Here is a 56,908-nt window from a genome sequence, read left to right as displayed (position 1 = left end):
GTCATCAAGGCCTCCGGCAAGGATTCCCGCGGCGGCGGCACCGCCGCGGCGACCGTGACGGTGACCCTCAGCTCCGTCGACGGCGGCACCCACGGCGCGGTGGCCAGCGACATCGCGATCACGGGCCGCCCGGCGCAATTCGGGCGCGGCCTGATCTCGGAGGTGGGCGGCAAACTGCTGGACACCTTCGCCGGCAACCTGGCCGACTCGCTGGGCACTTCCGGTGCTGCGGCCGCCGGCTCTTCCGCGGCTGCCGGCTCGGGCTCGGGTTCGGTCACGACCGCTCCGGCCGCTGCCCCGGCCGCCGAGGCCGCCGCGACGAGCGACCTCGCCGAACAATCCGCCGCCGACACCGCCGAGGCCACGTCGCCGAAACCCCAGCTCCGCAGCGTCCCTTCCGGCAGCTCGACCGGCGAAACCGAGGCCATCGACCTCCTGGACTACGCAGGCAAGTCCGTGGCCAAACGCCTCATCCCGGTCGCCGCGGGCGCCGCTGTGCTGTTCGTGGTCTTCATGATCGTCCGGGCCCTGCGCCGCCGCTGACCCACGAGCGCCGGCGGGTCGCCACTCGCGCCCCGCCGGCGGGCGACGTGTGTTGCTCTGCTCAGTGATTCGACAGCCGGGACGCCGACGCCTCTTGATCACCGGCAATCCGTTGGTTCGGCGGGTAGCGCTCGAGCTGGTGGGGCACGCGTGTTCTCGGCGGGCAGTGCTCGACCTGTCGGCCAAGTGTGTGCTCAGGCATGGCTGGCGTGCCGTTTCGGCCATCCGTTTGCGCCGACCGGAGTGCACCAAGAAGAACGGGACACCCAGGCATAGCCCACATGCCCCCGCTGGCGTCGCTTCATCCGTGGCTGAGTCGAACCCGCCGCCCTTGACGAACGCCTGCCCTAGCTGACGAGTCGTTCGATCTCGTCGACCCGTTGCCCGAGCCGGGCTGAGTTCATCCGGTCAGAGGCTTCGCGTGCCCGCTGGATCACTTCCCGCGCCTCGTCCAACTGGCCTTCCTTCGCATAAGACTCGGCCAGCCACGTCTGGTACAGCGCGATCTCGCGGGCGTGGTCGGTGTCGTAACCCTCGATCGCGTGCCGCAAAAGCGGGGCCGCCTTTGCAGGCTGGCCCATCTCGATCCAGCACCGGCCGGCCATGACGTCGATCTCGTCCCTGCTCATCCAGTAGACCCATTCGGGCTCGGGAATCCCGTCGGAGCGCTCCTCAAAGGCGTCATCGACCAAGTCGAGCACGCGCCGGGCACTCTCGACGTCTCGTGACCGCGCAGTGGCCCACGCGACTCGCTCGAGGAGGAGCGTGCGCGCAACGGGTGTTGCTCCAGCCGCGCCCTTGACTGCTGTCTTGGCCAGCAGCGCGCCGTCCGACGGATCTCCCACGTTCGCGATCTGGTACGAGAGCGACGACAGCAGCTGCCCGGCGAGCACATCGTCACCTGCGTCGTGCGCGGCGGAGACGCCATCCAGGTACACGTGCTGCGCGGCCTCATAGTGCCCAGCGTCGCTCTCCACCCAACCCACGAGCTGCGACAGCTCGCCAACGGCGATGAGGAGCCGCCTCCCCATCTCCTCGGAGTAGGTCGCGCAGTGCGCGACGTTCCTCAGCTCGGACAACTCACGATGAACAACGGGCGCGAGGTCTCCGCCGCCGACTGTGTCATCCAGATGGCGAAGAACGATCACGCGCTGCTCGATCTCGGCGACCAGGCTCTCGCCGATTCTGCGGCCAGCCGTGCTGTGTGCCGCCATCGGAGTGTCGGCCACCAGCCACTCGTGAGCGACGCGAAGCGGATCCAGTCGGCGTCCGTAGAGGGTGTCGACCGGGACGTTGAGCGCGCGGGCATACGCCAGCACGTGTTCGCGCTTGACATGACGCTTGCCGGTCTCCAAATGCCCCAGCTGTGCCTTGCTCCAGTGCGTCTTTTTCGCGAGCGCGGACAGGCTGACAGCGGCGTCCTCGCGTGCGGCTTTGAGGCGCCCGCCCAGGTCGCTCATGTGCCTCACCACTCTGTAGACGCCTGTAGACAGCGATTCCATTCCTCTGACGCGCTGTGAGCACCACGCTACCCGAGAGGGTTGTTCCGGGCGGCGGCAAAACGGGTGCACATTCCCCCGCCGGGGCGGCCCCTTCAACGACACGGGGGCGACAGCGATGAACGTGGACTTCGGACTACTAGGCGTGCTGCTCGCGATCGCGGTAGTGACCTTGTTCGGTACCGCGTTCGTGATCGGCGTCGCAGTGCGGGCCGTAGCGGAGTGGCGACGTGGGCGAACTCGGTGGGAGCAGGGGGAGAACTCCGCCCCCGTCATGATCGAGAGTGCGAGCTTCCCGCACTCCCTCCATCAGCTCGTCGACCGGGCCTCTCGCGCTCTTGGCTGCGCGATTTCGGAGAATTCCAAAAAGAGGAGATGGCAATGACAATAGCCGTTGAAAATATCACTGGTCAGGGTCTTGTTTCCAAAAAAACTATTCGGTCGACTTTCCAATCGGATAGCCAAAGAGAACGTGGTGTCACACGAGTACGCGGCGCGCATCATGGATCAGGCCCTGGCGTTCCTTGGCGCATGTGCTCGAACCTCTGCGTCGCTGGCCCCGAGCGACACTGTCGACGTCGGCTGGCACACGTTCATTTTGTACACACACGAGTACGCCGAGTTCTGCGACCGCATCGCGGGGAGCTTCATCCACCACGTCCCCAATGACGACGAAGATGCCGACGGAAGCGGTATTCCTCTTCGCGAGATGATGGATCGCACGACGTCCGCCATCCGGTCGGCCGGGTTCGCCGTCGATCGTGACCTGTGGTTCAATTCATCGGGGAAATGCGCGAAGTGCTCGCAGTGCAAGAACGGCTGCACCGACGATCCGCCGCCCGCAGCTACGTCGAACTAGCCTGAAGGAATAGTAATGGCCGGTCAGGATTGGCAGGAAATTCCCGACGCCGTTCGTCGCGCGGTCGAGAAGGAGACAGGCTCGGTCTCTTCGGCCGTGTCGCCGTCGGACGGGCGGAACTCCGATCTTCTGGCGACTCTCCAGGCGGAACGTGGAAGGTTCTTCGTCAAGGGTGTCGTGGCCGGCACGCGGAGGGCGCGGATGCAACAGGTCGAGGCGGCAGTGAACCCTGTCCTTCCCCGCACTGTTGCACCGCGTCTTCTATGGGAGGTCGAGGCTGACGGGTGGTCCGTCCTGGGGTTCGAGCACGTTAACGGCCGGCACGCAGAACTCCGGCCGGGATCACGCGATCTTCCGCTGGTCGTCGAATCCGTAGCCACGATGGTTTCGTCGCTGGCGCGATGTCGGCTCGACCTTCAGACAGCTTCCGAGCAGTGGGAATGGATGAGCCCCTGGCGCCGCCTGTCCAAGTCGACGCCGGACGAGCTTGACCCGTGGGACCAAAAGCACATCGAGCAGCTCATCGAGTGTGAGCGCCACGCGATCCAATCTGTGCGCGGGGACAGCCTCGTACACGGCGACCTTCACCCCCTCAACATCCTCGTGTCAGAACGAGCCAGGGTCGTCGACTGGGCGTGGTCGACCATCGGCGCCGCATGGCTCGATGCCGCAGCATTGGTCTTGAGGCTCGTCGCGGCGGGCCACACCCCGGCGCAAGCCGAGGAGTGGGCGAACCAGATCTCCGCGTACCGGGACGCGCCAGACCGCGCGGTCACCGCCTTCGCCGTGTTGATCATGGGGGCTTGGGTGTACAAGGGCGCATTCCCGCAGCTCAACGAGGCCGCAAGGCAGTACGTCCAGTACCGCTTGGGCGGGTGAAAAAGTCCAGCAACGACCCACCCCGTCAAACTCGGCGAGAGAGGCGCGGAGGGCTCAGTTGTCCAAAACTCCGGCTGTCTGTGGCCAATGTGGAAAGCGCAGTCGCGAGCCTCGCCACGCAGCGGGATCCAGCCCGACGCAGCCCGGCCAAACGGCCGGCCTCAGTCAGACCTTGCCCACCCGCTCTACTCCCGCCATGTCCGCAGGGCAGAGGACGTCCGAGAATTCCCCCGGTCCGGCGACGGCGGAGGGTTGACCGGCTACTCTGGGCCACCTCGTCGGCCGAAGGGGCGTCACGATGCTGGGAGCGGGTCCCCGGGGCGTCCGGGGTGCGCTGGCGGCGTGGCGGGAGTGGGGCGGCCTGCCGTCGCGGTGGGCGATGTGGGTGGTGGCGCGGCGGAGGTGGATCGCGTACGCCGTGGTTTGTGAGCTCGCCGCGGTGACGGCCGTGGTGGTCGGGTTCGCGACCGACTTCGGGGGCACAGTCCAGCTCGGGTGGTTCGCGACGCTGGTCGTGCTGGGCGTCGCGCAGGCTGAGATGTCGCGCAGGATCGAGCGGCTGCGGCGGTGGATGAGCGGCCAGACGCACATCAACGTCACCTCCGTCTGGTACCTCGCGGGAGCCTTCCTGTTGCCGCCCGCGTGGGTGGCGTTGCTGGCGCTCGTCCTCTACCTGCACCTGTGGCTGAGGGTCTGGCGCAGCGTGCGCACGCGGCCCGCGCACCGGTTCCTCGCCAGCACGGCGTGGGCGATGCTCAGCTGCTTCGCGGCGTCCTCCGTGCTCACCATCGACCACCTCAACGACGCGACCCTCAACACGTGGCACGGCATGCTCGCCCTCGTCGCGGCGGCGGCCGTGTTCGAGGTGGTCAACATGGCGCTGGTCGCCGCCGGGATCTACCTCTACACGGGCAGCCGCCAGGCCACGGACCTCGTCGGCACGTGGGAGGACAACGCGTTCGAGATCGCCACGCTGTGCCTCGGCGGCCTCGCCGCGCTCGCCCTCGTGGCGCAGCCCGTGCTCGTCGTCTTCGTGGTGGCGCCGCTGCTTCTGCTACACCGCTACCTGCTGCTCAAGCAGCAACTGCAGGTCGCCGCCGTCACGGACGAGAAGACCGGACTGCTCAACACCGCCGGGTGGCACGACCTGGCCACGCGCGAGTTCACCCGGGCCCGAAGGCGAGGCCCGGGCAGTGAGTTCGCCGTCCTGATGATCGACCTCGACCACTTCAAGCGCATCAACGACACCTACGGCCACCTCGCCGGCGATGAGGTCCTCGCCGCCGTCGCCGTGGCGATCGAGGACGCCGTGCGCCAGAGCGACACTGTCGGGCGCTTCGGGGGCGAGGAGTTCGTGGTGCTGCTGCCGGCCACCGGCGGCACGCCCGTGCTCGCCATCGCCGAGCGCGTGCGCGTCGCGGTGGGGGAGCTGAGTGTGGTGGTCGGCGGGACCGTGCAGGTCAGCGGCCTGTCGGTGTCCGTCGGCGTCGCCGGGTACCCCGACGCGGGTGACACGCTCGACCAGGTGCTGCGCTCGGCCGACGCCGCCCTTTACCGAGCCAAGGACGCGGGGCGCAACCGCGTCGCCTTGTGAGTCACCGCTCGAAATACGCGCTATGCCGAGTTGTTGAACGTTGTATGAGTGCGGATCACGAGACCGACGTCGTGGTGATCGGGGCGGGGCAGGCGGGGCTGTCGGCGGCGTACCACCTGCGCCGCGCGGGCCTCGCCAACGAGAGCGGCTTCGTGGTCCTCGACCATGGCAAACGGCCCGGCGGCGCGTGGCAGTACCGCTGGCCTTCACTGGTCGTCGGCAAGGTCCACGGCATCCACGACCTGCCCGGCATGGCCTTCGGCACGCCCGACACGACCAAGCCCGCCAGCGAGGTCGTGTCCGAGTACTTCGGCCGCTTCGAGAAGACCTTCGACCTACCGGTGCACCGCCCGGTCGACGTCACGGCCGTGCGCAAAACCGGCGACCGCCTGCTGGTCGAGACCCCCGCCGAGACGTGGGCCGCGCGCGCCGTGGTGAGCGCGACGGGCACGTGGGACCGCCCGTTCTGGCCGCACTACCCGGGGCAGGAGACGTTCGCCGGCCGCCAGCTGCACACCGCCGACTACACCGGCGCCGAGGAGTTTCGCGGCCGCCGCGTGGTCGTGGTCGGCGGCGGTACTTCGGCTGTGCAGCTGCTGATGGAGATCGGGCCCGTCGCGAGGTCGACGACCTGGGTCACCCGCCGTCCGCCGATTTGGCACGACCAGGACTTCAGCGAAGACTGGGGCCGCCAGGCCGTCGCGAAGGTGGAGCGGCGAGTGCGGGAAGGGCTGCCGCCGCAGAGCGTCGTGAGCGTCACCGACCTCGCCGTGACGCCCGAGGTGCGGGCCGCGGAGGCCGCCGGGTACCTCGATCGCAAGCCAATGTTCGACCACCTCGTGCCCGAAGGCGTCGTCTGGGCCGATGGCACCTTCGAACCCGCGGACCTGATCCTCTGGGCCACCGGCTTCCGCGCCTCGATCGACCACCTCGCGCCCCTGCACCTGCGCGCGCCCGGCGGCGGCATCCGCCTGGACGGCACGCGCGTGGTCGCCGAACCGCGCCTGCACCTCGTGGGCTACGGGCCCTCGGCCAGCACCGTCGGCGCCAACCGCGCCGGGCGCGCCGCCGTGCAGGAGATCCGCCGGTACCTCGGCCTCTGAGCTCGACAACTCCATACGGCGTAAAGTTTCGTCGGCTCCAATCGCTTACAACGTAAAGAGATGGGGGCCGGCATGGTCACGCTGCCCGGCGGAACCACGATCGATGTCGAGGTGCACGGCGACGGACCTGCGTTGCTGTTGCCTGTGAACCCGCGTCCGTTGGAAGGTGAGCGGGCCGAGTCCGTACGCCGGTGGGGCGGCGACCCCGCGCTGGGCCGCTCGCTCATCGACGGTCTCGCGGGCTTCCGCGTGATCGCCTTCGACTACGAGGGCCACACCCTCGCGCATCCGCGCCCGGAAACCCTTACACCGGAGGAAATCTCGGCCGACCTGCTGGCGATCGCGTCGGCCGTGAACGCCGAAAGCTTCGCCTGCTACGGCTACTCCTGGCTCGCCCTCGCCGGACTTCAGCTCGCCCTGCGCACCGACCGCCTCACCGCCCTGGTGATGGGCGGCTACCCGCCCCTCGACGGCCCGTACGACGCGATGCTCGCCGTCACCCGGGCGACGCACGCGATGCCCCGCACCGAAGGCGGCGACGCGACACCGGGCGATTGGGACTCCGTCGACTTCACGATGTCCACGGCGCAGACCCGCCAGTTCGTCACGCTTTACGAGGCACTGCAAGGCTTCGACGACCACGCCGTCCACCTGACGTGTCCCCGCCTGTGCTTCGCGGGCACCGAAGACCGCATCGCCTACGGCGAACGCTGGGGTGGCGTCACGGTCGACATCGCGGGTCCCCTCGTCGCGAACCGCGCTGCCCTCGAAGAGGACGGGTGGACGGTCGAGCTCCTCGAAGGTCTCGACCACATGAGCGCCATGCAGGCCAAGGTCGTGCTCCCGATCCTGCGTCCCTGGCTCGACGAGCACGTGGCGTAGATCAAAAAAATAGACAGCCAAGGCTGATCAGTATAGGCTGTCTATTGTGAACGAACAGAGCTCTCCCGACGTCGTGGCCCAGCGGCTGCGGATCCTCGTCGGCCGGTTGCGGCGGCGGATGCAGGACGCGTCGTCCGTGCGTGGACTGAGTGCGCCGCAGGCGTCGGCGCTGGCGCGGCTGGCGATTTCCGAACCGTCGTCGGCCAGCCAGTTGGCGGGTGCGGAGCGGGTCCGGCCGCAGTCGATGGCCAAGACGGTCGCGGCGCTGCACGAGCAGGGCCTGATCCGGCGCGAGGCCGACGCCGACGACGCGCGACGCCAGCTGCTCTTCCTGACCGACGAGGGGCGAGCCGTCGCCCAAGGTGCCCGCGCCAGCCGGGAAGAGTGGCTGGCCAACGCGTTCGAGCAGCGCTTCACCGAGGCCGAGCGCCAGGTCCTGGACCAGGCACTGACCTTGCTGGAGCGCGTGGTCGAAGAATGAGCGCGCCCGTGAAGCCGCGCGAGCGGTTCGGCGCGAGCGACGGGTTCAACCGCAAGCTCATCGCGCCGCTCGTCTCCGGCGCGATCCTGAACCCGATCAACTCCACGATCGTCTCGGTCGCGCTGGTGCCGATCGGCGTCGCGTTCGGCGCGCCACCCTCGCAGACGGCGTGGCTGATCTCCGCGCTTTACCTCGCGACGGCGGTCGGCCAGCCCGTGGTCGGGCGCCTGATCGACATCTACGGTCCGCGCCGGCTGTTCCTCCCCGCGGCGGCGCTGGTCGGGGTCGCGGGCGTGATCGGCGCGCTGGCCCCGAACCTGGCGGTGCTGATCGTCGCCCGCGTGATCCTCGGCTTCGGCACCTGCGCCGGTTACCCCGCGGCGATGCGGCTGATCCGCGACGAGGGCCGCCGCACGGGCAAGGACAGCCCCGCCGGCGTGCTCACCATCCTGGCGATCGCGACGCAGACCATCGCCGTGATCGGCCCGCCGCTGGGCGGGCTGCTGATCGGCCTAGGCGGCTGGCGCACCACGCTGGCGGTCAACATCCCCATCGCGGTAGTGGCGTTCGTGCTCGGTTGGCTGCGCTTCCCGCACGACGAACGCGCCCCGGGCAAGCTGAACCTCGACTTTCCCGGCATGGCCTTGTTCGCGACGACGCTGGTCGCGCTGCTGCTGTTCCTGATGAACCCGCACGCCAGCTCGTGGTACCTGCTCGTGATCACCGTGCTCGCCGCGGCGGCCTTCACAGTGCACGAGTTGCGCCACCCCCGCCCCTTCATCGACCTGCGAGTGCTCGGCGGCAACGTCCCGCTGCTGCTCACGTACGGCCGCGCCCTGCTCGCGTACGTCGTGTCCTACAGCTTCATCTACGGCTTCACCCAGTGGCTCGAGGACGGCCGTGGCCTGTCGGCGAGCACCGCGGGCCTGGTCACGCTGCCGATGTTCGCCGCCGGCATCGTCGTCTCGGCGATCACCGGACGCCGGCAAGGCTTGCGCGGCAAGCTGTTCGTCGCCGCGGTCGCGCAGCTCGTCGCGTGTGTGCTGCTGCTCACCATGGTGCCGGCCAGTCCGTTGTGGACGATCGTCGGGATCGTGCTGATCTTCGGTATCCCGCAGGGGCTCAACAGCCTCGCGCTCCAGAACGCGGTGTACCGGCAGGCGAACCCCGACGACGTGGGCGCGTCCGCGGGCCTGCTGCGCACCTTCGGCTATCTCGGCGCCATCGTCTCCTCCGCAGCCCAAGGCGGCTTCTACGGCCAACGAGCCGACACCGGCGGCCTCCATCACCTGGCGTGGTTCCTCGTGATCGCGAGCGTCGTCTTCCTACTCGTCAACGTCCTGGACCGGACGTCGGCGCGATCCACCCTCTCCGAAAGGCACCCGGAAATGACCGAACAGCTCGACCCGGCCCGCACCGCCCTGCTCGTCATGGACTACCAGGCCGGCATCGTGAGCCGCGTCGCCGACGACCAGGCGCTGGTCGATCGCGTCGGCACCGCGATCTCCGACGTCCGCGCCCACGGCGGGCACGTCGGCTGGGTCCGCGTCGGCTTCGACGACGCCGAGTTCGACGCCATCCCGTCCACCAGCGTGTTCGCGCGCATGGTGGCGCCCGAAAGCCGCGCGGTGATGCACGCCGACGCCCCGGCCACCCAGATCGACGAGCGGCTCAGCCCGCAGCCGCAGGACGTCTCGGTGCGCAAGGTCCGCGTCGGCGCGTTCACCACCACCGACCTCGACACCCAGCTGCGCGAGCGCGACGTCGACACCCTCGTGCTGGCCGGCATCAGCACCAGCGGCGTGGTGCTCAGTACCGTGCGCGAGGCGATGGACCGCGACTACCGGATCCTCGTGCTCGACGACGCCAGCGCCGACCCGGAGCCCGGCACCCACGAGTTCCTCACCGGCCGGATCTTCCCGAAGTTCGCCACCGTGCTCGACGTCGATGCGCTGGCGAAGCTCTGGGCCTAGCGGCTCAGGTAGCGGACCTGCCCGGGCTTCGCGGCGTCGAAGTCCGGGCGGCCCGCGAGGTGCTCGGGCACCCCGACCTCCCACCACGCGCCGGCTTCCGTCCACGCCGCGGGCAGCGTGCGCACCACGACCACCGCGGGCCGGCTCTCGGCGACGGCGGCCACGCGCGCCTTGGCGTACGCGTCCCGGAGGTCATCGACGGACGTGGCCTTGAAAGCGAGGCAGCCCAGCGATTCCGCGTGGCGCGCGAAGTCCACGCGCGGCGGCTCGGTGTGGGAGGTGCGGCAGTCGGCGTAGAAGTTGTTGAACGGCTTGCCGCCCTGGCCCTGTTGCAGGCGCGCGATCACGGCGTACCCGTCGTTGTCGCAGACCACGGCGACGAGCGGGTGGCCCGCGAAGGCGGCGGAGAACAGGTCGGAGTTGAGCATCAGGTACGAGCCGTCGCCCAGCAGGGTCGTCACGAGGCCGCTGTCGTGGGCCATCGCGGCGCCCCACGCGCCGGAGAGCTCGTAACCCATGCACGAGAAGCCGTACTCCACGTCCATGCTCACCTCGCCGGACCCGCGCCAGCCGCCGATCAGCTCACCGGGCAGCCCGCCTGAGGCGGTCATCACGTAGTCGCGCGGCTCGGACAGGTCGTTGACCACGCCGACGACCTGCGCGTAGCTGGGGATCTCCGAGGCAGCGGAACGCAAGGAGCCGATGTGCGCGTCCCACTTGACGCGTTCCTCGGCGGCCTGGGCAGTCCACTGTGGATCGACGCGCCAGCTTTCCAGCTGTGCGGCCAGATCGTCGAGCCCGGCGTAGGCGTCGCCCACGACGGCCAGCGCGCCGTGCTTCACCGCGTCGAACGCGGCCGCGTTGAGCGTGACCAGCCGCATGTCCGGCGAGAACACGGTCCACGACGCGGTGGTGAAGTCCTGCAGCCGGGTGCCGACGGCGAACACCACGTCGGCGGTCGCGGCCACGGCGTTCGCCGAAGACGACCCGGTGACGCCCAGCGGCCCCGCGTACAGCGGATGCGCGTGCGGCACCAGCGTCCGCCCCGCCGTGGTCTCCGTGACGGGAATCCCGTGGCGCTCGGCGAAGTCCAGCGCACGGCGGCCCGCACCCGAGTAGCGCACGCCGCCACCCAGCACCAGCAGCGGGCGCCGGGCCGCGCGCAGCACGCCGGCCGCCTCGGTGGCCGCGCGCCGGTCCGGGCGCGGGCGCGGCAGCCGGTGCGTCACGGGCTCGAACAGCGATGGCGGGAAGTCGAACGTCTCGGCCTGCACGTCCTGCGGCAGCGCCAGCGTCACCGGCCCGCAGTCGGCCGGGTCGGTGAGCACGCGCGCGACCTGCGGCAACGTCGCGAGGAGCTGCTCCGGACGCGTAATCCGGTCGAAGTAGCGGCTCACGGCGCGGAAGGCGTCGTTCACCGTCGCCGTGCCGTCGTGGAAGGGCTCGATCTGCTGCAGCACCGGGTCGGGCGCGCGGCTGACGAACGTGTCGCCTGGCAGCAGCAGCACCGGCAGCCGGTTGGCGTGCGCGACCCCCGCGGCCGTCACCATGTTGAGCGCGCCCGGCCCGATCGACGACGTCACCACGCCGACCTGCCGCCGTTGCGTCGCCTTCGCGTAGCCGATCGCCGCGAGCGCCATGCCCTGCTCGGTGTGCCCGCGCCAGACGGGGATCTCGTCACGGTGCTCTTCGAGCGCGGTGCCGAGGCCGAGGACGTTGCCGTGTCCGAAGATCGCGAAGACGCCTGGAAACAGCGGCACCTCGCGCCCGTCGAGCGTCTCGGACCGCTGTGCGAGCAGCCAGCGCACCAACGCCTGCGCCGTCGTCAGCTTCATCGCCGGATTCGCCCTTCGTAATCGGTGACGGGACACCGAGGGTCCTGCTGCTGCGTGGCCCAGGTGTCGCGGACCCAGCCGTGCGCGGGGTCGTCGCAGAACGCCATCGAACGCTCCTCGGCGGGCCCGGCCAGCACGTTCAGGTAGTACATCGGGTAACCCGGTGCGGCGACGCACGGGCCGTGGTAGCCGCGCGGGATGAGGAAGACGTCTCCGTCGCGCACCGCCACGTCTTCGTCGAGCGAACCGTCGGCCGTGTAGGTGCGGTGCAGGCCGAAGCCCTCACGGGACGGCGTGATCCCGTCGCGCCCGGCGATGCGGAAGTAGTAGATCTCCTCGTTCACGACCTCGCACTCGCTGGCCTCGTCGTGCTTGTGCGGCGGGTAGGAGGACCAGTTGCCGTCCGGGGTGATCAGCTCGCACGCGTTGAGCTTGTCCGCGTGGTCCCAGACGCCGGGCACACCGAAGTTGGTGACCTGCCTGCTCGCCTGGCTCGACCCGCGCACCTCCACGGGCACGTCCTCGGCCGGGCCGTACATCGGGTCCAGCCGGCGCTCGCAGCGGGCCATCGGCAGCGCGACCTCGGCGCCGGTGGGTGAGGTCAGCTCGACCTCGGCGTCGCGCGGCACGTAGACGAAGTCCGTGACGCGCGAGAACACCGAATCGCGGCCTTCGAGCTCGAACTCCTCGTCGTCCACGCGCACAGTGAGCGAGCCGGACAGCGGCAGCACGAACGCCTCGAACTCGCCCGTCTCGATCATCCGGGGCAGCCGGCGGCCGACCTTGAGGACCCGCAGGCCGGTGTGCGACCAGCCGGCTCCTTCGGGCGTCAGCAGAATCGGGTCGGAGTCGTCGGCCAGTGTCCCGTGTGGACGGTGCAATGCGCTCACTTCGCGGCCTCCAGGATGTTCGCGGCAGCTGCCACGGCGGACCCGACGTCGCCGTCGGGCGGGTAGAGCAGGGTACGGCCCACGACGAGCCCGCGCACCACGTCGTGCCGCAGCGTGCGGCCCCACGACGCCAAGTCGGCGACGGGGTCGCCGGACGGCACCCCGCCCAGGATCACCACCGGCAGCGTCGTGGCGCCGAGCACGGCGGTGTCGTCGGTCGACGGCAGCTTGAGCCAGGTGTGCGCCGACGTCACGCCGATGCCCGAGGCCACCGTGACGGCCCGGGCCAGCGCCGCGGCGTCCTTCTGCAGCACCAGCTGACCTTCGGCACGGGCGTAGGGCAGGGGCTCGACCATGGCTACGAGGCCGTAGGAAGCGAGCTCTGTGACGGCGTCGGCGCAGGCTTGCAGGGTCGGGACCGTGCCGGGGTCGTCGTCGACGAGCCGCAGTAGCATCTTGCCTCCGTCGAGCCGGGAGTCGACGAGCGACGCGGCGTGGTAGCCGGTGAAGCGGTCGTCGATCTCCCAGTCGGCGCCGGCCAGGCCACCGCGGTTCATCGAGCCGATCACGACCTTGTCGTGCAGCGCGTCGAGCAGCAGCAGCTCCTCGACGACGTCGGGGGTGGCGAGCAGCCCGTCGACGGCCGGGTTGGCCAGCGCCACCAGCAGCCGTTCGAGCAGCGACCGGCGGTCGGCCATGGCGAGTGGGTCGCCGCCCACGCCCAGCGCGCCGCGGGCCGGGTGGTCGGCGGCGACGAGGAACAAGGTTCCCTTGTCCGACAACAGGTTCTCGCGCCGCCGCCGCGACGCGTACGCCCGCCGCACCGCGCCCGGGTCGGTGGCCCGCACGCGCAGCAGCTCGCTCCAGCGTTCGTCGGTCAGCAACGGCGTCACAGCAGCTCCTCGATTTCGGTGGCCGTCGGCATCGCGTCGGCGCACGCGAGCCGCGACGCGACCAGCGCGCCGGCCGCGTTCGCGTACTCCGCGAGGCGCACCGGCTCCCAGCCCGACAGCAGCCCGTGCACGAGGGCACCGCCGAAGCCGTCGCCCGCGCCGAGGCCGCACACCACCTCGACGCGCTGCGGCTTCACCGTCGCCCGGCCTTCGGGGGTCGCGACGAGCACGCCTTCCGCGCCCTTCTTGATCACCGCGAGCCGCACGCCACGGGCGAGCATCTGGTCCGCGGCCTCCTCCGGGTCCGCCGTGCCCACGGCCACCTCGACTTCCGCGCGGTTGCCGACGGCCACCGTCACGTGGTCGAGCATCCAGCCGATCTCCTTGCGCGCGGTCTCGACGTCCGGCCAGAACATCGGCCGGTAGTCGAGGTCGACCACGGTGTGCTGCCGCCGGCCGCGCGCCTCGAGGATCTTGCGCTGCGTCGTGCGCGCCGGCTCCGTGGAGACGCCCGTGCCCGTGACCCACAGCAGCGGGACCTCGCGGACGACGTCCCACGGCACGTCGGCGTCGGCCAACGTGAGATCGGGCGCGATGGGGGAGCGGTAGAACAGCAGCGGTGGGTCGGCCGGCGGGTTCAGCTCGCAGAACACCACCGGCGTCTGCAGCTCCGGCGAGGTGCCGACGTGGTCCGGTGCGACGCCGAAGCGCGTGAGCGCCTTGCGCACGTAGTCGCCGAACCCGTCGGGCCCCACCTTCGTGAGCACGGCGGTGCGGCGGCCGAGCCGCGCGGCGGCGACCGCGACGTTGGTCGCGGTGCCGCCGAGCGACTTGGCGAACGTGGTGACCTCGGCCAGCGGCACGCCGCTCTGCTCGGGGTAGAGGTCCACCCCGACCCGGCCGACGGTCAGCGCCTCGAGGTTCACGTCTCCACCGCGCGCAGCTCGTGTTCCAGGGCCTCCAGTTCGGCACCGCCCGCCATCTGCCGCGTGAGCTCCGAGATGCCGATCTCGGACTTCTCGTACGAGCCGAGTGCGGCACCCCGCTTGAGCAGCAGGAACCGGTCGGCCACCGGGTAGGCGTGGTGCGGGTTGTGCGTGATCAGCACAACGCCGAGGCCGCGGTCGCGCGCCTGCGCCACGTACTTGAGCACCACGCCGGCCTGCTTCACACCGAGGGCCGCGGTGGGCTCGTCGAGGATCAGCACCTTCGCGCCGAAGTGCACGGCCCGCGCGATGGCCACGCACTGGCGTTCGCCACCGGACAGCGTGCCCACGGGCTGCTCGACGTCTCGCAGGTCGATGCCCATGTCGGCCAGCGCCTGTTTGGTGGTCTCGCGGCCCTTCTTCCGGTTGAGCATCCGGAACGGCCCGACCCCGACCGTCGGCTCGGAGCCGAGGAAGAAGTTGCGCCAGACACTCATCAGCGGCACCACGGCGAGGTCCTGGTACACCGTGGCGATGCCGAGATCGAGCGCCTCGCGCGGCGAGGTGAACTGCACGGGCTCGCCCTCGACCAGGAACTCGCCGCGGTCGTGCTGGTGCACGCCCGCGAGGATCTTGATGAGCGTGGACTTGCCGGCGCCGTTGTCGCCGAGCACGCAGGTGACCTCGCCCGCGTTGACCACTGTGGACACATCACGCAGCGCCACGACGCTGCCGTACATCTTGCCGACGTCCTTGACTTCGATCAGGGGAGCGTTCATCGCCGGACCCTTTCCGCGCGTCGCCGGAAGGCGTTGTTGACCAGGACCGCGGCCAGCAGCATGATCCCGAGGAACAGCATGAACCAGTCGCTGTCCCACCCGGCGAACACGATGCCCTGGCGCGCCATGCCGAAGATCAGGGCGCCGATCGCCGCGCCCACGGCCGAGCCGTACCCGCCGGTGAGCAGGCAGCCGCCGATCACCGCGGCGATGATGTACTGGAACTCCAGCCCGATGCCCTGGTTGGCCTGCACGCTGGCGAACCGCAGGATGTTGATCGAGCCGACGAGCCACGCCGCGAGCGCCGTACCCATGAACAGCAGGATCTTCGTGCGCACCACCGGTACGCCGACCGCGCGCGAGCTGGCCGCCGAGCCGCCGACGGCGAAGATCCAGTTGCCGAACCGCGTGCGCGACAGCAGCCACGCGGCCACCGCCGTCACCCCGATCCACCACACGATGGAGATCTGGAACGGCGTGCCCCCGATGTCCACCGTGGAGGCGAACACGAACCCGGCCGAGGCGTAGCCGTCGGTCGAGCGCATGCCCGAGACCTGCACGGTGCCGGTGACCAGCCGCGTCACGCCGAGGTTGAGGCCCTGCAGCGCCAGGAACGTGCCGAGGGTGACGATGAAGCTCGGCAGGCCCGTTTTCATCACGAGCCAGCCGTTGAACGCACCGACGAGCAGCGCGAACACCAGCGACACGAGCAGTGCGAGCCAGACGTTCCAGCCCGCCTGCGTCGCGAGGATGGCCGTGACCAGTGAAGTCGACGCCGTCATCACGCCGGCCGACAGGTCGAACTCGCCGCCGATCATCAGCAGGGAGACGGCCACGGCCATGATGCCGAGCGTCGCCGCGTCGTCGAGCCAGGTGGCCGCACCGCTGGCGCTGAAGAACTTCTCGGTGACCAGGCTGAAGAACAGGAACACAACAGCGGCACCGAGCAGAGCGCCGATCTCCGGCCGGACCACCAGCCGGTCCATGAGCGTCGGTTTCACGAGGCGTTCGTCGAGCGTGGTGGTGGTCATCGGGTGCCCCTTTGCACGTACTGGCCGACCTTGTCCACAGTGGATTTGTCGACCAGGTCGGGGCCGGTGAGCACCGGCTTGCCGCCGCCGACGATGTTCGCGTTGTCGCGGTAGAGCTTGAGGAACATGACCGGCAGGTAGCCCTGCTCGTACTGCTGCTGGTCGACGGCGAAGAGCACGTCGCCCGACTTGATGGCGGCCACCACGTCGGAGTTCAGGTCGAACGTGCCGACCTGCGCCTTCGAGCCCACCGACTTGATCGCGCTCACGGCCCGGGCGGCGACCTGCGAGTTCAGGGTCAGCACGGCGTCGATCGACGGGTCGGTCTGCACGGCGCCGCGGATGCGCGACTCGGCGTCGGTGGGGTTGGAGATGTCCACCTGCAGCGTCTGCACGTCGCCGCCGAAGCCGGCCTTGGCGCCGTCACACCGTTGCGCCTGGCCGATGTTGCCGGCTTCGTGGATCACGCAGAGCAGCTTCTTCTTGCCGAGGTCCTTGAACTTCTTGCCGGCTTCCTGGCCCGCGATGGACTCGTTCTGGCCCACGTGGGTGAGCGCGCCGTAAGCCGCGCTCTTGTCCTCACCGGAGTTGATGGTGATGACCGGGATGCCGGCCCGCACCGCCGCCTCGATCGAGGGCTGCAGGGCTTCGGGGTTGGCCATCGAGACGACCAGGCCCCCGATCTGCTGGGCGACGGCGTTGTCGATCAGCTTGGCCTGCGCTCCCGGGTCACCATCGGAGGCGTACTCGACCTGCACCCCCAGATCCTTGCCCGCCTGCTCGGCGCCGTTCTTGACCACGTTCCAGAACGCGTCGCCCGCGGTGCCGTGGGTGATCACGGCGACCTTGAGCGGCCCGGACTCGACCGGGGCCGCGGCGGGGGCTGTGGCCTTCGGCTCGGCCGCGGGCCCGGTGCACGCCGACAGCAGCATGCCGGTGGCCAGCAGCCCCGCCACGACCCGGGCGGCCCTTGAGCGCGGTTTCGGCACCGTGCACCTCAAAACCCCGCGCCTCAAGCGATGGGACATCGTCGTCTCTCCTCGCTGCGTGTTCCTCGTTGTCTTCTCAGCCGGCCAGGCGGCCGACGATCGCCCCGAGGCAGGCCAGGCTCGTCGCCACGTCCCGCTTCGGCAGGTCCACGGGGCTGCGCTCGTCGAGCGCCGTGTCCTGCTCCAGCACGTACCAGCCGTCGTAGCCCGCTTCGTGCACGAAGCGAACCATGGCTTCGATGTCCACGTCACCCTCACCCAGCGGGACGTACAGACCATTGCCCACGGCCTCGGTGTAGCCGAGCGTGCCGGCGCGCACGGCTTCGGCCAGCTCACCGCGCACGTCCTTGAGGTGCAGGTGCCCGATCCGGTCCGGGTACTTCCGTGCCAGCTCGACGGGATCGGTGCCGCCGATCAGCAGATGACCGGTGTCGAGGCACAGCGCCACGTCGGAGTCGGCGAGGAACCGCTCGACCTCGGCGCGGGTCTCGGCGTGGGTGCCGACGTGGGGGTGCAGCACGGTCTTGAGGCCATGGCCGGCCGCGACGTCGCGGATCCGGCCGGCGGTGGTGATCAGGGTGGCCCACTCGGCGTCGGTGAGGGCGGGCCGTTCGTCGTAGCCGTCGAGCCCGGTCGCGGCTGCGAGCACGAGCACCTCGGCCCCGCACGCGGCGAAGAGCGCGGCGGAGTCCTCGGCTTTGGCCAGCGCGGCTTCGGGGTTTTTGTGCAGCACGACGGCGAGGAAGCCGCCGATGAGGTTGAGGCCGTGGCCGCCGAGGAGCTTCTTCAGCTCGGCCGGCTCGCGCGGCAGGTATCCGGGCGGGCCCAGCTCGGTCGCGGTGATGCCGAGCTCCGCCATCTCCCCGAGCACGGTCGGCGCGTCGAGGACCCGGCCCCAGCCCGGCACTTCGCACACCCCCCAGGAGATCGGTGCGGCGGCGATGCGGATGGTGGCGGTCATGGGAACCCTCTCCGTGCGGTGACCCTTGGCGTTGGCCCGTTCGGTGCGCGTTGGAGCGCTCTATTGATTAGAGCGCTCCAAGCTTGTAGCGTCGGCCACACCCGAGTCAAGGGCCCGTTTCCGGCCGGTTCCGGCGGAGAGGCAAGCGAATCGTGAAGCCCACCATGGAGGACGTCGCCGCGCGGGCGGGCGTTTCCCGCGCGCTCGTGTCCCTCGTGATGCGCGGTGCGCCCAATGTTTCGGCGCTGCGCCGCGAAGCTGTGCTGAAGGCGGCTGATGAGCTGGGCTATTCGCCGCACGTGATGGCGCGCTCGCTCGCCAGCCGCACGTCGACCGTGCTCGGCGTGATGGTGAACGACCTGCGCAACGCGTTTTTCGCCGACGTGGTCGAGGGTCTCGACGCGGCGGCGCAGGCGGCCGGGTTCGACCTCATCCTCAACACCGGTGGGCGCGTGCCTTCGCGGGAGAGTGCCGCGTTGCGCAGCCTGTTGTCCTTTCGGCCGGCGGGGTTGATCCTGCTGTCGCCGGTGGTGCCCGCGTCGGAGATTGACGCCGCGGCCCGCCAATGTCCCGTGGTGCTCGTGTCGCGGACTTCGCGCGCGGCCGGGGTAGACACGGTGAACGACGACGGTGAGGCGGGCTCGGCGCTGGCCGTCGAGCACCTCGTGGGCCTGGGTCATCGCCGGATCGCGCACCTCGACGGCGGGGGAGCGGCCGGTGCCGCCGCGCGTCGGCGGGGGTTCCGGCGGGCGATGACGGCGCACGGGCTCGAACCGATCGTGGTGCGCAGCGAGCACACCGATACGGCGGGAGAGAAGGCCGTGCTGGAACTGCTGAGCACGTACGACGGGGCCGACCTGCCCACCGGGTTGGTGGCGGGCAACGACTTCAACGCCGTCGGCGCGATCTCCGCGTTGGAGGACAACGGGTTTCGCGTGCCTGGTGACGTGTCCGTGGTCGGCTACGACAACACGTCGCTGGCTTCGCTGCGGCACGTCTCACTGACCACTGTGGACCAGCCGCGTACCGAGATGGGCCGGCTGGCCTTCGAAGCCTTGCTGGAGCGCGTGCGCGGCGAGCGCACGACGCCGGTGCGGCACCTGTTGCACCCCTCCCTGGTGGTCCGCTCGACCACCGGGCGGCGTTGAGCTTTTCGCCGCACGACGTTTCCCCGCACGACAACGAGGAGGACAACCACGATGAGGTTGGGACTTGCGGGCACCGGCCGGATCGGCACCGCCCACGCCGAAACTCTGAAGAGCTTCGCCGAGGTCTCCTCGGTGGTCGTCGCCGACGTCGACCCGGCCCGTGCGCGCTCGGCGGCCGCGAAGCTGGGCGTCGAGGTCGCCGACGGGATCGACGCGTTGTTCGCGGCCGGCCTCGACGCCCTCGTCGTCACCGCGGCCACCGACGCGCACCCGGAACTCATCGTCAAGGCCGTCGACGCCGGCCTGCCCGTGTTCTGCGAGAAGCCGGTGGCCGCGGACATCGCGGGCACGCTCGCGGTGATCGACCGCATCGCCGGCTCCGACGTGCCGGTGCAGATCGGCTTCCAGCGCCGATTCGACGCCGGTTACCGGGCCGCGCGCGCCGCCGTCGCGAGCGGCGAGCTCGGCTGGCTGCACACGATCCGCGCCACCACACTCGACCCGGAACCCCCGCCCGCGGAGTACGTCCCCCACTCCGGCGGCCTCTTCCGCGACTGCGGTGTGCATGACTTCGACGTCGTCCGCTGGGTCACCGGCCGCGAGGTCACCGAGGTCTACGCCCTGGGCGCCAACCGCGGCGAGAAGTTCTTCGCCGCCGCGGGCGACGTCGACACCGCGGCCGCAACCTTGACGCTGGACGACGGCACCCTCGCCACAGTTTCGCTCACCCGCTACAACGGCGCGGGTTACGACGTGCGCTTCGAGGCCCTCGGCTCCCTCGGCAACGCCATCGTGGGCCTCGACGACCGCGCCCCGCTGCACTCCGCCGAGCCCGGCTTCGCCCCGCTGCCCGGCCCCGCGTACCCGGGCTTCATGGAACGGTTCCGCCCCGCGTACGCGGCCGAGCTGAAGACGTTCCTCTCCGTTGCCGCCCGCCGTCTCCCCAGCCCGGCGACGGCGGCGGATGCGTTGGAGGCGTTCTACGTCGCCGAGGCGTGTGAGCTTTCCCGCCACGAGCGCCGACCGGTGTCCGTGGCCGACGTCCGTCGCTAGGCTGCGCCGGCGAGGGTTTTCGGCGACACGACAGGAGCGGCCTTCAATGGACTACGTCCGGTTGGGATCGAGTGGCCTGCAGGTCTCGCGGGTGATCCTCGGGTGCATGAGTTACGGCGACCCGGGCCGGGGAGGCCACGAGTGGTCGCTGGGGCTCGACGACGCGCGGCCGTTCTTCCGGGAGGCGGTGGAGGCCGGGATCACCACGTTCGACACCGCCAACACCTACTCCGACGGCTCGAGCGAGGAGATCACCGGCAAGCTGCTGGGGGAGGTCACCCGGCGCGAAGAGGTCGTGATCGCCACCAAGGTCTACAACCGCATGGGCCCGGGCCCCAACGGCGCCGGCCTGTCGCGCGGCGCCATCATGACGCAGATCGACGCCAGCCTGCGCCGCCTCGGCACCGATTACGTGGACCTGTACCAGATCCACCGCTACGACGTGAACACCCCGATCGAGGAGACGATGGAGGTGCTGCACGACCTCGTGCGCGCCGGCAAGGTGCGGTACCTCGGCGCGTCGTCGATGTGGGCGTGGCAGTTCGCGCAGGCGCAGTACGTCGCCGACCTCGGGGGCTGGACGCGGTTCGTGTCCATGCAGGACCAGTACAACCTCATCCAGCGCGAGGAGGAGCGGGAGATGCACCCCTTCTGCCTCGACCAGGGCGTCGGCGTGCTGCCGTGGAGCCCGCTCGCGCGCGGCAAACTCACGCGCGACTGGGACGAGTCGACGAATCGCAGCGAAAGCGACCGGTTCGGCCAGAAGCTCTACTCGCAGGCCGAGGACGCCGACCGCCTGGTGTCGGGGGCGGTGGCGGAGATCGCCGCGGAGCGCGGGGTGTCGCGGGCGCAGGTCGCGCTGGCGTGGACGCTGCACAAGCCCGCCGTGACGGCCCCGATCTTCGGCGCCACCAGGCCGGGCCACGTCGCGGACGCGGTCGCCGCCGTGGACCTCGAGCTGAGTGACAAGGACCTGGAGCGGCTCGAGGAGAACTACGCGCCGCACCTGCCCGCCGGCTTCTGACCTCGTCTCCTGAAACGGCCCCCTGAAACCGGCGCGGTGGGACGGCACCCTTGCCGTGTCGTATGTTCGAACCATGCCTGGTCGTGACGAGAACGAGGCCGGCCTCGCCGGTGGCGCGGGCGGCCATACACCGCTGCTCGTGCTCGGGAAGATCACCGAGATCCTCAACGCGTTCACCCTGCGGGAGCCGTCGCTGACGTTGCGGGACATCCAGCAGGCCACCGGGATCCCGTCCTCGACGGTCCAGCGGCTGGTGACGAACCTCGTCGCCCACGGGTTCCTCGACCGGGTCGACGACCGGTTCCGGATCGGCGTGAAGATGGCGTACTGGGCGGCCGCCGCCGCGCGGGAGGTCGACGTGCTCGCGGTGGTCAACCCGGTGCTGAAGGACCTGCGTGACGTCACCGGCGAGACCGCGTGTTTCTTCCGGGTGGAGGGAGAGCACCGGGTGTGCATCGCCGTCGCCGAGACACGCCACGGGCTGCGCCGGGAGATGTCGGTCGGCCGGATCGCGCCCGTCTCGGTCGGTGCGTCGGGGCGCGTCCTGCTGGCGTGGAACCCGGACCTGACCGAGCAGGTGCTGGGCCACGAGCTGCCTCAGCTGACCGCCGGCACGGTCACCGACCGCGAAGAGCTGCGCAAGCTCATCAAGCAGACCGCTGCCGACCGGTACGCGATCACGGTGGGGGAGCGGGTCGACAGCGCGTCGGGCGTCGCGGCGCCCGTGTTCGACTCTGCCGCCGACCTGGTCGGCGCGGTCGTCGTGCAGGGCCCGACGCTACGGATGCCGTACGAGAAGTGCGTCGAGTGGGTCGACCTCGTCGTCGAGCACGCCGAGCGCATCACCCGTGCCCTCGGCGGCCGGATGCCGGACTGACGCCGGTCAGAGCGCCCACGGGAAGGCCATGGCACTGGTGCGCGCGCCCTGGCCGGCCCGCGACCGGTTCGGTTCGCCCAGCTCGTCGAGCAGGTCCCCGGCGAGGCGCACGAGGCAAGCGAACACGCACGGCGTGAGCCACTCGGGGCGCAGCGCGAACAACAGGTCCTCGGTCGCGGCGTTGCCACTGGCGCCCGGCGCGAACGGGCAGCCGCCGAGGCCGCCGAGCGCGCCGTCGACCTCGGCGGCGCCGGCGGCCAGCGCCGCGAGCGAGTTCGCGACGCCGAGCCCCCAGGTGTCGTGGCCGTGGTACACGACGCGTCGGCCCCGCCGTGCGACTTCGCCGACCAGGCTCGTGACCTGCGCGGGCACGGCTTGCCCCAGCGTGTCGCACACGACGACGTCCACGGCGCCGGCTGCACGCGGATCGTCGGCGATCGCGAGCACCCGCTCCGGGTGCACCTCGCCGCGGAACGGGCACGTGAACGACGTGGCGATGCACAGCTGCACCCGCCCGCCGCCCGCGTTCGCCACCGCCGCCGGCATGGCCGCCAGACTGTCCTCGGTGGACCGGCCGAGGTTGGCCCGGTTGTGCGCGTCCGAAGCGGAAAGGCAGTACTGGAAGTTGACCGCGCCGGCGGCCGCTGCCTTCTCGACGTGCCGTGGCGTGGCGACCCACACCCAGCAGCGCGCGAGCTCCGCCGGAGTCAGCGCGGCCAGCACCTCAGGGGTGTCGGCCAGCGACGGCACGAGGTCGGGGCGGGCCATCGAGCCCACCTCGACGGCGGGTACACCCAGCGCGAGCAGTTCGCGCACGAGGGCGATCTTGTGTTCGGTCGGGAGCGGCTTGCCCGTCAGCTGCAACCCGTCCCGCAGCGTCACGTCCCGGAGCGTCATGCCCGTCCTCCCCCGATGGCTTCGATCTCGTCGTCGCCCCGGCCGAGCACGTCGCGCAGCACCTCACGGGTGTGCGCGCCGAGATCCGGGCCCACCGAGCGCACGGGCAGCGACCGTGCGCCCAGCACCGGCACGATCCCGGGGAACCCGACGTCGGCCGGTTCGTCACCGCCGACGTCGACCGGCAACGTCTGGATCATCGCGCGGGCGCGGTACTGCTCGTCGGCGCAGATGTCGGCGGCGGTGTAGATGGGACCCGCCGGGACCGCGGCCTCGTCGAGCGCCGTGAGCACCTCCTCGCGGGTGCGTTCGGCGGTCCACTCCGAGATGGCGCGGTCGAGCTCGTCTCGCCGCGCCCACCGGCCGGCGTTGGTCGCGAGCCCCGGGTCGTCGGCGAGGTCGGGCCGGCCGATGGCCCGCATGTAGCGGCCGAAGATCGAGTCGCCGTTGCCGGCGATCACCACGCTCGTGCCGTCGGCGCACCGGTAGGCGTTGCTGGGCGCGATGCCCTCCATCCGGCCACCGACCCGCTGCCGTTCCACGCCGTGGGCGATGTGGTCGGGCACGAGCGACTCCATCATGGAGAACACCGCTTCGTGCAGGGCGACATCGACCACCCGGTCCCGTAGCGGGCCGCGCTTCCCGTTGCCCCGCACCGAGATCTCGCGCAACGCGACCAGCACACCGAACGCCGCGTACAGCCCGGCGATCGAGTCGCCGATCGACACCCCGACCCGCGACGGCGGCCGGTCTGCCTCTCCGACGAGCTCCCGCAACCCGCCGAAGGCCTCGGCCACCGCGGCGAATCCCGGTCGCTGCGCGAGGGGCCCGGTCTGCCCGAACGCGGAGATGCGCGCGAGCACGACGTCGGGGTTCGCCTCCTCGAGCCGGTCGGGGCCCAGGCCCCACGCTTCGAGCGTGCCCGGCCGGAAGTTCTCGATCACCACGTCGCAGTGCCCGACGAGGTCGAGCACTGCGGCGCGACCGTCCGGGGTCTTGAGGTCGAGCACCACGGACTTCTTGTTGCGGTTGATCGTGCGGAACAGCATCGAGGTGTCGCCCGCGTGCAGCCGCCAGTTGCGCAGCTCGTCGCCGCGGCCGGGTCGCTCGACCTTGATCACCTCGGCGCCGAAGTCCGCGAGCAGCCGTCCGGCAGTCGGCCCGGCGATGTAGTTGCCGAGTTCGAGCACTCGCACGCCCGAAAGCGGCAGCTGGGTCATCGGATCCTCTCTCGTTTCGGTCACAGCACCAGGCTCAGGGCGAGGATCGGGCCCAACGCGGTGACCGACGCGATCGAGACCCCCACCGAGCAGGTCTTCAGCGTGCCCCGCGTCGTCTGGCCCATCAGTGCTTGCAGCAGCCAGAATGTGTTGCTGGTCAGGTGCACGAGGAAGAGCGAGCCGGCGCCCGCGGCGAGTGCGATGAGTACCGGGTTGAGCCCGAGCGCCGGCGCCACCGGGGCGAGCAGGCCCGCGGCGGTGATCGCGGAGATCGTCACCGAGCCGACCGCGATGTGCAGCACCGCGGCGATCGCCCAGACCACGAGCAGCGGCGCCCACGCGCCGGCCGAGAGGTACTTGCCGAGGATGTCACCGAGGCCGACGGCCTTGATGACGGCCGCGAGCGAGCCACCGACACCGCTCAGCAGCAGGATCTGCCCGCTCTGGCGCAGTCCGGCCGCGAGCGCCTTCTCCACCCGGGGCTGGCCGGCGTACCAGCGGCCGACGAGGCACGTCCCGACGAGCCCGATCAGCAGGGCCACCATCGGCGTGGACAGCAGCGCGACGACCGGGTTCGACCAGTGCGCCATCTCGGCGATGGCTCCGGTGGCGACCAGCAGCAACGCGACGACGAGCGGGGCCAGGAGCACGAACAGCCGGGGCTCGGCCCGCTGCCGCGACTCGACGAGGGTGGCTGTGGCGCCGCCACCCGCGACAGGCTCGGCGGCCGTCGGTGCCCGGTCGTCGTCATCGGCGAGTTCGGTCTTCGGGGGTTCCGGCGCGGCGACGTCCTGCTCGTCCATGGCCGGCTTCCACCAGCCGCGCGTGAGCAGGAAGGTGGACACGAAGATCGCGACGACGACCGTCGGGATGACCACGATCAGCCCGTACAGCAAGTAGGCGCCCAGGGGCACGTGCAGCAGCCCGGCGAGCGCGAGCGCGCCGACGCCCGGAACGGTGAAGATGATGCCGCATTCCAGCCCGATCGCCAGCGCGGTGGCCATCCGCGCGGTGCCGAACTTGCCCAGCCGGGGCGCGATGCCCTTGGCCAGCGGCGCGGCGATCACCAGCAGCACGTCCAGGTAGATCGACTGCAGGAAAGTGGAGATCGTCAGCGCCAGCGCGTATGGGATCCGTTTCGGCCCGACCGCGTGCATCAGACGGTCCACGAGCCGCTCGATCGCTCTGAGATCGCGCAGGATCGCGCCCATGAGCACGCCGAAGGCGATGAGCAGGCCGATCTCGGCCATGATGTCGCCGAAGCCCGCGCTGATGGCGTCGACGGTCTTCCCGACGCCCAGCCCGGTGGCGAGCCCCAGGTAGCAGCAGCCGATCACCAGCGCGATCAGCGGGTTCAGCTTGAACCTGACGATCAGCACGGCGATCGCGATGATCGCGACCGCCGTGTTGATCAAGATTGCCGTGTCCGACATAAGAGTTTTGTCCGTCCGCTCGTGCGACGTTGCACACTGTCCGCCCGGCTCCCCGGGTAAGTTGGCCCGAATTATGGGCACATGTTCACGATGTGGGTCAAGGCGATGAGGGCAAAACGTCGTTATGGCCCCCACAGGGGATAAATCTTCCTAAACCGGACGCAGCTGAGGTTCGGTGCGTGGGGTGCCTGCGAGCGAGCGCGGTCAGGGACGGAGCAGCTTGCGGGCCGAGCGGGCCACCAGGTCGGCAGCCTTCGGCGGCGGCGTCCGGCCGCCGGTGAGGTAGCGGTGGACCACGGCACGCGGAACCTCGACGAGCGCCAGCACCACGTCTTCCGCGGTGCAGCCGGTGGAGGACGGCAGCGTCGCCGTGGCGTGTTTGATGGCGGCTTTCAGTTCGTTCTCGGCCCGCGTGAGGTCGGCGGTTGCGGACGGGGACCAGTCGGCCGGGGAGAACGCCTGCTTCCCCGCGTCCAGCACGTGCGCGCCGGCCGGGTGGCGGCGGCACCAGTGGACGACGCTGGCGGCGGCGGCGATGGCGTCGTCCACTGACGGGGTCGGGCCCAGCAGGGTTATGAAGTCGTCCTGGAAGTCGCGCAGTGTCGTGATCCACAGGGCGGCCAGGAGTTCCGGGCGGTCGGCGAAGCGGTGGTAGATCGAGCCGTTCGGGGCGCCCGCGGCTTTCGCCGTGGCGGCCATCGTCACGGCGCGCGCGCCGCCCCCGGCGAACAGTGTGGTGGCCGCGTCGAGGAACTGCGCGGTCGTGTAAACCGGAGGCCTGCCCATGTTGTGGAGACTATGCTCTAATACGTTATGGAGGAAAGTCTCTAGAACGGAGCTGTCCCATGGCTGTGCTCAACGTTCACGCTCGCGAGTTCCCCGTGCCCGCCGCCGAGGCGGGTGCCCTGCTCGACACGCTCGGCGCGCCCGGCGATCGGCTGTGGCCGGGCGAGCTGTGGCCGCCGATGCGGTTCGCCGGCCCGGTCGCGCCCGGTGTCCCGGGTGGCCACGGGCCGGTGCACTACGTCGTCGAAAGATTCCATGAAGGACGGTCATTGAGTTGCCGATTCACGGCTCCGCAAGGGATCGACGGGTTCCACGAGTTCCTCGTGCGGGACACTTCGGACGGTTGTGAGTTTCGGCACGTGCTCGCGGCGCACCTGCACGGTGCCGCGCGGATCACCTGGCCGCTGTTCTGGCGGCCGCTGCACGACGCGCTGATCGAGGACTGTCTCGACCAGGCGGAACGGGTGCTGACCGGCGGTGTCGTGACGCCGGCGCAGTGGTCGCCGTACGTCCGGTTGCTCCGCGAAGCCGGGAAGACGTTGGTAAGCCGTATTACCAGGTCGCGCGACCAAGATCCTCGTGCCAAGCTCCGTGCGTGACCGGAGCTTCCGATTCCGAGATCGTGCTGACCCCCCTCGACGAGCCGGCCTTGCACCGGCTGCTCGAGGCCGCGGTCGCCGACGCCGACCCCCTCGAGGTGATGCCTCCGGTGGAGGGCCCGCCGGGCTGGACGCCCGAGCGACGCGAGGCGTTCCTGGCGTTCCACCGGCGGCGCTGCCTCGACCCGGACACCGCGATCGAAACCACGTGGCTCGTGGAGGTCGACGGCCGTGCGGCCGGGGCGGCGCGGCTGCGGCCGGTGCACGGGCCGTCGGCCGTCGCGGTGGAGGCCGGTGTGTGGCTGGGCCGCTCGGTGCGCGGGCGGGGCATCGGCAAGCGCGTGACGGAAGTGCTGCTCGAAGCCGCGCGCGACGGTGGCGCGGCGAGGTTCATCGCCTCGACCACCGTGGACAACACCGCCGCCCGCCGCCTGCTCACCGGCACAGGCGCGGACCTCGACGTGCACGGCGCCGACGTGGACGCCAGCCTCGAACTCTGACCCGCCGACCCGAGAAGACGAGCCGTGGCCGCCTCCCGGACGCGGGGGAGGCGGACCACGACAGCACGACCAAAACCAGCTCAGTCCAGCTGCAGCTCAGGCGAGTACATGTCGAACCAGTGGTAGAGGTCCAGCGCGCGGTCCAGGCCGGTGCGCTGCGAAGACTCCATCGTGGCCGGGTCCACTTCGGACACCTTCGTGAGCCACTCGCGGTTCACCAACTGGAACACCGGGTTGTCCCGCTCCGTCAGCACTTCCTTCACCTGTTGCTGCAGCGCGGCCGCGTAGCCCGGGTCCTGAGTGGACGGATAAGGGCTCTTCACCCGGTCCCGCACGGAGTCCGGCAGCACGTGTTTGGTCGCGTGCCGCAGCAGGCTCTTCTCGCGGCCGTCGAACGTCTTCAGCGACCACGGGGTGTTGTACACGTACTCCACGAGCCGGTGGTCGCAGAACGGGACGCGCACTTCCAGGCCCACCGCCATCGACGCGCGGTCCTTGCGGTCGAGCAGCATCCGCACGAACCGGCTGAGGTGGAGGTTGCAGATCGTGCGCATCCGGGCCTCGCGCTCCGACTCGCCGTCGAGGTGCTCCACCTGCGCGACGGCGGTGCGGTACTGGTCCGCCACGTAGTCCTCGAGGTTCAGTGTCGCGGCGACGTCGGGCCTGAGCAGCGCTTCCCGCCGGCTCATCAGGCCGTTGCGGAAGGCCAGCCACGGGAAAGTGTCGGCGTTCACGGTGGCTTCGTCGTGGAACCAGCGGTAACCGCCGAACACCTCGTCGGCCGACTCGCCCGAGAGTGCCACCGTGGACTCGCCGCGGATCGCTTTGAACAGCAGGTACAGCGACGTGTCCATGTCACCGAGGCCGGCGGGGATGTCGCGGGCGGTGAGCACGGCGCGGCGCACGGCCGGGTCGGACAGCTCGGCCGGGTTGAGCACCACGTCCTGGTGCGCCGAGCCGACGAGCTTCGCGACGTCGCGGATGAACGGCGAGTCGGCGGTGTCGCGCATCTCGTCCGGCTTGAAGTTCTCCTCCTGGCCGAAGAAGTCGACCGAGAACGTGCGCAACTGCTCACCCTGCTCGGCCAGCCGCGCGGCGGCGAGACCCGTCACGGCGCTGGAGTCGAGGCCGCCCGAGAGCAGCACGCAGCGCGGCACGTCGGCCACCAGTTGGCGGTTCACGATGTCGGTCATCAGCTCGCGCACGCGCGCGACAGTGGTTTCCTGGTCGTCCGTGTGCTGCTTCGCGTCGAGCTTCCAGTACGTGCGCGTGCGGATGCCGTCCTTCGACACCGTGACGATCGTGCCCGGCTCGACCTCGCTCATGCCCTTCCACAGCGACCAGCCCGGCCGCTTGGTGAACCCCAGCAGCTCGCGCAGCCCGTCGGTGTCCACGGCCTTGCGCGCCAGCGGGTTGGCCAGGATCGCCTTGGGTTCCGAGCCGAACAGCACTCCGTCGCGCGTCGGGTAGTAGTAGAACGGCTTGATCCCCATGCGGTCGCGGATCATCACGAGCTTCTGGTCGCGCTCGTCCCAGATCGCGAACGCGTACATGCCGTTCAGGTGGTCGACGACCGCGTCGCCCCACTGCAGGTACCCGTGAAGCACCACCTCGGTGTCGCTGTCGGTCTCCCACGTGTGCCCGAGCTTCGTGAGTTCTTCACGAAGTTCGGTGAAGTTGTAGGCCTCGCCGCTGTAGACCATGGAGATCTCGCCGTTGGGCGTGCGCAGGCTCATGGGCTGCCGGCCGCCCGGCAGGTCGATGATCGCGAGCCTGCGGTGCCCGAGCGCCACGTTGCGGCGCACCCACGTGCCGCGGTCGTCCGGGCCGCGGCACGCCATCGTCTCTGTCATCGCGTCGACGATCTCCTGCCGTTGTAACAGGTCAGAGTCGTAGGAAACCCAGCCGGCGATTCCGCACATCCGCGTGCCTCCGTGATTTTGCTTAGGTAATACAACTATTCGAAACACTGGTGTAACACAGCCGGGCGGGCCATGTCTGCCCGAATTGCACGCTCCGTCGTAGATCCACTACAGATTGTGGCGTGAGTCACTCACCAACTACTTGGCGTCACCGGTCAAGATCAACCGAACGCCAGGGGTACCAGGCGAACGGCGGTGGCGGGGGTCACCCGGCGTCAAGAACGCGTAAATGGCCCAGGAGGCCGCGTCAAGGAGGCGTCAGACCGTCTCCATCACGCAGCGCTACGACCGCACAGTTGCGACGTCCAACGGTCACCCGCCCCGGGTGACCTGTCTTGAGAGGTGCCTTGTGGCCGACTTGTTGTACGTCTTGCTGACGATCGGCGTGTTCGTGGTTCTGGCCCTGACCCTGCGCGGGATGGAGAAGCTGTGAGCGGCGCGGGCACCGTGGCCAACATCGTCGGCGGACTGCTGGCGCTGGGCCTGATCATCTACCTGTTCATCGCACTGGTGAGGCCGGAGAAGTTCTGATGAGTGATGTCGGTGCCGGCCTCGTCCAGGTCGGTCTACTGCTGCTCGCCCTCGCGGTGGTCTACAAACCGCTCGGCGATTACATGGCCAGGGTCTTCTCGAGCGAGAAGCACTGGAAGATCGAAAAAGGAATCTACAAGGTCGTCCGGGTCAATCCGGACGCCGAGCAGCACTGGAAGACCTACGCGTCGGGGGTTCTCGGCTTCTCCTTCGCGTCGGTGATCGTGCTGTACCTCCTGCAGCGCTTGCAGGAGGTGCTGCCGTGGAACTTCGGGCGCGGCGCGGTTTCGCCGTCCGTCGCGTTCAACACGGCCGCGAGCTTCGTGGCCAACACCAACTGGCAGTCCTACGTCCCCGAGACGACGATGGGCCACTTCGTGCAGATGGCCGGTCTCACCGTGCAGAACTTCCTGTCGGCGGGTGTGGGTCTGGCCGTCGCGATCGCGGTGACCCGCGGGTTCATCCGTTCGAAGACCGACCGCCTCGGCAACTTCTGGGTGGACCTCGTGCGCGGCTCGATCCGCGTGCTGTTGCCGATCGCCTTCGTCTTCGCCATCGTGCTCGTCGCGCTCGGCGTGATCCAGAGCCTGCACTCGGGTGTCGCGGTCACCAACCCCGACGGCAGCCAGAGCACCATCGCGCTGGCACCGGCCGCGAGCCAGGAGACGATCAAGGAGCTCGGCACCAACGGTGGCGGCATCCTCAACGCGAACTCCGCGCACCCGTTCGAGAACCCGAACGCGTGGACCAACCTGATCGAGCTGTTCCTGATCCTCGTGATCCCGGTCAGCCTCACCCGCACGTTCGGCAAGCTGGTCGGCAACAAGAAGCAGGGCTACGTCCTGCTCTCGGTCATGGGTGCGATCTGGGGCGCGATGCTGGTCCTGATCTGGACCTCGGAGTCCTTCACCAACAGCCCCGCCGCGCTCGCCGCGGGAGCCAATATGGAGGGCAAGGAACAGCGCTTCGGGCTGAGTCTCACGTCGATCTTCGCCGATACGACCACCGGCACGTCGACCGGAGCGATCAACGGCGCGCACGACAGTCTTTCCGGCCTCGGCGGTGGCGGCGCGCTGCTGAACATGCTGTTCGGCGAGATCTCGCCGGGCGGCGTCGGCACGGGCCTCTACGGCATCCTCGTGATGGCCGTGATCGCGATGTTCCTCGCGGGTCTGATGGTCGGGCGCACGCCGGAGTACCTCGGCAAGAAGCTCGGCAAGCGCGAAGTCACGGCCGCCGCGATCTCGATGCTCGCCATGCCGACCCTCGTGCTCGTCGGCGCCGGGATCTCGCTGGCCCTGCCCTCCACGCAGAGCGCGCTCGGCAACCCCGGCGCGCACGGCCTGTCGGAGATCCTCTACGGCTACGCCTCGACTGCCAACAACAACGGCAGCGCGTTCGGCGGCCTGACCGCGACGAGCGACTGGTTCCAGTCCTCGTTCGGCGTCGCCATGCTGCTCGGCCGGTTCATCCCGATCATCGCCGTGCTCTGCCTGGCCGGTTCGCTGGCCCGGCAGAAGAAGGTTCCCGAAACCGCCGGCACCCTGCCCACCACCGGACCGCTGTTCGCCACGATGCTCACCGGAACCATCGTCCTCGTCGCGGCCCTCACTTTCGTCCCGGCGCTCGCGCTCGGGCCCGTTGCGGAGGCGTTGGCATGACAGTCACCGAAACCCCTCGAAGTCCCCTGGAAGACCAGCAGCACCACGCGGAGAACGCGGGCCGCGTCGGAGCGGGTGCGTTCAACGCGCGCCAGCTCTGGATTTCCCTGCCCGAGGGGCTGCGCAAGCTCAACCCCAAGCACCAGCTGAAGAACCCCGTGATGTTCGTGGTGTGGGCGGGTTCGGCCCTCACCACGGTGTTCGCGATCGTCGACCCGAGCATGTTCGCGATCCTGGTCGCGATCTGGCTCTGGCTCACGGTGCTGTTCGCGAACCTGGCCGAGGCCGTCGCCGAAGGGCGCGGCAAGGCGCAGGCCGAGTCGCTGCGCAGGTCCAAGAAGGAAACGGTGGCGCGCCGGCTCACCGAGGACGGGTCCGAAGAGGCCGTGCCCGGTGTCGACCTGCGCATCGGCGACCTGGTGGTCGTCGAGGCCGGCCAGATCATCCCCGGCGACGGCGACGTCGTCGAGGGCATCGCGACCGTCGACGAGTCGGCCATCACGGGCGAGTCGGCCCCGGTCATCCGCGAGTCGGGCGGCGACCGCTCGGCCGTGACCGGTGGCACCACGGTGCTGTCGGACCGGATCGTCGTGAAGATCACGACCAAGCCCGGTGAGTCCTTCGTGGACCGGATGATCGCCTTGGTGGAAGGCGCTTCCCGCCAGAAGACCCCCAACGAGATCGCGCTCACGATCCTGCTGTCCACGCTGACGATCATCTTCCTGCTCGCCGTGGTGGCGCTGCAGCCGATGGCCGGGTACTCGGGCAAGCAGCAGACGGTGATCGTGCTGACCGCCCTGCTGGTCTGCCTGATCCCGACCACGATCGGCGCGCTGCTCAGCGCCATCGGCATCGCGGGCATGGACCGGCTGGTGCAGCGCAACGTGCTCGCCACGTCCGGCCGCGCGGTGGAAGCCGCGGGTGACGTCTCCACGCTGCTGCTCGACAAGACGGGCACGATCACCTTCGGCAACCGCAAGGCCACCGAACTGATCCCCGTCAGCGGGTCCACAATGGACGACCTGGCCCGCGCGGCCCGGCTGTCCAGCCTCGCCGACGGCACGCCCGAGGGCCGCAGCATCATCGAGCTGATCGCGGCGAACCACGGCCTGCCCGAAAAGGCCGGTGACAACGAGAAGCTCGCCGAGTTCGTGCCCTTCACGGCGCAGACGCGGATGAGCGGTGTCGACCTCGGCGACCGCGAGGTCCGCAAGGGTGCCACCTCGGCCGTGCGCCAGTGGGTGCGCGAGCGCGGCGGCGCGATGCCGGACGAGACCGAGCGGATCGTCGACGAGATCAGCCAGCAGGGCGGCACGCCGCTGGTGGTGGCGGAGTCGGCCGGCGGACGCGCGTTCGTGCGCGGCGTGATCCGGCTCTCCGACGTGGTCAAGCCGGGCATGAAGGAGCGGTTCACCGAACTGCGGGCCATGGGCATCAAGACGGTGATGATCACGGGCGACAACCCGCTCACCGCCAAGGCCATCGCCGAGGACGCAGGCGTCGACGACTACCTCGCCGAGGCCAAGCCCGAGGACAAGATGGCGCTCATCAAGAAGGAGCAGGAAGGTGGGCGGCTCGTCGCGATGACGGGTGACGGCACGAACGACGCTCCCGCGCTGGCGCAGTCGGACGTCGGCGTCGCGATGAACACGGGCACGTCGGCCGCGAAGGAGGCCGGCAACATGGTCGACCTCGACTCGAACCCGACCAAGCTCATCGAGATCGTGGAGATCGGCAAGCAGCTGCTCATCACGCGCGGCGCGCTCACCACCTTCAGCGTGGCCAACGACCTCGCGAAGTACTTCGCCATCCTGCCCGCGATGTTCACGTCCATCTTCGCCCAGCTGGGCGCGCTGAACATCATGCACCTGGCGACCCCGCAGTCGGCCATCCTCTCGGCCGTCATCTTCAACGCGCTGATCATCGTGATCCTGATCCCGCTCGCCCTGCGCGGCGTGCGCTACAAGCCCTCATCGGCTTCCGCGCTGCTGCGCCGGAACCTGCTCATCTACGGCCTCGGCGGCATCGTGAGCCCGTTCCTCGGGATCTGGATCATCGACCTGATCGTGCGCCACATCCCTGGAATCGGGTGAATCTGATGAACACCTTCATCAAGCAGTCCTGGGCGGGCCTGCGGGTCCTCATCGCGCTGACGATCATCCTCGGCATCATCTATCCGCTCGCCGTGTGGACGATCTCCCGCATCCCCGGCCTGCAATCCAACGCCGAGGGCTCCGTGGTCACGCAGAACGACCAGGCCGTCGGGTCGTCGCTGATCGGCATCGACCCGGTCGCGGCCGACCCGGCGCACGACCCGTGGTTCCACAACCGGCCCTCGGCGCTGTCGAAGGACGCGCTGGGTCCGGCCGACCCGTCGAGCTCGGGCGCGTCGAACAAGGGCCCGTTCAACGAGGACCTCGTGAAGACCATCACCGAGCGCAAGGACGCCATCGCGAAGCGGGAGAACGTCGCCCCGGCCCAGGTGCCGGCCGACGCCGTGACCGCTTCCGGCTCGGGCCTCGATCCGTCGATCAGCGTCGCCTACGCGGACCTGCAGATCCCGCGCGTCGCGAAGAACACGGGGCTGAGCGAGGACAAGGTGCGCGAGCTGGTGGCGGCCAACACGACGGGCGCCGGGATAGGCGTCCCCGGGGTGAACGTGCTGCTGCTCAACTTGGCCGTGCATTCCGCTGTTACAGGGGCACAGGGAGCACACTGACAGCGTGAGCACACCGAGTACGACCCCGAAGCCGCGCCGAGGAGAACTGCGGATCTACCTCGGCGCGGCTCCGGGCGTGGGCAAGACTTTCGCGATGCTGGGCGAGGCCCGCCGCCGGCTGGAGCGCGGGACCGACGTGGTGGTGGGCCTCGTGGAGACCCACGGCCGCCAGAAGACCGCCAACCTGCTCGACGGCCTCGAGATCGTGCCCCGGCGCACGGTCAGCCACCGCGGGCACGAGTTCGCCGAGATGGACATCGAGGCGATCCTGAAGCGCGCGCCCGAGGTCGTCGTCATCGACGAGCTCGCGCACACGAATGTGCCCGGCGCGCGCCACGACAAGCGCTGGCAGGACGTGGAGGAGCTGCTCGAGTCGGGGATCGACGTGCTGTCCACGGTCAACGTGCAGCACCTGCAGAGCCTCAACGACGTCGTCGAGCGCATCACAGGCGTCACGCAGCAGGAGACCGTGCCCGACGAGGTCGTGCGCAAGGCCGAGCAGCTGGAGCTCGTGGACATCACGCCGGAGGCGCTGCGGCGCCGGCTCGCGCACGGCAACGTCTACCCGGCCGAGCGCATCGACGCGGCGCTGGGCAACTACTTTCGCCCCGGCAACCTCACCGCGTTGCGCGAGCTGGCACTGCTGTGGGTCGCCGACCAGGTCGACGTCGCCCTGCAGCGCTACCGCGCCGAGCAGAAGATCACCGACACGTGGGAGGCGCGTGAACGGGTCGTCGTGTCCATCACCGGCGGCCCCGAGAGCGAGACGCTCATCCGGCGCGCCAGCCGCATCGCCACGCGCGCGGGCGCGGAGCTGCAGGTGGTGCACATCCTGCGCGGGGACGGGCTGTCCGGGCTCGGTCCCACGGCCATGGCGCGCAGCCGCACGCTGGCCGAGGAGGTCGGGGCCACGTTCCACGCCGTCGTCGGCGACGACGTGCCGACGGCATTGCTGGACTTCGCGCGCGGGGTCAACGCCACGCAGCTCGTGATCGGCACCTCGCGCCGCTCACGAGTGGCGCGGCTGTTCGACGAGGGCATCGGCGCGGCCGTGGTGCAGCAGTCCGGCTCGATCGACGTCCACATGGTCACGCACTCCTACGCGGGCGGGCGGCTGCGGGCGCGGCTCGGCGCGAGCCCGCTGGCTCCGTCGCGGCTCGTGCTGGGCTGGGTGCTGAGCCTGGCGCTGCCGATCCTCGCGACCGGCCTGGGCGTGCTGCTGCGCGACACCGTCGAGTTCTCCACCGACGTGATCCTCTACGTGCTCGCGACGGTGATCGTCGCGCTCGTGGGCGGGCTCGGCCCGGCGGTGATCGCGGCCGTGTTCGGCGCGGGCCTGCTCAACTTCTTCTTCACGCCACCGCTGTACACGCTCAATGTGCACAGCCCGCAGAACGTGGTCACGCTCGTCGCGATGATCGTGGTCGCCGTGCTGGTGGCCCTCGTCGTCGCCTCGGCGGCCCGGCGCGGCAGCCAGGCCGCGCGGGCGCGCACGGAGGCGGCGCTGCTGGCGTCGTACGCGCGCACGGTGCTGACGAACCCGAACCCGATCGAGCGGCTGCTGGAGAAGGTGCGCGAGAACTTCGGCCTGACGTCGGTCACGTTGCTGGAGAAGAAGAACGGCGTGTGGCAGAAGGTCGCGCTGGCCGGGCAGTTCCCGTGCGCCGACCCGGACGAGGCCGACGTGGACATCGCGGTGACCGCCGACGTCCACCTGACCCTGCGCGGCCGGGCGCTGCCCGCGGCCGACCGCCGCGTGCTGGAGGCCGTGGCGGGGCAGGCGCTGCTCGCGCTGCGCCAGCAGCGGATGGCGGCGGCCGCGGCGGAGGCCGAGCGCAAGGCCGAGGCGACGGAACTGCGCACCACGCTGCTCTCGGCCGTCGGCCACGACCTGCGCACGCCGTTGACGTCCATCAAGGCGGCGATCGGCAGCCTGCGCGCGCCCGACCTGTCACTGTCCGAGGAGGACACCGCGGAGCTGATGGAGGCCATCGAGCTCTCGGCCGACCGGCTCGCCGGGCTCATCGACAACCTGCTCGACTCCTCGCGCCTGGCCACCGGCGCGGTCACGCCGCACCTGCGGCCGGTGGGCTACGACGAGGTGGTGGCCCACGCGCTGTCCAACGTGGACAACTCACGCGACGTGAAGGTGGGCGTGGACGTGAGCCTGCCTTCGGTGCTGGCCGATCCCGGCTTGCTCGAACGGGTGATCGCCAACGTCCTGGACAACGCCCTGCGCCACGGCGGCGGCGTGGTGTCGGCGCGGGCGAGCGCGCACTCCGAGTACGTGGAGCTGCGAATCGTGGACCACGGCCGTGGCCTGAAGAAGGGCACGGCGGATTCGGCGTTCGCGCCGTTCCAGCGGCTGGGCGGCGACCGCGACTCGACCCCCGGCGTGGGGCTCGGGCTGTCGGTCGCGAAGGGCTTCATCGAGGCGATGGGCGGCAGCATCCGGGCCGAGGACACGCCGGGCGGCGGCCTCACCGTGGTGATCTCGTTGCCCGCCTACACCGGGCAGAATCCGGAGAAGGACCTCCTCAAGATCGACGAGGCCGCCGGCTCAGTCGCTGACGAGGCGGTGGAGGGAGTGGGCTCGTGAGTCCCGACAAGGCGGCCACCGTGCTGGTGGTCGACGACGAACCGCAGATCGTGCGCGCGCTGCGGATCAACCTCAACGCCCGCGGGTACAAGGTGATCACGGCGCACGACGGCACCGCGGCGCTCAAGGCCGTGGCCGAGACCAAACCCGACGTGGTGGTGCTCGACCTCGGCCTGCCCGACCTCGACGGCACCGAGGTGATCGCCGGCCTGCGCGGCTGGACCACGGTGCCGATCATCGTGCTCTCGGCGCGCGGCGACTCGGCCGACAAGGTCCAGGCGCTCGACGCGGGCGCCGACGACTACGTGACGAAACCGTTCGGCATGGACGAGCTGCTCGCCCGGCTGCGGGCCGCCGTGCGGCGCTCGACCGTGGCCGGGGCCGACGGCGCGGAAGCCGTGGTGGACACAGGTTCCTTCACGATCGACCTGGCGGCGAAGAAGGTCCGCCGCGACGGCAAAGAGGTGCACCTGACCAAGACCGAGTGGGGCGTGCTGGAGCTGCTGGTGCGCAATCGCGGCCGGCTGGTGGCCCAGAAGCAGCTGCTGCACGAGGTGTGGGGGCCGTCGTACGAGACGGAGTCGCACTACCTGCGCGTGTACCTGGCACAGCTGCGGCGGAAGCTGGAGCCGGAGCCCTCACGTCCGCGCCACCTGCTCACGGAACCCGGAATGGGGTACCGCTTCGAGGTCTGAACACGACGATGGCCGCCCCGCGGGGCGGCCATCGTGTTGTGCGGCCTGTGTTTTCAGCTGGTGGGACCGGTGGGGTCAGTCGTGCGAACGTCCGTGGAGGACGACACCGGCGGCGAGCTCGGCGGCTCACCACTGGTGGAGCCACCGCCACCGGTGCTGGGCGGCGGGCTCGACGGCGGGGCCGACGAGTCGTCCGACGACGGCGGGGTGTTCGAGGAAGAGGCCGGTGGGTCGTCGCTGCGCGGAGGCGAAGACGACGACGGCGGCTTGACCGTATTCGTGTTGCCTCCACCCGGTGGCGGGTTGTGCGGCCCACCGCCGCCAGGGTTATTCGGCGGCGGGACGACCACGGTCGTGGTCGGCACGCCGTTGGCACCCGTGGAGACCACGGTCGTGGGGCTCGAGGGGACCGACGTCGGGTCGCCAGGGGTGGGCTGGCCGGACAGGGTCATCGGGGCGCCCGGTACGGCGTTGCCCGGCACGACTTGCGAGCTGCCCGGCAAGGTGCCCTGGCCGCCGCCGGGGACGGTGGTGGACGTGGCGGTGGTGCTGCCCGGGCCCGCCAGTTCGGCGACCGCGGCGAAGGCCGTGGCGACCACGAGGCCGCTGACGCCGAGGATGGCGTAGCCGGCCCGGTTCATGAGGCCGCTCGCGGCCTTCGGCGGTGCGACGGAGATGCGTGAGCTCGGATCCGGCCCGTCGGGACGGGACATGCAGGCTCCTTACATACATGCGGTTCAACGCTGTACGGGTCGAGGCAGTCGGGGCGTCGCCGGTTTCCGCGTCGTCGGGTGCGGCAGTCCTTTGACAGACGAGTCGGCACCCGGGTCGACGCCGGAAGTCGTGGCGCGGTTCGGTCCGGCTCCCCGGAGTGGTTCGGGGGATCGGGGCGCCGGACGCGGACCCCGGCCGGGAGGTTATCACCGCCTGTGACCCATTCGCGCAGGTACGGGGCCTGCCCCGTCACTGTCCGCAGCGGATGGCGTGGGGCAGGATGGACGCGTGAGTGAGGAAGAAACACACATCCGGCTGGCGGCGTGGGTCCACGGGCGAGTCCAGGGGGTCGGTTTCCGCTGGTGGACCCGGAGCCGCGCGCTGGAGCTCGGCCTGGTCGGCTTTGCCCGCAACCTGCCCGACGGCCGTGTCGAGGTGGTAGCGGAGGGTGGTCGAGACCACTGTGAGCGGTTGTTGGCCACCCTGAGGTCGGGAGAATCACCCGGAAGTGTGGATCACGTCGTCGAGCGCTGGAGCCCGGCGAAGGGCAGTCTGACGGGCTTCGCCGAGCGCTGAGCGGCAGTGCCGGGGGCACTGCGCCGCCCGGGTGATCGCTGTGACGGGTGGGACACAAGGGGTTGCCGGTGCGTCGCGTTCTGTGCTAGGCGCGCCGGGAGAGGGCGGCCTCCCGCGATCACGGCGGGTGCCCAGGTAGCCTTGGCCGACTGTAGAGCCAGTACCCGCGGCCGGAAGGGTCAGCACCACGTGCACCTGAAAAGCTTGACGCTGAAGGGTTTCAAGTCCTTCGCCTCGGCCACCACGCTGCGGTTCGAACCGGGGATCACGTGCGTGGTCGGTCCCAACGGCTCGGGCAAGTCCAACGTCCTCGACGCGCTGCGCTGGGTCATGGGCACGCAGGGCGCGAAAGACCTGCGTGGCGGCAAGATGGAAGACGTCATCTTCGCCGGCACCGCGGGCCGCGCCCCCCTGGGCCGCGCCGAGGTCACGCTCACCATCGACAACGCCGACGGCGCGCTGCCGATCGAGTACACCGAGGTCTCCATCACGCGCCGCATGTTCCGCGATGGTGCGAGCGAGTACGAGATCAACGGCGACCGCTGCCGTCTGATGGACGTGCAGGAACTGCTGTCGGACTCCGGTATCGGCCGCGAGATGCACGTCATCGTCGGGCAGGGCCAGCTGTCGGCGATCCTCGAGTCGAAGCCCGAAGAGCGCCGCGCCTTCATCGAGGAGGCCGCGGGCGTCCTCAAGCACCGCAAGCGCAAGGAACAGACCCTGCGCAAGCTCGCGAACATGCAGGGAAACCTCGACCGCCTCGGCGACCTCACCACCGAGCTGCGCCGCCAGCTCAAGCCGCTGGGCAAGCAGGCCGAGATCGCGCGCAAAGCCCAGTCGGTGCAGTCCGAGCTGCGCGACTCCCGGCTGCGCCTGTTGGCCGACGACCTGGTGACCCAGCGCGACGCCATCGCCCGAGAAGAGGCCGACGAGCGCACCGCGCGTCAGCGCCGCACCGAGGTGGAGCAGGCCCTGGAGATCGTGGCCGCCGAAGAGACGGAGCTGGAGGCCTCGCTCGCCGAGGACGCGCCGAAGCTGCAGACCGCGCAGGAGACCTGGTACAAGCTCTCCGCGCTGGCCGAGCGCCTGCGCGGCACCGTACGGCTCGCCGTGGAGCGCCAGCGCCATTTGTCTTCCGACGTCTCGGCCCCGACGGGCGGGCGCGACCCCGAGGAGCTGCTGGCCGAGGCCGAGCAGGTCGCCGAGCGCGAGCAGGAGCTCAACGAGGCCGTGATGGAGGCCCGGGAGCTGCTGGCCGAGACCGTACTGCGGCGAGAGGACCTCGAGCAGCGCGTGCAGGCGGCCGAACGCGCCCACTGGGCCGCGGTGCGCGCCATCGCCGACCGCCGCGAGGGCATGGCGAAGCTGACCGGCCAGGTCGAGGCGCTGCGCAGCAAGAACGGCGCCACCGCCGACGAGATCGACCGCCTGTCGGTGTCGTTGCAGGAATCCGCCGAGCGCGCCGAGATCGCGCTGGAGGAGCTCGAAGAGGCCAAGGCCGAGGGCGGTGTCGAGGAGTCCGACGACGCGGACCTCATGCAGCGCCACGACCGCGCGGTCGAGGCCAACAACGCCGCCAAGGCGCGCGTCGAAGAGCTGGTGAAGGCCGAGCGCTCCGCCGAACGCGAGATCGCGTCGGAGCGGGCGCGGGTCGAGGCGCTCTCGATGGGCCTCAAGCGCAAGGACGGCGCCGGCGCGCTGCTGGGCGCGTCGCACGAGCTGCCGGGCCTGCTGGGTTCGGTCGCCGCGCTGCTCACGGTGGAGCCGGGCCACGAAGTGGCGCTGGCCGCCGCGCTCGGGCCGGTCGCCGACGCCGTGGCCGTGGCCGGCGGCGAGCAGGCGCTGACCGCGCTGAAGTACTTGAAGGACACCGATTCCGGCCGCGCCGGCATCGTGCTGGGCAGCTACGGGTCCACTGTGGACACTTCGTCGTGGCCGATGCTTCCCTACGGCGCTCGATGGGCCCGTGAGGTCGTGACCGCGCCCGAGCAGCTGCGCCCGGCCGTCGAGCAGGCGCTGGACAAGCTGGCGCTGGTCAACGACCTCGACGTGGCGCGCCAGCTGGTGGCGAGCCACCCGGACGTGCGCGCGGTCACGGGCGAAGGCGACGTGTTCGGCGCCCGCTGGGTTGCCGGCGGTTCGGCCGCGCGCGAGAGCGTGATCGAGGTCCAGGCCGCCGTCGACGAAGCGGGCGAGCGGCTGCGCACGGCCGAGCGCGCGCTGGAGCGCCACACCGCCGAGCTGGAAGGCGCCCGCGCCGAGCAGCAGGCCCGGCGCGAAGAGGTGGGCCAGGCCAAGGATGCCCTCGGTGACGCGAAGGTCCGCAAGGCGCGGTCGTCGGAGCGGCTGAACCGGATGCAGCAGGCCGCGCGATCGGCGCAGGCCGAGGTCGAGCGCCTCGCCGGGCAGCGCGCAAAGGTGGAGCAGAGCCGCGAGCAGGCGCTGGCGCAGCTGGCCGAGCTGGAGGAGCGCCTCGCCGCCGTCGCCGAGCAGCCGGTGGAGGACGACCCGGACACGGCCGAGCGCGATGAGGCCGTGGAGCAGCTCGCCGTGGTCCGCCAGGAAGAGATGGAGGCGCGGCTCGCGCAGCGCACCGCCGAGGAGCGGGCACGCAGCATCGCCGGGCGGGCCGAATCGCTGCGGCGTGCGGCGCTCGCCGAGCAGCAGGCCCGGGAACGTGCAGCCAAGGCCCGCGAGGCGCGGGAGCGGGGCGCCGCGATCGCCAACGCCGTGGTCAACGCCGGTGAGCTCGCGCTGGAACGCATCGAGCACTCCGTGCAGCGCGCGGCCGCCGAGCGCGACGAAGCCCAGGCACAGCGCCAGACCCGCGAGACCGCGCTCACCGCGGTGCGCGCCAAGGTCCGCGAGCTGTCCGGCGAGCTCGAGAAGCTGACCGACGCCGTGCACCGCGACGAGGTGCTGCGCGCCGAGCAGCGGCTGCGGCTGGAGACGCTCGAGGCCAAGATCGCCGAGGACTTCGGCATCGGCCTCGCCGACCTGGTCCAGGAGTACGGCCCCGACGTGCCGGTGCCACCGAGCGCGGGTGAGATGGCCGAGTACGAGGCGGCCAAGGAGCGCGGCGAGGACGTGACCATGCCGCCGCCCATGCCGTACGACCGCGACACGCAGGCCCGCCGCGCCAAGCGCGCGGAGAAGGACCTGACGCTGCTGGGCAAGGTCAACCCGCTGGCGCTGGAGGAGTTCGCGGCGCTGGAGGAGCGCTACAAGTTCCTCTCGACCCAGCTCGAAGACCTCAAGGACACGCGCAAGGACCTCGAAGCCGTGATCCGGCAGGTCGACGAAAAGATCCTGGAAGTCTTCGCCTCGGCCTACGCCGACGTCGCGCGTGAGTTCGAAACCGTGTTCAGCGTGCTGTTCCCGGGCGGCGAGGGTCGTATGGTGCTCACCCAGCCCAACGACCTGCTCGCCACCGGCGTCGACGTCGAGGCGCGCCCGCCGGGCAAGAAGGTGAAGCGACTGTCGCTGCTTTCGGGTGGTGAGAAGTCGCTGGTGGCCGTGGGCATGCTGGTGGCCATCTTCCGCGCCCGCCCCTCACCCTTCTACGTGATGGACGAGGTCGAGGCGGCGCTCGACGACACCAACATGCGCCGGCTGATCGGGCTGCTGGAGCAGCTGCGCGACTCGTCGCAGCTGATCATCATCACCCACCAGAAGCCGACCATGGAGATTGCCGACGCGCTCTACGGCGTGAGCATGCAGGGCGACGGCATCACGAAGGTGATCTCGCAGCGCCTGCGCGCCGAAGACGAGGAGCCGGTGCCCGCGAGCTGATCCGAGACGTGCGAAAAGGGGCTTCCCGCGGTGACCGGGAAGCCCCTTTTCCGTTGTTGCTTTCAGTTCGCGGCCCAGAACGCGTACTCGGCCGAGTACGGCGTGGAGGTCTGCTGGCCCGTGGTGCACGCGCCCTTCGGGGCGAGGCCGCCCTTGGTGGCCAGCCGCTGCACGTAGGTGACGGTGCCGAACACGCCCTTGCCGGTGTCCTGGTCGGACTTGAGCAGGATCTCGGGGATCGCGTCGGTGTGCTGCACGGCCTTGCCGGGCACGGCGGTGGCGGCGACCGTGCTGCCGTCCACAGTGGACGTCCACACCGGTCCCTTGCTGTGCAGGGCCACGGCCTTGCCGTTGTCGGACATGATGGCCGCGGGCTGGATCAGGGTCCACGCGCCGTCGGTGCAGCCGTAGATCTGCACGCCCTCGCCGTGGAAGGTGGCCACGCGCTTGTTGCCCGGCGGCACCTGCACCTGCGCGGGGGCCGCGATCACCTCGGGCGTGCCGTCCTGGGTCCCGGCCTGAGACTGCGCCGGCGCTCCGGCCTGGGCCCCGGCCGCCGCCTTCGCCGCGCCCGGGTCGGCCGCCGCGGCCCCGGAGGCCGACGAACACGCCGTCGCACCGCCCAAGAGGATCATCGAACCCGCCGCCAGTGCCAGAGAAATCCGCTTCATCGTCCCCGCCTGATCCGGGCCCGCCATCCGGTGGCGGGCGCTCGTCAGGTGCACGAGCGCCCACCCCGGGACGGTTCACCCGATCGGGGAAAATCTCGCAGCGGTGATCAGACGGTGACTTCCTCCTTCGGGAGGTCCACCTCGGTGGCGTTCGGGTCGGCGTCGCGGTGGCGCAGCGCGAGCAGCCCGCCGACGACCATCGTGATCACCACACCGACGAACGTGTACCAGTAGGTGGCGAGTGGCACGAGCGTCTTCGTGGCCGCGCCGAACTGGATGTGCACGGCTGTGGTCGCCTTGTCGAACTTGACGAACAGGATCAGGAACGCCATGCCCACCACCGAGCACGCGAACGCGACGATCGCGTCGGACTGGCGCGCCTTCTTCACGATCAGGCCGAGGAAGAACGAGCCCAGCAGGGCGCCGTAGGTGTAGCCGACGATGCCGAGGCCCTGCTGGATCACGGGGTCCTTCGAGTTGGTGAACAGCGACGCGAAGATCGCGAACACGACCGCCCAGATCAGCGTCCACATGCGACCGTGGCGCAGCAGCTTCGAGTCCTCGACCGACCGGTGCGTGAAGCGCTGGTAGAGGTCGGCGATGGTCGAAGTGGACAGTGCGTTGAGCGCCGAGGCCAGCGCGCCCATCGTGGACGCGAGGATGCCGGCGATGAGCAGGCCCGCCAGGCCCACGGGCAGGTCGTTGACGATGAAGTTGGAGAACACGTCGTCGCCGGACATCTTCCCGGCCGCGACCGCGGTGGCCGTCGCGCCCGTCTTGCCGCCGGTGTAGACCCACAGCATCGCGCCGACCACCAGGAACAGCCCGAACTGCACGAACACCACGAACGACGAGCCGATCAGCGCGCGCTGGCCGTCGCGCAGGCTCTTGGTCGACAGCAGCCGCCCGACGATCAGCTGGTCCGCGCCGTGCGAGGCCATCGACAGGAAGGCGCCACCGACCACGGCGCCGATGAACGCGTACGGGCTGGTGATGATGTTGGACGTGAAGTCGGTGAGCTGGAAGCGGCCCTGGCTCGCGGCGATCGACGTCCAGCCGTCCGGCAGCTTGGTCGAGAGGAACACGACCGCGCCGATCGCGCCGAGGACGTAGAGCGACCACTGGATCACGTCGACCCAGATCACCGACTTGATGCCACCGACGAACGCGTAGATGAGCGTGAGCGCGGTCAGCAGCACCACGATGTGCCAGTACGACGTGTGGATGCCGTAGTGGTCGAGGATCGCCTTGATCGGGATGGCGCCGGCGAACAGCCGCAGGCCTTCGGCGAGCAGGCGCGTGACGACGAACGTGACCGACGCCGTGCCCTGCAGCCCGCGCCCGAAGCGGCGGCCGAGGAACTCGTACGCGCTCACGTAGTTGCCGCGGAAGTAGCGGGGCAGCAGCACGAACGCGGCGACGACGCGGCCGAGGATGTAGCCGAACGCCACCTCGAGGAAGAGGAACTCGCTGCCGAAGACCAGGCCCGGCGTCGAGATCACGGTGAGCGTGGAGGTCTCGGTGGCCACGACCGAGAGCGTGACAGCCCACCAGGGCATGCTGCGTTCGCCGACGAAGTAGTCGTTCGCGGACTTCTGTTTGCGTCCGATCAGCACGCCGATGATCGGCATCGCCGCCAGGTACACGATGACGATCACCAGATCGACTGGGTTCATGGGGTTTCTCCTACCGTCGTGCGCCAACTTCCGTGACCCGCAAGCGGTTCACGGTGCCCCCCAGTGGGGCCGGAAGGTTCAGGGGGTCCGCTCCGGGCGTGAGTGCACCGAGCAGCCGGGGCCCGCGGGCGCCCGTCGCCGACGGCAGCGTGGCCGGCACGCCGCACCAGCTCAGCCAGCCGAGCAACGCCGTCAGGTACGCCTCTTTGCCCGCGCCGGGCAGGCCGAGGTCGTCGCTGGTGCGCAGGGTGACGCCGGGGAGGTTGCCCGCCAGCGCCGCCATCACGGCGGGGTTGCGCATGCCGCCGCCGGACACGACGAGCGTCGCCGCGTGGTGGCGCCGGCATTCGGCGGCGACGGTCGCGGCGGTGAGCTCGGTGAGCGTCGCCAGGAGGTCTTCGGGCGTGAGCGGCGCCACGCCGGCGAGGGCGGCGTCGAGGTAGTCGCCGTGGAAGTGCTCCTTGCCGGTGGACTTCGGTGGTGCGGCGGCGAAGTACGGGTCGGCGAGCAGCCGGTCGAGCAGGTCGCGGCGGACGGAGCCGGCGAGCGCGAGCTTCCCGTCGACGTCGGCGTGCTGCTCGCCGCCGGTCACGCGGGCGGCGGCGAGGTCGAGCAACGCGTTGGCGGGGCCGGTGTCGTAGGCGAGCACAGCGTCGCTGCCGCTGACGACGGTGATGTTGGCGATGCCGCCGAGGTTCAGTGCGGCCACGGGTTTGCCGGTCTCCTCGGCGAGGCCACGCAGCCACAACGCGTCGAGCGTGCTGGCGAGCGGTGCGCCTTGGCCGCCCGCGGTGATGTCGCGGATGCGCAGGTCGGCGACGACGGGGGTGCCGGTGCGTTCGGCGATCCACGCGGGCTGGCCCAGCTGCAGCGTGCCGAGCGCCACGCCGTTCTCCACCCAGTGGTAGACGGTCTGGCCGAGCGAGGCGATCACGTCCACGGGCCCGTGCTCGGCGATGCCCCGCGCGGCGGCTTCGGCGAAGGCCTGGCCGACGCGGGTGTCGAGCACGGTGAGTGCTTCGGCGCTGCTCGGGTTGGGCGGCAGCGCGGCCAGCACTGCTTCGCGGGTTTCCGCCGTGAAGGGCACGTCGAGCTCGCCGAGCGGGGTGAGGACCACGGTGCCTTCTTCGGCGTGCAGCTCGGCGACGGCGACGTCGATGCCGTCGACCGAAGTCCCCGAAAGGAGGCCGAGGACGCGGAAGCCGTGGGTTTTCATCCGGAGTGGTTTAGCCGGGGTGAAGCGGTGACGCAAGCCGCGTCGTGAAGTCTTGGCCGAATCGGAACTCTGCGTGTGATCCCTTGGCCTGAAGGGCGCAGCGCGGTGGGGTGTCCGGGGGAGTCCCGGAGTGGATGACAGGATGGGGGTGTGTCGAGTACCTGGTTCTGGATCGTCATCGTCGCCGTCGTCGTCTTGGTCGCCGTGCTGGTGTCCGGGCTGCTCATCGCACGTCGGCGGCGGATCAGCCTCGAACAGACGCGCAAGGTCGAGGAGAAGCCGAAGGGCGGCGGGTACACCGCGTCCGGCGGCATCACCTTCGCGCCCGGGGGTGAGGCCGAGGCTGCGCCAGCCGCGGAACCGGTGCCGGCCGAGCACCCCGTCGAGGACCGCCCGGAGGTCGACGGCCAGCCCGCCGTGGGCGACGACGCCGCGGTGCCGCGCGACTCCGACCAGCGCACGATGCGCGACGTCAGGCTGCCCGAGCCGGAGTCGGAAGGCCCCGCGGCCGCACCGGTCGAAGGCACTGTCGAACCGATCGAGCCGGTCCTCCCGATCGAGGAGATCGACCCCGCGACCGGCCGCCTGGATCGCCTGCGCGGCCGGCTGTCGAAGTCACGCTCGATGTTCGGCCAGAGCCTGCTGGGCCTGCTCGGCGCCGGCGACCTCGACGAGGACTCCTGGCAGGACGTCGAGGACTCGCTGCTCATCGCCGACCTCGGCGCGGCCACCACGACCCAGATCGTCGACCGCCTGCGTGACGAGCTGTCGCGCCGCGCGGTGCGCACGCCCGCCGAAGCGCGCGAAGTGCTGCGCGAGGTCTTGACCGCTTCGTTGTCCACGGACGGCATTCGCGCCGTGCGTGCGCTGCCCCACGAGGTCGACGGCCAGAAGCAGCCCGCCGTCGTGCTCGTCGCCGGTGTGAACGGCACCGGAAAGACCACCACCACCGGCAAGCTCGCGCGGGTGCTCGTCTCGCAGGGATCCACCGTGGTGCTCGGCGCGGCCGACACCTTCCGCGCCGCGGCCGCCGACCAGCTCCAGACCTGGGCCGAGCGCGTTGGCGCGTCGGTCGTGCGCGGCAAGGAAGGTGCCGACCCCGCGGCCGTAGCGTTCGACGCGGTGAAGCGCGGCATCGACGAAGGTGCCGACGCGGTCCTCGTCGACACCGCGGGCCGCCTGCACACGAAGACCGGCCTCATGGATGAGCTCGGCAAGGTCAAGCGGGTGGTCGAGAAGCAGGCGAAGGTCGACGAGGTCCTGCTGGTGCTCGACGCCACCACGGGCCAGAACGGCCTCGCCCAGGCCCGCGTGTTCTCCGAGGTCATCGACGTCACGGGCATCGTCCTCACCAAGCTCGACGGCACGGCCAAGGGCGGCATCGTCTTCCAGGTCCAGAAGGAGCTCGGAGTGCCGGTGAAGCTCGTCGGCCTGGGTGAAGGGCCCGATGACCTGGCGCCGTTCGAGCCCGGCGCGTTCGTGGACGCCCTGCTCGGCTGAGACAGGATTCGCCCGTTGAGGTGATCAACCGGCGAAGCGGGCAGAAACCTCGTCGGTTTCTGTCACGGTGGACTCGTCGTTGCAGGCCGGACGAGGGGTTCACGGGGGATGACGGGCGGATTCGACGCCGTAACAGAGGAGCTCGAACGCGCCGCCGACACCATCGGCGACGTCGTCGGAGGCGCCGCGGGCCTGCTGTGGCAGGGCCCGAGCGGCGACTACGGGCACCCCGGTGTGCAGGCGGGCTGGGGCAGCTTCATCGCGGACATCGAGTCCGTCGTCGAAGGACTCACCGGCAAGGCCCACGGCCACGGCGAGGACCTGCGCACGGCGGCGGTCCGCTACGCGGGCGCCGACGGCACCGCGAGCGACGCGATCGTCAAGACCGCGGCGAAGGCGTTCGGCGGCTCTTTCGGCGGCGGCATCTTCGGCCCGCTCGGCGAGGTCCTGCACCGCTCCCTCGACGGAAAGCCGGTCGACGGGAACCCGGGCGACGGCGAGAAGCTCGGTCCCGCGTGGACCGGCGGTGCGACCGGCCGCATCAGCGGGTCGATCGACGAACTCCCGCCGGACGTGATGAGTCCCGAGCGCTCCCGGGAGCTGTTCCCCGGTCCGAAGTCCGAAGTGGAGGGCCCTGACCCCGTAACCGAGGCGGACCGCGAAGGACCGGTTTTCTGATGGCCGCCGAACTGGGGGAGACGACCGACCCGAAGGCACTCGTCCCCGGCGAGCCACGCTTCATCTCGGGCGACCTGAAGGACCTCGTCCGCAACATCGAGAAGATGGCCGCGATCTCCGACGGCCTCTCCGGCGTCGACGCGAAGCAGTGGTCCGGCGAAGCGAGCGACCGGTTCCGCGAGACCTTCGGCCGGGAGCCGAAGAAGTGGTTCGACACCATCGGCGTGCTGGGCACCGGCGCCAACGCGCTGGCGGACTACGGCGACGCGCTGACGCGCAGCCAGTCCGAAGCCCAGCGGGCGATCGAGCTGTACACGCAGGGCCAGGCCGCCACTCGGGCAGCGTCCTCGCAGTGGATTGCGGACGCCTACAAGGCCCTCACCGGCGGGTACTCGGTCCCGGCCTTTGCCGATCCCGGTCAGGGCGCGACCCGTCAGGCCGAACAGATCTTGCGGGCCGCCCGCGCCGCTCTGGAAGAGGCCGGCGGTTCCACGGCGGAGAAGCTGGGCTTCGAGAAGAAGTCCGACGGCACGTACAAGAAGGATCTTGGCAAGACCCACGAGTTCGGTGCCGAGGAGCGCGACACGAAGAAGGTGTGGGACCCCGAGAAGCAGGACTGGGTCGACAAGGACCCCGGCGGTTGGCAGGACCACAAGGGCGGCAAGAACTATTCGCGCGAATTCGGTTCGCAGTCCGATGGCATGCTCACCGACAAACTCGGTGGCCTCCTCGAAAAGTTCGGCATCGACACCTCCGAAAGCACGGTGTCGGCGTCGGCGAGCGTCGATCTCGTCGACGGTTCGCTGGACGGCAAGTTCGGCGACGGAACCTTCGGCGGCAGCGGCAAAATCGAGGGCGCGGCCCTCGGCGCCGGAGCGGAGGCCCACGCCGGTGCGGGCCCGCTGGGCCTCACGGCGGGGGCGTCTGCCGAGGCGTACCTGGCCAAGGGCAGTGCCCAGGGAGAGGTCCACTACGGCGACCACGTTGCGGTCAAGGGCGATGCCTCGGCCGAGGTCGGGGCCAAGGCGTCCGCCCAGGGATCGCTCGGCTGGTCCGGGATGCAGGGCAGCGTCGAAGGATTCGCGGGCGGCCGCATCGAGGGCAACGCGAGCGCTGAGGTCGCCGGTGTCACCGCCGGAGCGCACGGTGAGGCCTGGGCCGGTGTCGGCGCCGAGGCGAGCGGCCAGTTCGGCATGGGTGACGACGGGAAGTTCCACGTCGGCGCTTCGCTCGGCGTGGCCCTGGGTATCGGTGGCAAGGTCGGGTTCGACCTCAGCATCGATCCGGGTGAGGTCGTCGACACCGTGCAGGACGTGGCCGGTGACGTCGCCGACGTGGCGTCCGACGTCGGGCACGGCATCGCGAACGCAGCGGGCGCCGTCGGCGACTTCCTCGGCTTCTGACCACCAGAGATTCGGAGCAGACACAGTGGCAGGCACCCTCCCCGTCCCGATCGTCTTCGAGCTGCCGGACGGCTGGCGATCCGTTCCGCCCGACGAAGTCGGCACGCCGGACGCCGCGTTCGTCGCGCTCAACACCGGCAGTTCGCGCGAGGGCTTCACGGCGAACATCACGATCACCGGCGAGCTTCGCGAGGACGACGCGCCGCTCACGGCCATCGGAGACGAGGCAGTCGAGCGGCTGCAGAGCGCGGGCGCACAGGGTGTGCAGCTCGGCCGGCGCAACGAGGTCGGTTCGGCGGAGAACCCGGGTCTCACGCAGGCGGTGAAGCTGACCGTCGGGCTCAAGGGCAAGCAGGTGGACCTCGTGCAGTTCCAGGTGTTCATAGTCATGCGCGACCAGCAAAACGCGGAGCGTCGCGCGGTCTTGCACATCGTGCTGTCCGCGCTGCTGGAAAACCAGTTCGAGCACGTCATCGACGACTTCCAGAAATTCCTCACCACCGTCAAACCGGAGCAGGCGCCATGAACGACACCGCGCGGCAGCTGCTGGCCCGCATCGAGGCGATCGACACGGCCGCGACCGACAACAGGCTGCGTGCCGAGGCCTACCTTCGGGTCGCCGACGAGCTCAAGGACGCCATGGGCAGCGCCACCTCGCCCGACGGCGTGGTCACCGTGGTCGCGGGGCCGGGCGGCGCGATCGCGTCGGTCACCTTCAGCGAACGGGCTCGGGAAACGGATCCCGCCGTGCTGTCGTCGGACGTCATGCGCGCGATCGGCGAGGCACAGGCCGCGGCGGCGCGAATGCAGGCCGAAGTCGTGCGAAGGGGCCTGGGGAGTACCGAATTCCTCGACCGCGTGCTCGACTCCGACGAGCAGCTTTTCGGCGCCTCGCGGCCGGAATCGGTGACCACGCGGCCACCGCGTCCACCGGTTCGGGAAACGCCGCCCGAGGGCGAGTTCGACGACTTCAGCGTCTACGACCGAGAGCCGACCCGGTGAGCACAGCGCTCATCCTCGTGATCGTCATCGGCGGCACGCTTCTGATCGCGGCTGCGGTGACGTGGTTCGTCGTGTGGAACAACCGCGGTATGCAGCGCGCCGAAGCCGTGGTGCTGCAGCGGCTGAGCGAGGAAGCGCCGCGGCGGGGCTGGCAGTACGAGGAGCGCAACGACTCCTATTGCGCCTTCTACAACGAAGGCGATCACTATCTGCAGCGTTCCTTCGCGGACGAGCTGTTCTCACCGAGCGATCCGTTCGCGCGCCTGCCCGAGGCGTTCGAGGCGCACGAGATCGTGAGCGGGATGCACCGGGGACGCCCCTTCCTCGGCGCCAGGTTCAAGGTGCGCCAACGCGGCGTGGCCATCCACTACACGCGGGCCGTGTGGGTGCGTACTCCGAAACTCGGGCCGGCCCTGCAGGTGGGCCCGGCGGTGCCGCTCGAGAGCCGCGTGAACGACTCGATCAAGCGCGGCGACCTCAAAGTGGGAGATCCCGAGTTCGACGAGCGCTACGAGGTGCACACCGGCGACGACCGCTTCGCCCGTGCGGTGCTCGTCCCGCAGGTCACCCACTTCCTGAAGACCGACCCTCGTGAATTCCGCGGGTTCACCTTGTTCGGCGCGAACTTCGTGGTCCTCGACCGCCTCACCGATCACCGTGATCCCGAAAAACTCGTCGCCGCCTTGGATTTGCGGTGCGATCTGCTCGATTTGGTTCCGCGTTCCGTCTGGGCCTAGAGGAGGCTGGCTGTGGTGCGTCGTTTGGTGGTCGCGGTGTGTGGCATCGCGTTGGTGGCCGGGTGTTCCGCGCACGTGGAGGTGCAGCGCCGAGTGGCGAAGGCCGACCTGGAGAAGGGGATCGCCGACGCGCTGCAGCAGTCGGTGGGCCAGCGCCCGGACACGATCACGTGCCCCGGCCCGATCGATGCGAAGGTCGGCCAGCAGATGCGCTGCGAACTCGTCGCCGGCACCACCAAGGCCGGCCTGACGGCGACCATCAACACCGTGAACGGCAGCGACGTCCGCTACTCCGTGAAGGTCGATGACCACGTCACCACGAATTGAGGTGACACACCGGTCCCCGCCGGCGCAAACTCGCGGTGTGTATTGACGCCCTCGTGGACCGCCTGACCCTCTCGTCGCCCGACAACCCCCAGACGAGAGGAAACCCAGCCATGTCCCTCGAAGGCCCGCGCGTCCGCCTGCGTCCGCTCACCCCCGACGACCGCGAGCGCGGCCAGGAAATCCTGTCCACGCCCGAAGTCGCCCGATGGTGGGGCGAAACCGAGCCCGAGGTCGAAACCCTGCTCGACGAGGAAGCCGGTTTCGTCTGCTACGTCATCGAAGTAGCCGGTGAAACGGTGGGCCTCATCCAGAGCTGCGAAGAACTCGACCCGCAGTACCGCCACGCCGGCATCGACATCGCCGTCGACCCGGCCCACCACGGCGACGGCATCGGCCCTGAGGCCATCCGCGTGCTCGCGCGCCACCTGTTCGCCCACGGCCACCACCGGCTCACGATCGACCCGGCCGCCGCGAACGAAAAAGCCGTGCACGTCTACACCCAGCTCGGCTTCCGCCCGGTCGGCGTGCTGCGCCAGTACGAACGCGGCCCTGACGGCACCTTCCACGACGGCTTGCTGATGGACCTCCTGGCGGGCGAGCTCAGGTGACCGCGCTGGTGTAACCGTCGTGTTCGCCTCGATCGGCGCGTCCCTGCTGCTCCTCGGCATCGGTCTGGCCGTCGTCAACCTGATGCGCGAGGAGAGCCAGGAAGATCGGCGGCTCAACGCTGCTCGCGAACTCGCCGACGCGATCAGCGATGAGGCGCTGCGCAACCAGGTCCGAGCGATGCTGTCGAGGACACTCTTGACCGGGTCGGCGGAGCAAGCCGCGGACGCATTCAAGAACGCGTTCGACCAGCGGCCCGCACCACCCGAGGCCGGTTGAGCGGCGAGCTCAGGTGACCGGCAACTGCTGCGAGAGCCGATCCGCCACCTTCTGCACCACCGGCGCGATGCTCGCCACCGCGTCCGCGGTCAATCGGCCGGACGGACCGGACACGGACACCGCCGCGGGCACCGGCATGCCGGGCACCGCAACGGCGATGCACCGGACCCCGAGCTCCTGCTCGGCCTCGTCCAGCGCGTAGCCCTGCGAAGCGATGCGCGTGAGCTCCGCCGCGAGCGCGCCGGGGTCGGTGAAGGTGTGCTCGGTGTACGCGGGCATGCCCGTGCGCGCCAGAAGTGCCGCGACGTCGTCGGCAGGCAGCTGCGCGAGCATCGCCTTGCCGACCCCGGCGCCGTGGGGCAGCAGGCGCCGGCCGACTTCGGTGAACATGCGCATGGAGTGCTTCGAGGGCACCTGGGCCACGTACACGACCTCGTCGCGCTCCAGCACGGCGAGGTTGGCCGTCTCGCCGACCTCCTCCACGAGCTCGACCAGCAACGGCCGCGCCCACGAGCCGAACTGCATGCTCGCGTTCTCGCCGAGGCGGATGAGCCGCGCGCCGAGGGCGTAGCGGCGGTTGGTGTTCTGGCGGACGTACCCGAGGTCCACGAGGGTGCGGATCAGCCGGTGAATGGTCGGCATCGGCAGCCCCGACAGGGTCGCGAGCTCCGACAGGCTGGCCTCCCCTCCCGTGTCCGCGAGGTGCTCCAGCAGCTCGAATGCGCGCTGCAGGGACTGGACGCCGCCGTCCCGTCCGCCTTTCTCAGCTGCCACCGGTGGTCCTCCTCACAGGTCCTCTTCTTCCGAGCGTTTGAGCTTCCGCTATGCAGAAACTATAGTCCGTCAGGTAAAAACCGTAGGGACGTTATCCAAAGTACGACTCGGGGTGTTTCGCATGTCTGAAGTCCAGGTCCTCGGCGGCTCGGTGGAGCGCGGCGACGAGATCCTGACGCCGGAAGCCCTCGCCTTCCTGGCGGGGCTCCACGACGCCTTCGCGGCGCGCCGGGACGAGCTGCTCGCGGCCCGCGGCAAGCGCCGCGAAGAAGCCCGCACGACCGGCCGGCTCGACTTCCTGCCGGAGACGAAGGAGATCCGCGAGGGCGACTGGAAGGTCGCCGAGGCGCCGCCGGCGCTGCGCGACCGCCGCGTGGAGATCACCGGTCCCACCGACCGCAAGATGACCATCAACGCCCTCAACTCAGGCGCCAAGGTGTGGCTCGCCGACTTCGAGGACGCCAACACGCCGCACTGGGCCAACGTCGTGTCCGGCCAGGTCAACCTGTCCGACGCCATCCGCGAGACCATCACGCTGGAGAGCGGCGGCAAGAGCTACGCGCTCAAGGACGATGTCGAGCACGCCACCATCGTGGTCCGCCCGCGCGGCTGGCACCTCGACGAGCGCAACCTCACCTTCGGCGGCCGCCAGGGCGTCGGTGCGCTGGTCGACTTCGGCCTGTACTTCTTCCACAACGCCGCCGAGCTGCTCAAGCGCGGCAAGGGCCCGTACTTCTACCTGCCGAAGATGGAGAGCCACCTCGAGGCGCGGCTGTGGAACGACGTGTTCACCCACGCCGAGAAGACCCTCGGCATCGAACACGGCACCGTCCGCGCCACCGTGCTGATCGAGACGATCCCGGCCGCGTTCGAGATGGAGGAGATCCTCTACGAGCTGCGTGAGCACGCCTCGGGCCTCAACGCGGGCCGCTGGGACTACCTGTTCAGCGTGATCAAGTACTTCCGCGACGCCGGTGAGAAGTTCGTGCTGCCGGACCGCAACTCGGTGACCATGACCGCGCCGTTCATGCGCGCCTACACCGAGCTGCTCGTGGCCACCTGCCACCAGCGCGGCGCGTTCGCGATCGGCGGCATGGCGGCGTTCATCCCGAGCAAGGACCCGAAGGTCAACGAGGGCGCGTTCGAGAAGGTCCACGCCGACAAGGCGCGCGAGGCGGCCGACGGCTTCGACGGTTCCTGGGTCGCGCACCCCGGCATGGTCGCCCTCTGCAAGGAGGAGTTCGACAAGGTTCTCGGCGACCGGCCGAACCAGCTCGAGCGCACCCGTGACGAGGTCAGCGTCACCGCCGACCAGCTCCTCGACGTCGCCTCGACGCCGGGTAGTGCCACCGCGGCCGGCCTGCGCGCCGCCGTCGAGGTCGGCATCCGCTACATCGCCTCCTGGCTGAGCGGCAACGGCGCGGCGGCCATCCACAACCTCATGGAGGACGCGGCCACCGCCGAGATCTCGCGGTCGCAGATCTGGCAGTGGGTCAGGAACGGCACCCGGCTCGACACCGGCGACATCGTCACGGCGGAGTTGGTGCGCGGCGTGCTGGCCGAGGTTCGCGGCGAGCTCTCGGCCGAGGTCAAGGAAGACGTGCTCACCCCGGCCGTCGAGCTGTTCGAGCAGGTCGCGCTGGCCGACGAGTTCCCGGACTTCCTCACGCTGCCGGCCTACGAGCACATTCAGTAATGCGGGACGGCAGGCTCACCGAGGACGTCTACACCGCCGCCGACGCGCGCCTGGCCGAGGCCGACGCGCGCGTCGCGGCGCTGTACCCCGGTGAGCCGCGGGGCCGCCGCCCCGTGCACACCGTGTACGTGCCGGCTTCCCAGTACCGCACGCGCCTGGTCGCCGACTGGGGCAAGCAGGCCATGCGGGTGTTCGTCGAGCGCGGTGACGTGCTCGGCCTCGACGCGGACGTCGCCGAGCGCGTGCGGACGAAACTGCTCACCGAGCCGATCGAGGATCTGCGGATCGACTTCGAGGACGGCTACGGCAACCCGGGCGACGAAGCCGAGGACGGCGCTGCCCTGACCGCCGGGCAGACCCTCGCGACCACGGGCGGCACACCGTTCGTGGGCATCCGCTTCAAGAGCTTCGAAGCCGCCACCCGCCGGCGCGGCATCCGCACGCTGGACCTGTTCCTGAACGGTTTGCTCAGCAACGGCGACCTCCCCGACGGTTTCGTGGTCACCCTGCCGAAGGTCACCGCCGTCGAGCAGGTCTCGGTGGCCGCCGACGTACTCGGACAGCTCGAGATCGCCTACGGCCTGGCCGAAGGCACGCTGCGTTTCGAGGTGCAGATCGAGACCGCCCAGTCGATCCTCGCCCACGACGGCACGGTGTCGGTCGCGCGGATCATCCAGGCCGCGGCCGGACGTTGTTCCGGCCTGCACTACGGCACCTACGACTACAGCGCGGGCCTCGGCATCGGCGCCGCCTACCAGAGCATGGCCCACCCGGCCGCCGACTTCGCGAAGCACCTCATGCAGGTCGCGGCCGCCGGCACCGGCGTACGCCTCTCCGACGGCTCCACCAACCGCCTGCCGATCGGCGACGACCTGCCCGGCGCCTGGGCCGAACACCTGCGCCTGATCCGCCGCTCCCTGGAAAACGGCTTCTACCAGGGCTGGGACCTGCACCCGAACCAGCTGCCGACCCGCTTCGCCGCCACATACGCCTTCTACCGCGAAGGCTTCCCCACCGCCGCGAAGCGCCTCAGCGACTACGCCTCCCAAACCTCGACCGGCGTCCTCGACGAACCCGCCACCGCCGCCGCCCTCGCCCACTACCTCCTCGGCGGCCTCCACTGCGGCGCCCTCGAAGCGGCCGAACTCCCCTTCGACGCCGCGACCCTCGCCGGCTACGCCCGCCGCCGGCCCGAGACGCCCCGCTGACCGCACCCCACGCGGCGTTCGTTGCACTCAACGCACCCAATGTGGCGTCGCGGCACTCAACGCACCGAACGCGACCTTGGGGTGCTTTGACGACTCCACCGCCACCCACCTGCTCGACTCACCCCCCACCCAGGCCGGGCCCACCCTCCCCACCGCCGCCCACCCACGCAGCGGAACCTGCACCCAGCCCCTCCCCGGCACCCCGATCCGAAGCCTCTTTGCGGCCGGCGGCGTGTTGTCAAGGCACGTTTTCCCGCCTTGACAACACGTCA

The 56,908-nt window shown here is 70.2% G+C and carries 53 protein-coding genes (1 of these 53 cut by a window edge); 35 read left to right on the top strand and 18 right to left on the bottom strand.

Annotated elements, in window-relative coordinates; translation table 11 throughout:
• Window positions 1–543, top strand: partial view of an SRPBCC domain-containing protein gene (locus tag AB0383_RS33250; protein ID WP_366189406.1) — the 3' portion only. 222 nt of this gene lie to the left of the window's left edge; 543 of the gene's 765 nt are visible here — the last part of the coding sequence; the start codon falls outside the window, past its left edge; its stop codon occupies window positions 541–543.
• A 347-nt stretch (window positions 544–890) separates the two neighbouring features.
• Here AB0383_RS33250 and AB0383_RS33245 read toward each other — a convergent pair whose 3' ends face one another.
• Window positions 891–2,003, bottom strand: a complete 1,113-nt coding sequence (locus AB0383_RS33245; RefSeq protein ID WP_366189405.1) for a helix-turn-helix transcriptional regulator — start codon at window positions 2,001–2,003, stop codon at window positions 891–893.
• 514 nt (window positions 2,004–2,517) lie between these two features.
• On the opposite strand from AB0383_RS33245, the gene AB0383_RS33240 reads away from it, so the two are divergent.
• The 7 genes from AB0383_RS33240 to AB0383_RS33210 all read left to right on the top strand — a co-directional run bounded on the left by AB0383_RS33240 (window position 2,518) and on the right by AB0383_RS33210 (window position 9,813).
• On the top strand, window positions 2,518–2,901 hold the full coding sequence (locus tag AB0383_RS33240) for a hypothetical protein (protein WP_366189404.1): 384 nt from the start codon (window positions 2,518–2,520) through the stop codon (window positions 2,899–2,901).
• A gap of 15 nt (window positions 2,902–2,916) precedes the next feature.
• Window positions 2,917–3,780, top strand: coding sequence for a phosphotransferase (locus AB0383_RS33235; RefSeq protein WP_366189403.1), 864 nt, complete (start codon window positions 2,917–2,919; stop codon window positions 3,778–3,780).
• 298 nt (window positions 3,781–4,078) lie between these two features.
• Window positions 4,079–5,374 (top strand): GGDEF domain-containing protein, encoded by a 1,296-nt coding sequence (locus AB0383_RS33230; protein WP_366189402.1) that lies wholly within the window; start codon window positions 4,079–4,081, stop codon window positions 5,372–5,374.
• A 44-nt stretch (window positions 5,375–5,418) separates the two neighbouring features.
• Complete coding sequence (locus AB0383_RS33225; protein WP_364183038.1) at window positions 5,419–6,477, top strand: NAD(P)-binding domain-containing protein; 1,059 nt, start codon at window positions 5,419–5,421, stop codon at window positions 6,475–6,477.
• 60 nt (window positions 6,478–6,537) lie between these two features.
• Window positions 6,538–7,359, top strand: coding sequence for an alpha/beta hydrolase (locus AB0383_RS33220; RefSeq protein ID WP_366189401.1), 822 nt, complete (start codon window positions 6,538–6,540; stop codon window positions 7,357–7,359).
• 46 nt (window positions 7,360–7,405) lie between these two features.
• On the top strand, window positions 7,406–7,840 hold the full coding sequence (locus AB0383_RS33215; protein WP_364183032.1) for a MarR family transcriptional regulator: 435 nt from the start codon (window positions 7,406–7,408) through the stop codon (window positions 7,838–7,840).
• A complete protein-coding gene (locus AB0383_RS33210) occupies window positions 7,837–9,813 on the top strand; it encodes an MFS transporter (RefSeq protein ID WP_366189400.1) in 1,977 nt (658 codons plus the stop codon). The genes AB0383_RS33215 and AB0383_RS33210 overlap by 4 nt, the downstream gene beginning before the upstream one ends.
• Here the strand turns inward: AB0383_RS33210 and iolD are convergent.
• The 8 genes from iolD to AB0383_RS33170 all read right to left on the bottom strand — a co-directional run bounded on the left by iolD (window position 9,810) and on the right by AB0383_RS33170 (window position 18,117).
• Window positions 9,810–11,648 carry a 3D-(3,5/4)-trihydroxycyclohexane-1,2-dione acylhydrolase (decyclizing) gene (gene iolD / locus AB0383_RS33205; RefSeq protein WP_364183027.1) on the bottom strand — a complete coding sequence of 613 codons (1,839 nt, stop codon included), beginning with the start codon at window positions 11,646–11,648 and terminating at the stop codon, window positions 9,810–9,812. The two genes, AB0383_RS33210 and iolD, sit on opposite strands and share 4 nt — an antisense overlap.
• A complete protein-coding gene (iolB, locus tag AB0383_RS33200; RefSeq protein ID WP_364183024.1) occupies window positions 11,645–12,538 on the bottom strand; it encodes a 5-deoxy-glucuronate isomerase in 894 nt (297 codons plus the stop codon). The genes iolD and iolB overlap by 4 nt, the downstream gene beginning before the upstream one ends.
• Window positions 12,535–13,431 (bottom strand): aldolase, encoded by an 897-nt coding sequence (locus AB0383_RS33195; protein WP_366189399.1) that lies wholly within the window; start codon window positions 13,429–13,431, stop codon window positions 12,535–12,537. Before AB0383_RS33195 ends, iolB begins: the two co-directional genes overlap by 4 nt.
• Window positions 13,428–14,357 carry a 5-dehydro-2-deoxygluconokinase gene (iolC, locus tag AB0383_RS33190; RefSeq protein ID WP_364183018.1) on the bottom strand — a complete coding sequence of 310 codons (930 nt, stop codon included), beginning with the start codon at window positions 14,355–14,357 and terminating at the stop codon, window positions 13,428–13,430. The genes AB0383_RS33195 and iolC overlap by 4 nt, the downstream gene beginning before the upstream one ends.
• Window positions 14,354–15,136: an ATP-binding cassette domain-containing protein gene (locus AB0383_RS33185; RefSeq protein WP_364183015.1), complete on the bottom strand. Its 783-nt coding sequence runs from the start codon at window positions 15,134–15,136 to the stop codon at window positions 14,354–14,356. The genes iolC and AB0383_RS33185 overlap by 4 nt, the downstream gene beginning before the upstream one ends.
• The gene (locus tag AB0383_RS33180) at window positions 15,133–16,167 is read right to left on the bottom strand and encodes an ABC transporter permease (protein WP_364183012.1); all 1,035 of its coding nucleotides are present in this window, start codon (window positions 16,165–16,167) and stop codon (window positions 15,133–15,135) included. Before AB0383_RS33180 ends, AB0383_RS33185 begins: the two co-directional genes overlap by 4 nt.
• Window positions 16,164–17,099: a substrate-binding domain-containing protein gene (locus AB0383_RS33175; RefSeq protein ID WP_364183181.1), complete on the bottom strand. Its 936-nt coding sequence runs from the start codon at window positions 17,097–17,099 to the stop codon at window positions 16,164–16,166. Before AB0383_RS33175 ends, AB0383_RS33180 begins: the two co-directional genes overlap by 4 nt.
• A gap of 133 nt (window positions 17,100–17,232) precedes the next feature.
• The gene (locus AB0383_RS33170) at window positions 17,233–18,117 is read right to left on the bottom strand and encodes a sugar phosphate isomerase/epimerase (protein ID WP_366189398.1); all 885 of its coding nucleotides are present in this window, start codon (window positions 18,115–18,117) and stop codon (window positions 17,233–17,235) included.
• A gap of 149 nt (window positions 18,118–18,266) precedes the next feature.
• Here AB0383_RS33170 and AB0383_RS33165 point away from each other — a divergent pair, with 149 nt between their 5' ends.
• The 4 genes from AB0383_RS33165 to AB0383_RS33150 all read left to right on the top strand — a co-directional run bounded on the left by AB0383_RS33165 (window position 18,267) and on the right by AB0383_RS33150 (window position 22,219).
• Entirely contained in the window at window positions 18,267–19,265 is a 999-nt protein-coding gene (locus tag AB0383_RS33165; RefSeq protein ID WP_364183180.1) for a LacI family DNA-binding transcriptional regulator, read from the top strand.
• 51 nt (window positions 19,266–19,316) lie between these two features.
• Window positions 19,317–20,318, top strand: a complete 1,002-nt coding sequence (locus tag AB0383_RS33160) for a Gfo/Idh/MocA family oxidoreductase (RefSeq protein ID WP_364183006.1) — start codon at window positions 19,317–19,319, stop codon at window positions 20,316–20,318.
• A gap of 46 nt (window positions 20,319–20,364) precedes the next feature.
• The gene (locus tag AB0383_RS33155; RefSeq protein WP_364183003.1) at window positions 20,365–21,342 is read left to right on the top strand and encodes an aldo/keto reductase; all 978 of its coding nucleotides are present in this window, start codon (window positions 20,365–20,367) and stop codon (window positions 21,340–21,342) included.
• Window positions 21,343–21,415: 73 nt separating this feature from the next.
• The gene (locus AB0383_RS33150; RefSeq protein WP_364183000.1) at window positions 21,416–22,219 is read left to right on the top strand and encodes an IclR family transcriptional regulator; all 804 of its coding nucleotides are present in this window, start codon (window positions 21,416–21,418) and stop codon (window positions 22,217–22,219) included.
• Window positions 22,220–22,225: 6 nt separating this feature from the next.
• Here the strand turns inward: AB0383_RS33150 and AB0383_RS33145 are convergent, their stop codons facing one another.
• The 4 genes from AB0383_RS33145 to AB0383_RS33130 all read right to left on the bottom strand — a co-directional run bounded on the left by AB0383_RS33145 (window position 22,226) and on the right by AB0383_RS33130 (window position 26,555).
• Window positions 22,226–23,116, bottom strand: a complete 891-nt coding sequence (locus AB0383_RS33145; RefSeq protein WP_366189397.1) for a hydroxymethylglutaryl-CoA lyase — start codon at window positions 23,114–23,116, stop codon at window positions 22,226–22,228.
• Complete coding sequence (locus AB0383_RS33140) at window positions 23,113–24,336, bottom strand: CaiB/BaiF CoA-transferase family protein (protein ID WP_366189470.1); 1,224 nt, start codon at window positions 24,334–24,336, stop codon at window positions 23,113–23,115. The genes AB0383_RS33145 and AB0383_RS33140 overlap by 4 nt, the downstream gene beginning before the upstream one ends.
• A 20-nt stretch (window positions 24,337–24,356) precedes the next feature.
• Complete coding sequence (locus AB0383_RS33135) at window positions 24,357–25,769, bottom strand: SLC13 family permease (RefSeq protein WP_366189396.1); 1,413 nt, start codon at window positions 25,767–25,769, stop codon at window positions 24,357–24,359.
• 204 nt (window positions 25,770–25,973) lie between these two features.
• The gene (locus AB0383_RS33130) at window positions 25,974–26,555 is read right to left on the bottom strand and encodes a TetR/AcrR family transcriptional regulator (protein WP_364182993.1); all 582 of its coding nucleotides are present in this window, start codon (window positions 26,553–26,555) and stop codon (window positions 25,974–25,976) included.
• Between the two features lie 59 nt (window positions 26,556–26,614).
• On the opposite strand from AB0383_RS33130, the gene AB0383_RS33125 reads away from it, so the two are divergent.
• Both AB0383_RS33125 and AB0383_RS33120 read left to right on the top strand, forming a co-directional pair.
• Window positions 26,615–27,154 (top strand): SRPBCC family protein, encoded by a 540-nt coding sequence (locus AB0383_RS33125; RefSeq protein WP_366189395.1) that lies wholly within the window; start codon window positions 26,615–26,617, stop codon window positions 27,152–27,154.
• Entirely contained in the window at window positions 27,151–27,654 is a 504-nt protein-coding gene (locus AB0383_RS33120; RefSeq protein ID WP_366189394.1) for a GNAT family N-acetyltransferase, read from the top strand. The genes AB0383_RS33125 and AB0383_RS33120 overlap by 4 nt, the downstream gene beginning before the upstream one ends.
• Before the next feature lie 80 nt (window positions 27,655–27,734).
• On the opposite strand, the gene asnB is transcribed toward AB0383_RS33120, so the two are convergent.
• The gene (gene asnB / locus AB0383_RS33115) at window positions 27,735–29,576 is read right to left on the bottom strand and encodes an asparagine synthase (glutamine-hydrolyzing) (protein WP_364182984.1); all 1,842 of its coding nucleotides are present in this window, start codon (window positions 29,574–29,576) and stop codon (window positions 27,735–27,737) included.
• Between the two features lie 229 nt (window positions 29,577–29,805).
• Here asnB and AB0383_RS33110 point away from each other — a divergent pair, with 229 nt between their 5' ends.
• From AB0383_RS33110 to smc, 10 genes are all read left to right on the top strand, one after another.
• A complete protein-coding gene (locus AB0383_RS33110; protein ID WP_364182983.1) occupies window positions 29,806–30,009 on the top strand; it encodes a hypothetical protein in 204 nt (67 codons plus the stop codon).
• Entirely contained in the window at window positions 30,006–30,107 is a 102-nt protein-coding gene (gene kdpF / locus AB0383_RS33105) for a K(+)-transporting ATPase subunit F (RefSeq protein WP_326569282.1), read from the top strand. Before AB0383_RS33110 ends, kdpF begins: the two co-directional genes overlap by 4 nt.
• Entirely contained in the window at window positions 30,107–31,768 is a 1,662-nt protein-coding gene (gene kdpA / locus AB0383_RS33100) for a potassium-transporting ATPase subunit KdpA (RefSeq protein WP_364182980.1), read from the top strand. Before kdpF ends, kdpA begins: the two co-directional genes overlap by 1 nt.
• Window positions 31,765–33,861, top strand: coding sequence for a potassium-transporting ATPase subunit KdpB (gene kdpB, locus AB0383_RS33095; RefSeq protein ID WP_366189393.1), 2,097 nt, complete (start codon window positions 31,765–31,767; stop codon window positions 33,859–33,861). The genes kdpA and kdpB overlap by 4 nt, the downstream gene beginning before the upstream one ends.
• A gap of 5 nt (window positions 33,862–33,866) precedes the next feature.
• Complete coding sequence (locus AB0383_RS33090) at window positions 33,867–34,487, top strand: potassium-transporting ATPase subunit C (protein WP_364182976.1); 621 nt, start codon at window positions 33,867–33,869, stop codon at window positions 34,485–34,487.
• Between the two features lie 4 nt (window positions 34,488–34,491).
• Complete coding sequence (locus tag AB0383_RS33085) at window positions 34,492–37,086, top strand: sensor histidine kinase KdpD (protein ID WP_366189392.1); 2,595 nt, start codon at window positions 34,492–34,494, stop codon at window positions 37,084–37,086.
• Window positions 37,083–37,781, top strand: a complete 699-nt coding sequence (locus tag AB0383_RS33080; RefSeq protein ID WP_364182972.1) for a response regulator — start codon at window positions 37,083–37,085, stop codon at window positions 37,779–37,781. The genes AB0383_RS33085 and AB0383_RS33080 overlap by 4 nt, the downstream gene beginning before the upstream one ends.
• Window positions 37,782–37,862: 81 nt before the next feature.
• Window positions 37,863–38,408, top strand: coding sequence for a hypothetical protein (locus AB0383_RS33075; RefSeq protein WP_366189391.1), 546 nt, complete (start codon window positions 37,863–37,865; stop codon window positions 38,406–38,408).
• A 375-nt stretch (window positions 38,409–38,783) separates the two neighbouring features.
• Window positions 38,784–39,071, top strand: a complete 288-nt coding sequence (locus AB0383_RS33070; protein ID WP_364182967.1) for an acylphosphatase — start codon at window positions 38,784–38,786, stop codon at window positions 39,069–39,071.
• 189 nt (window positions 39,072–39,260) lie between these two features.
• Window positions 39,261–42,863, top strand: coding sequence for a chromosome segregation protein SMC (smc, locus tag AB0383_RS33065; protein ID WP_366189390.1), 3,603 nt, complete (start codon window positions 39,261–39,263; stop codon window positions 42,861–42,863).
• Between the two features lie 62 nt (window positions 42,864–42,925).
• Here smc and AB0383_RS33060 read toward each other — a convergent pair whose 3' ends face one another.
• From AB0383_RS33060 to AB0383_RS33050, 3 genes are all read right to left on the bottom strand, one after another.
• Window positions 42,926–43,534 (bottom strand): DUF3455 domain-containing protein, encoded by a 609-nt coding sequence (locus tag AB0383_RS33060; protein ID WP_220237758.1) that lies wholly within the window; start codon window positions 43,532–43,534, stop codon window positions 42,926–42,928.
• Between the two features lie 107 nt (window positions 43,535–43,641).
• The gene (locus AB0383_RS33055) at window positions 43,642–45,210 is read right to left on the bottom strand and encodes a sodium:solute symporter (RefSeq protein ID WP_364182961.1); all 1,569 of its coding nucleotides are present in this window, start codon (window positions 45,208–45,210) and stop codon (window positions 43,642–43,644) included.
• A 10-nt stretch (window positions 45,211–45,220) separates the two neighbouring features.
• Window positions 45,221–46,426, bottom strand: a complete 1,206-nt coding sequence (locus tag AB0383_RS33050) for an anhydro-N-acetylmuramic acid kinase (protein ID WP_364182959.1) — start codon at window positions 46,424–46,426, stop codon at window positions 45,221–45,223.
• 150 nt (window positions 46,427–46,576) lie between these two features.
• Between AB0383_RS33050 and ftsY the strand changes: the two genes are divergently transcribed.
• From ftsY to AB0383_RS33005, 9 genes are all read left to right on the top strand, one after another.
• Window positions 46,577–47,926: a signal recognition particle-docking protein FtsY gene (gene ftsY, locus AB0383_RS33045; RefSeq protein WP_364182956.1), complete on the top strand. Its 1,350-nt coding sequence runs from the start codon at window positions 46,577–46,579 to the stop codon at window positions 47,924–47,926.
• A gap of 108 nt (window positions 47,927–48,034) precedes the next feature.
• A complete protein-coding gene (locus tag AB0383_RS33040) occupies window positions 48,035–48,604 on the top strand; it encodes a hypothetical protein (protein WP_366189389.1) in 570 nt (189 codons plus the stop codon).
• Window positions 48,604–50,007, top strand: a complete 1,404-nt coding sequence (locus AB0383_RS33035; RefSeq protein WP_364182952.1) for a putative T7SS-secreted protein — start codon at window positions 48,604–48,606, stop codon at window positions 50,005–50,007. The genes AB0383_RS33040 and AB0383_RS33035 overlap by 1 nt, the downstream gene beginning before the upstream one ends.
• Window positions 50,008–50,032: 25 nt before the next feature.
• Window positions 50,033–50,533: a hypothetical protein gene (locus AB0383_RS33030; RefSeq protein WP_366189388.1), complete on the top strand. Its 501-nt coding sequence runs from the start codon at window positions 50,033–50,035 to the stop codon at window positions 50,531–50,533.
• Entirely contained in the window at window positions 50,530–51,009 is a 480-nt protein-coding gene (locus AB0383_RS33025; RefSeq protein WP_366189387.1) for a YbaB/EbfC family nucleoid-associated protein, read from the top strand. The genes AB0383_RS33030 and AB0383_RS33025 overlap by 4 nt, the downstream gene beginning before the upstream one ends.
• A complete protein-coding gene (locus AB0383_RS33020) occupies window positions 51,006–51,746 on the top strand; it encodes a hypothetical protein (RefSeq protein ID WP_364182945.1) in 741 nt (246 codons plus the stop codon). Before AB0383_RS33025 ends, AB0383_RS33020 begins: the two co-directional genes overlap by 4 nt.
• Window positions 51,747–51,758: 12 nt before the next feature.
• Complete coding sequence (locus AB0383_RS33015) at window positions 51,759–52,073, top strand: DUF4333 domain-containing protein (protein WP_364182942.1); 315 nt, start codon at window positions 51,759–51,761, stop codon at window positions 52,071–52,073.
• Between the two features lie 110 nt (window positions 52,074–52,183).
• On the top strand, window positions 52,184–52,681 hold the full coding sequence (locus tag AB0383_RS33010; RefSeq protein ID WP_364182939.1) for a GNAT family protein: 498 nt from the start codon (window positions 52,184–52,186) through the stop codon (window positions 52,679–52,681).
• 19 nt (window positions 52,682–52,700) lie between these two features.
• Entirely contained in the window at window positions 52,701–52,958 is a 258-nt protein-coding gene (locus AB0383_RS33005; RefSeq protein ID WP_364182936.1) for a hypothetical protein, read from the top strand.
• 9 nt (window positions 52,959–52,967) lie between these two features.
• Here the strand turns inward: AB0383_RS33005 and AB0383_RS33000 are convergent, their stop codons facing one another.
• Window positions 52,968–53,732 (bottom strand): IclR family transcriptional regulator, encoded by a 765-nt coding sequence (locus tag AB0383_RS33000; RefSeq protein WP_366189386.1) that lies wholly within the window; start codon window positions 53,730–53,732, stop codon window positions 52,968–52,970.
• A 121-nt stretch (window positions 53,733–53,853) separates the two neighbouring features.
• On the opposite strand from AB0383_RS33000, the gene aceB reads away from it, so the two are divergent.
• Window positions 53,854–55,428 carry a malate synthase A gene (gene aceB / locus AB0383_RS32995; protein ID WP_364182930.1) on the top strand — a complete coding sequence of 525 codons (1,575 nt, stop codon included), beginning with the start codon at window positions 53,854–53,856 and terminating at the stop codon, window positions 55,426–55,428.
• Window positions 55,428–56,636 carry an aldolase gene (locus AB0383_RS32990; RefSeq protein WP_366189385.1) on the top strand — a complete coding sequence of 403 codons (1,209 nt, stop codon included), beginning with the start codon at window positions 55,428–55,430 and terminating at the stop codon, window positions 56,634–56,636. Before aceB ends, AB0383_RS32990 begins: the two co-directional genes overlap by 1 nt.
• Window positions 56,637–56,908: the final 272 nt, after the last annotated feature.

The organism is Amycolatopsis sp. NPDC051373, assembly GCF_040689465.1.
Classification (GTDB): Bacteria; Actinomycetota; Actinomycetes; order Mycobacteriales; family Pseudonocardiaceae; genus Amycolatopsis.
Note: the sequence above shows the minus strand (reverse complement) of the source record. Positions and strands in the feature narration are given on the sequence as shown.

What these genes read in the sequence shown, in the direction of transcription:
- AB0383_RS33040 (WP_366189389.1), top strand. Translation starts at nt 48,035, where the DNA reads ATGACGGGCGGATTCGACGCCGTAACAGAGGAGCTCGAACGCGCCGCC.
- AB0383_RS33050 (WP_364182959.1), bottom strand. Translation starts at nt 46,426, where the DNA reads ATGAAAACCCACGGCTTCCGCGTCCTCGGCCTCCTTTCGGGGACTTCG.
- kdpA (WP_364182980.1), top strand. Translation starts at nt 30,107, where the DNA reads ATGAGTGATGTCGGTGCCGGCCTCGTCCAGGTCGGTCTACTGCTGCTC.
- AB0383_RS33220 (WP_366189401.1), top strand. Translation starts at nt 6,538, where the DNA reads ATGGGGGCCGGCATGGTCACGCTGCCCGGCGGAACCACGATCGATGTC.
- AB0383_RS33235 (WP_366189403.1), top strand. Translation starts at nt 2,917, where the DNA reads ATGGCCGGTCAGGATTGGCAGGAAATTCCCGACGCCGTTCGTCGCGCG.
- AB0383_RS33170 (WP_366189398.1), bottom strand. Translation starts at nt 18,117, where the DNA reads ATGACCGCCACCATCCGCATCGCCGCCGCACCGATCTCCTGGGGGGTG.
- kdpB (WP_366189393.1), top strand. Translation starts at nt 31,765, where the DNA reads ATGACAGTCACCGAAACCCCTCGAAGTCCCCTGGAAGACCAGCAGCAC.
- AB0383_RS33160 (WP_364183006.1), top strand. Translation starts at nt 19,317, where the DNA reads ATGAGGTTGGGACTTGCGGGCACCGGCCGGATCGGCACCGCCCACGCC.
- AB0383_RS33180 (WP_364183012.1), bottom strand. Translation starts at nt 16,167, where the DNA reads ATGACCACCACCACGCTCGACGAACGCCTCGTGAAACCGACGCTCATG.
- AB0383_RS33010 (WP_364182939.1), top strand. Translation starts at nt 52,184, where the DNA reads ATGTCCCTCGAAGGCCCGCGCGTCCGCCTGCGTCCGCTCACCCCCGAC.
- AB0383_RS33210 (WP_366189400.1), top strand. Translation starts at nt 7,837, where the DNA reads ATGAGCGCGCCCGTGAAGCCGCGCGAGCGGTTCGGCGCGAGCGACGGG.
- AB0383_RS33025 (WP_366189387.1), top strand. Translation starts at nt 50,530, where the DNA reads ATGAACGACACCGCGCGGCAGCTGCTGGCCCGCATCGAGGCGATCGAC.
- AB0383_RS32990 (WP_366189385.1), top strand. Translation starts at nt 55,428, where the DNA reads ATGCGGGACGGCAGGCTCACCGAGGACGTCTACACCGCCGCCGACGCG.
- AB0383_RS33135 (WP_366189396.1), bottom strand. Translation starts at nt 25,769, where the DNA reads ATGTCGGACACGGCAATCTTGATCAACACGGCGGTCGCGATCATCGCG.
- asnB (WP_364182984.1), bottom strand. Translation starts at nt 29,576, where the DNA reads ATGTGCGGAATCGCCGGCTGGGTTTCCTACGACTCTGACCTGTTACAA.
- AB0383_RS33125 (WP_366189395.1), top strand. Translation starts at nt 26,615, where the DNA reads ATGGCTGTGCTCAACGTTCACGCTCGCGAGTTCCCCGTGCCCGCCGCC.
- AB0383_RS33035 (WP_364182952.1), top strand. Translation starts at nt 48,604, where the DNA reads ATGGCCGCCGAACTGGGGGAGACGACCGACCCGAAGGCACTCGTCCCC.
- AB0383_RS33230 (WP_366189402.1), top strand. Translation starts at nt 4,079, where the DNA reads ATGCTGGGAGCGGGTCCCCGGGGCGTCCGGGGTGCGCTGGCGGCGTGG.
- AB0383_RS33090 (WP_364182976.1), top strand. Translation starts at nt 33,867, where the DNA reads ATGAACACCTTCATCAAGCAGTCCTGGGCGGGCCTGCGGGTCCTCATC.
- AB0383_RS33130 (WP_364182993.1), bottom strand. Translation starts at nt 26,555, where the DNA reads ATGGGCAGGCCTCCGGTTTACACGACCGCGCAGTTCCTCGACGCGGCC.
- AB0383_RS33155 (WP_364183003.1), top strand. Translation starts at nt 20,365, where the DNA reads ATGGACTACGTCCGGTTGGGATCGAGTGGCCTGCAGGTCTCGCGGGTG.
- AB0383_RS33175 (WP_364183181.1), bottom strand. Translation starts at nt 17,099, where the DNA reads ATGCTGCTGTCGGCGTGCACCGGGCCCGCGGCCGAGCCGAAGGCCACA.
- AB0383_RS33245 (WP_366189405.1), bottom strand. Translation starts at nt 2,003, where the DNA reads ATGAGCGACCTGGGCGGGCGCCTCAAAGCCGCACGCGAGGACGCCGCT.
- AB0383_RS33185 (WP_364183015.1), bottom strand. Translation starts at nt 15,136, where the DNA reads ATGAACGCTCCCCTGATCGAAGTCAAGGACGTCGGCAAGATGTACGGC.
- AB0383_RS33145 (WP_366189397.1), bottom strand. Translation starts at nt 23,116, where the DNA reads ATGACGCTCCGGGACGTGACGCTGCGGGACGGGTTGCAGCTGACGGGC.
- iolD (WP_364183027.1), bottom strand. Translation starts at nt 11,648, where the DNA reads ATGAAGCTGACGACGGCGCAGGCGTTGGTGCGCTGGCTGCTCGCACAG.
- AB0383_RS33140 (WP_366189470.1), bottom strand. Translation starts at nt 24,336, where the DNA reads ATGACCCAGCTGCCGCTTTCGGGCGTGCGAGTGCTCGAACTCGGCAAC.
- aceB (WP_364182930.1), top strand. Translation starts at nt 53,854, where the DNA reads ATGTCTGAAGTCCAGGTCCTCGGCGGCTCGGTGGAGCGCGGCGACGAG.
- AB0383_RS33055 (WP_364182961.1), bottom strand. Translation starts at nt 45,210, where the DNA reads ATGAACCCAGTCGATCTGGTGATCGTCATCGTGTACCTGGCGGCGATG.
- AB0383_RS33110 (WP_364182983.1), top strand. Translation starts at nt 29,806, where the DNA reads ATGGCCCAGGAGGCCGCGTCAAGGAGGCGTCAGACCGTCTCCATCACG.
- AB0383_RS33150 (WP_364183000.1), top strand. Translation starts at nt 21,416, where the DNA reads ATGCCTGGTCGTGACGAGAACGAGGCCGGCCTCGCCGGTGGCGCGGGC.
- AB0383_RS33225 (WP_364183038.1), top strand. Translation starts at nt 5,419, where the DNA reads ATGAGTGCGGATCACGAGACCGACGTCGTGGTGATCGGGGCGGGGCAG.
- AB0383_RS33060 (WP_220237758.1), bottom strand. Translation starts at nt 43,534, where the DNA reads ATGAAGCGGATTTCTCTGGCACTGGCGGCGGGTTCGATGATCCTCTTG.